This window comes from Paenibacillus sp. YAF4_2, from assembly GCF_052113225.1.
In the GTDB taxonomy this organism is placed as follows: domain Bacteria; phylum Bacillota; class Bacilli; order Paenibacillales; family Paenibacillaceae; genus Pristimantibacillus.
The window spans coordinates 346,028-403,698 of record NZ_JBFRCT010000003.1; the positions used below are offsets into that span (position 1 = coordinate 346,028).

At 48.3% G+C, this 57,671-nt stretch carries 37 protein-coding genes (2 of these 37 running past the window's edge); 33 read left to right on the forward strand and 4 right to left on the reverse strand.

What is annotated here, in order from left to right:
- From AB4Y93_RS09105 to AB4Y93_RS09115, 3 genes are all read left to right on the forward strand, one after another.
- A protein-coding gene (locus AB4Y93_RS09105) for a hypothetical protein (RefSeq protein WP_441891084.1) crosses the window boundary here: on the forward strand, positions 1 to 525 show its 3' portion. It extends 267 nt beyond the left edge of the window; the window shows 525 of its 792 coding nt (coding positions 268–792); its start codon lies off the left edge, out of view; the stop codon is at positions 523 to 525.
- A 156-nt stretch (positions 526 to 681) separates the two neighbouring features.
- Positions 682 to 1,104: a GNAT family N-acetyltransferase gene (locus AB4Y93_RS09110; protein WP_441891086.1), complete on the forward strand. Its 423-nt coding sequence runs from the start codon at positions 682 to 684 to the stop codon at positions 1,102 to 1,104.
- A gap of 90 nt (positions 1,105 to 1,194) precedes the next feature.
- Complete coding sequence (locus AB4Y93_RS09115; RefSeq protein WP_441891088.1) at positions 1,195 to 1,602, forward strand: DUF5412 domain-containing protein; 408 nt, start codon at positions 1,195 to 1,197, stop codon at positions 1,600 to 1,602.
- 275 nt (positions 1,603 to 1,877) lie between these two features.
- Here the strand turns inward: AB4Y93_RS09115 and yhbH are convergent, their stop codons facing one another.
- Positions 1,878 to 3,044: a sporulation protein YhbH gene (yhbH, locus tag AB4Y93_RS09120; RefSeq protein ID WP_167280362.1), complete on the reverse strand. Its 1,167-nt coding sequence runs from the start codon at positions 3,042 to 3,044 to the stop codon at positions 1,878 to 1,880.
- A 262-nt stretch (positions 3,045 to 3,306) separates the two neighbouring features.
- Between yhbH and AB4Y93_RS09125 the strand changes: the two genes are divergently transcribed.
- The 17 genes from AB4Y93_RS09125 to AB4Y93_RS09205 all read left to right on the forward strand — a co-directional run bounded on the left by AB4Y93_RS09125 (position 3,307) and on the right by AB4Y93_RS09205 (position 26,377).
- A complete protein-coding gene (locus AB4Y93_RS09125; protein WP_441891090.1) occupies positions 3,307 to 4,875 on the forward strand; it encodes a response regulator transcription factor in 1,569 nt (522 codons plus the stop codon).
- Positions 4,876 to 4,888: 13 nt separating this feature from the next.
- Positions 4,889 to 6,670 (forward strand): sensor histidine kinase, encoded by a 1,782-nt coding sequence (locus AB4Y93_RS09130; RefSeq protein ID WP_441891091.1) that lies wholly within the window; start codon positions 4,889 to 4,891, stop codon positions 6,668 to 6,670.
- 159 nt (positions 6,671 to 6,829) lie between these two features.
- Positions 6,830 to 8,137 (forward strand): ABC transporter substrate-binding protein, encoded by a 1,308-nt coding sequence (locus tag AB4Y93_RS09135; RefSeq protein ID WP_441891093.1) that lies wholly within the window; start codon positions 6,830 to 6,832, stop codon positions 8,135 to 8,137.
- A gap of 151 nt (positions 8,138 to 8,288) precedes the next feature.
- A complete protein-coding gene (locus AB4Y93_RS09140; RefSeq protein ID WP_441891615.1) occupies positions 8,289 to 9,164 on the forward strand; it encodes a carbohydrate ABC transporter permease in 876 nt (291 codons plus the stop codon).
- On the forward strand, positions 9,157 to 9,975 hold the full coding sequence (locus AB4Y93_RS09145; protein ID WP_441891094.1) for a carbohydrate ABC transporter permease: 819 nt from the start codon (positions 9,157 to 9,159) through the stop codon (positions 9,973 to 9,975). Before AB4Y93_RS09140 ends, AB4Y93_RS09145 begins: the two co-directional genes overlap by 8 nt.
- 242 nt (positions 9,976 to 10,217) lie before the next feature.
- On the forward strand, positions 10,218 to 13,271 hold the full coding sequence (locus tag AB4Y93_RS09150; RefSeq protein WP_441891096.1) for a glycoside hydrolase family 2 TIM barrel-domain containing protein: 3,054 nt from the start codon (positions 10,218 to 10,220) through the stop codon (positions 13,269 to 13,271).
- A 439-nt stretch (positions 13,272 to 13,710) separates the two neighbouring features.
- Positions 13,711 to 15,501, forward strand: coding sequence for a phosphomethylpyrimidine synthase ThiC (gene thiC / locus AB4Y93_RS09155; RefSeq protein ID WP_441891098.1), 1,791 nt, complete (start codon positions 13,711 to 13,713; stop codon positions 15,499 to 15,501).
- A gap of 278 nt (positions 15,502 to 15,779) precedes the next feature.
- Entirely contained in the window at positions 15,780 to 16,589 is an 810-nt protein-coding gene (locus AB4Y93_RS09160; RefSeq protein WP_441891100.1) for an ABC transporter ATP-binding protein, read from the forward strand.
- The gene (locus AB4Y93_RS09165) at positions 16,573 to 17,385 is read left to right on the forward strand and encodes an ABC transporter permease (RefSeq protein WP_441891102.1); all 813 of its coding nucleotides are present in this window, start codon (positions 16,573 to 16,575) and stop codon (positions 17,383 to 17,385) included. The genes AB4Y93_RS09160 and AB4Y93_RS09165 overlap by 17 nt, the downstream gene beginning before the upstream one ends.
- Positions 17,382 to 18,245: an ABC transporter permease gene (locus tag AB4Y93_RS09170; protein WP_441891104.1), complete on the forward strand. Its 864-nt coding sequence runs from the start codon at positions 17,382 to 17,384 to the stop codon at positions 18,243 to 18,245. The genes AB4Y93_RS09165 and AB4Y93_RS09170 overlap by 4 nt, the downstream gene beginning before the upstream one ends.
- A gap of 66 nt (positions 18,246 to 18,311) precedes the next feature.
- Positions 18,312 to 19,367 (forward strand): ABC transporter substrate-binding protein, encoded by a 1,056-nt coding sequence (locus AB4Y93_RS09175; RefSeq protein ID WP_441891106.1) that lies wholly within the window; start codon positions 18,312 to 18,314, stop codon positions 19,365 to 19,367.
- Positions 19,368 to 19,555: 188 nt separating this feature from the next.
- The gene (locus AB4Y93_RS09180) at positions 19,556 to 20,830 is read left to right on the forward strand and encodes a M20 family metallo-hydrolase (RefSeq protein ID WP_441891108.1); all 1,275 of its coding nucleotides are present in this window, start codon (positions 19,556 to 19,558) and stop codon (positions 20,828 to 20,830) included.
- Entirely contained in the window at positions 20,823 to 21,704 is an 882-nt protein-coding gene (locus AB4Y93_RS09185) for a nitrilase-related carbon-nitrogen hydrolase (RefSeq protein ID WP_441891109.1), read from the forward strand. Before AB4Y93_RS09180 ends, AB4Y93_RS09185 begins: the two co-directional genes overlap by 8 nt.
- Positions 21,705 to 21,733: 29 nt before the next feature.
- Positions 21,734 to 23,089, forward strand: a complete 1,356-nt coding sequence (locus AB4Y93_RS09190) for an NAD(P)-dependent oxidoreductase (RefSeq protein WP_441891110.1) — start codon at positions 21,734 to 21,736, stop codon at positions 23,087 to 23,089.
- A gap of 295 nt (positions 23,090 to 23,384) precedes the next feature.
- Positions 23,385 to 24,686 carry an NAD-dependent dihydropyrimidine dehydrogenase subunit PreA gene (preA, locus tag AB4Y93_RS09195; RefSeq protein ID WP_441891112.1) on the forward strand — a complete coding sequence of 434 codons (1,302 nt, stop codon included), beginning with the start codon at positions 23,385 to 23,387 and terminating at the stop codon, positions 24,684 to 24,686.
- 3 nt (positions 24,687 to 24,689) lie between these two features.
- On the forward strand, positions 24,690 to 26,120 hold the full coding sequence (gene hydA / locus AB4Y93_RS09200; protein WP_441891113.1) for a dihydropyrimidinase: 1,431 nt from the start codon (positions 24,690 to 24,692) through the stop codon (positions 26,118 to 26,120).
- Positions 26,121 to 26,146: 26 nt separating this feature from the next.
- On the forward strand, positions 26,147 to 26,377 hold the full coding sequence (locus AB4Y93_RS09205) for a hypothetical protein (RefSeq protein ID WP_441891115.1): 231 nt from the start codon (positions 26,147 to 26,149) through the stop codon (positions 26,375 to 26,377).
- A 5-nt stretch (positions 26,378 to 26,382) separates the two neighbouring features.
- Here AB4Y93_RS09205 and AB4Y93_RS09210 read toward each other — a convergent pair whose 3' ends face one another.
- A complete protein-coding gene (locus tag AB4Y93_RS09210; RefSeq protein ID WP_441891116.1) occupies positions 26,383 to 27,996 on the reverse strand; it encodes a PucR family transcriptional regulator in 1,614 nt (537 codons plus the stop codon).
- Positions 27,997 to 28,122: 126 nt separating this feature from the next.
- On the opposite strand from AB4Y93_RS09210, the gene ald reads away from it, so the two are divergent.
- From ald to AB4Y93_RS09250, 8 genes are all read left to right on the forward strand, one after another.
- Positions 28,123 to 29,250: an alanine dehydrogenase gene (gene ald / locus AB4Y93_RS09215; protein WP_441891118.1), complete on the forward strand. Its 1,128-nt coding sequence runs from the start codon at positions 28,123 to 28,125 to the stop codon at positions 29,248 to 29,250.
- Positions 29,251 to 29,456: 206 nt separating this feature from the next.
- A complete protein-coding gene (locus tag AB4Y93_RS09220; protein ID WP_441891120.1) occupies positions 29,457 to 30,641 on the forward strand; it encodes a HupE/UreJ family protein in 1,185 nt (394 codons plus the stop codon).
- A 39-nt stretch (positions 30,642 to 30,680) separates the two neighbouring features.
- Positions 30,681 to 37,217, forward strand: coding sequence for an S-layer homology domain-containing protein (locus AB4Y93_RS09225; protein WP_441891122.1), 6,537 nt, complete (start codon positions 30,681 to 30,683; stop codon positions 37,215 to 37,217).
- Between the two features lie 109 nt (positions 37,218 to 37,326).
- Positions 37,327 to 37,863, forward strand: coding sequence for a DUF402 domain-containing protein (locus tag AB4Y93_RS09230; protein WP_441891123.1), 537 nt, complete (start codon positions 37,327 to 37,329; stop codon positions 37,861 to 37,863).
- A 78-nt stretch (positions 37,864 to 37,941) separates the two neighbouring features.
- The gene (locus tag AB4Y93_RS09235; RefSeq protein WP_167280327.1) at positions 37,942 to 38,877 is read left to right on the forward strand and encodes a methylenetetrahydrofolate reductase; all 936 of its coding nucleotides are present in this window, start codon (positions 37,942 to 37,944) and stop codon (positions 38,875 to 38,877) included.
- A 312-nt stretch (positions 38,878 to 39,189) separates the two neighbouring features.
- The gene (locus tag AB4Y93_RS09240) at positions 39,190 to 42,714 is read left to right on the forward strand and encodes a PA14 domain-containing protein (RefSeq protein WP_441891125.1); all 3,525 of its coding nucleotides are present in this window, start codon (positions 39,190 to 39,192) and stop codon (positions 42,712 to 42,714) included.
- Between the two features lie 26 nt (positions 42,715 to 42,740).
- The gene (locus AB4Y93_RS09245) at positions 42,741 to 44,345 is read left to right on the forward strand and encodes an S-layer homology domain-containing protein (RefSeq protein WP_441891127.1); all 1,605 of its coding nucleotides are present in this window, start codon (positions 42,741 to 42,743) and stop codon (positions 44,343 to 44,345) included.
- Positions 44,346 to 44,375: 30 nt separating this feature from the next.
- On the forward strand, positions 44,376 to 50,177 hold the full coding sequence (locus tag AB4Y93_RS09250) for a glycoside hydrolase domain-containing protein (protein ID WP_441891129.1): 5,802 nt from the start codon (positions 44,376 to 44,378) through the stop codon (positions 50,175 to 50,177).
- A gap of 1,002 nt (positions 50,178 to 51,179) precedes the next feature.
- On the opposite strand, the gene AB4Y93_RS09255 is transcribed toward AB4Y93_RS09250, so the two are convergent.
- Together AB4Y93_RS09255 and tlp are read right to left on the reverse strand one after the other, a co-directional pair.
- A complete protein-coding gene (locus AB4Y93_RS09255) occupies positions 51,180 to 52,757 on the reverse strand; it encodes an acyl-CoA synthetase (RefSeq protein WP_441891131.1) in 1,578 nt (525 codons plus the stop codon).
- Positions 52,758 to 52,893: 136 nt separating this feature from the next.
- A complete protein-coding gene (tlp, locus tag AB4Y93_RS09260; protein WP_441891133.1) occupies positions 52,894 to 53,106 on the reverse strand; it encodes a small acid-soluble spore protein Tlp in 213 nt (70 codons plus the stop codon).
- 217 nt (positions 53,107 to 53,323) lie between these two features.
- On the opposite strand from tlp, the gene AB4Y93_RS09265 reads away from it, so the two are divergent.
- From AB4Y93_RS09265 to AB4Y93_RS09285, 5 genes are all read left to right on the forward strand, one after another.
- Positions 53,324 to 53,866, forward strand: a complete 543-nt coding sequence (locus AB4Y93_RS09265) for a YkvA family protein (RefSeq protein ID WP_441891135.1) — start codon at positions 53,324 to 53,326, stop codon at positions 53,864 to 53,866.
- Positions 53,867 to 53,897: 31 nt separating this feature from the next.
- Positions 53,898 to 54,383, forward strand: coding sequence for a hypothetical protein (locus AB4Y93_RS09270; protein WP_441891137.1), 486 nt, complete (start codon positions 53,898 to 53,900; stop codon positions 54,381 to 54,383).
- Positions 54,384 to 54,447: 64 nt separating this feature from the next.
- The gene (locus AB4Y93_RS09275) at positions 54,448 to 55,377 is read left to right on the forward strand and encodes an AraC family transcriptional regulator (protein ID WP_441891139.1); all 930 of its coding nucleotides are present in this window, start codon (positions 54,448 to 54,450) and stop codon (positions 55,375 to 55,377) included.
- 99 nt (positions 55,378 to 55,476) lie between these two features.
- Complete coding sequence (locus AB4Y93_RS09280) at positions 55,477 to 56,985, forward strand: alpha-glucosidase/alpha-galactosidase (protein WP_441891141.1); 1,509 nt, start codon at positions 55,477 to 55,479, stop codon at positions 56,983 to 56,985.
- A gap of 600 nt (positions 56,986 to 57,585) precedes the next feature.
- Positions 57,586 to 57,671: the beginning of a hypothetical protein gene (locus tag AB4Y93_RS09285; RefSeq protein WP_441891143.1), read on the forward strand. 190 nt of this gene lie beyond the right edge of the window; the window shows 86 of its 276 coding nt (coding positions 1–86); it begins with the start codon at positions 57,586 to 57,588; the stop codon falls past the right edge of the window.

The window sequence follows — 57,671 nt, forward strand, 5'->3', positions numbered from 1 at the left end:
CCAATCGACGGGCAAGGATTAACTTCACCGATGATGGGACGAAGTATGGCTGTTAATGTAGAGTATACGAATCATGACATCCTGCAAATCCGGCCAGCGTGGCATTGTACAAGCAAGAGTGATGAGAAAGGCAATACAGAAACTTCATGTACACCGGTAGATCATATGATTTGGGTCTCTGATCCCGATAAAGGTGACTATTTCGCCGAATCAGAGAAACTCTTTGACTTTGTAAAAGAAGGGTATCTAGAGTGGCTCCCCAATGTGAAGCCTTATGAAGTACCTGCTGAATTGAAGCAAGGTGATGAATTTACGATTGTTGGGCATGGCGCACGAGTTGATGAGGTGGAGATATCACTATCTCAAGGGGATCAGATTATTTTGAAGCAGAATGTAGTGGTAAATGAAGGTGAATGGCAAGCGACAGGGAAGATTCCTGAAGACTTGCCTGTGGGTGATTATGATTGGAGAATTAATAATGGTGAGACTAGGTACGGTGTGGGTGTTCATGTTTTAAATAAATAAATTGTTTTGAAGAGGCTTCTTTCTACTTAATATTAAGGTACAGTGTCTTATAGGAGTATGGAGGGGAGATGAAAAACATGGAGTACAACCGCGGGATTCAACCATAACAGGTGGTTGTTTAGGACAGCCACCATTTCATTTGATGAGGGTGTAAATATGACAAAAAACAAATATGAAATCATTGAGCGTTTCCCTACTGTACTCGAACACAAGACATTATGGGAAGCTGTCGGGTGGGGAAACATTAATATAGAAATGTCTAAGCAATCAATTGAGAATTCTCTCTACGGCGTCGTTGTCGTATGCAAAGAAGAGGTTGTCGGCATGGGACGGATTGTTGGCGACGGGGCAATGTACTTCTATATCCAGGACGTAGCGATTTCGCCTGAGCATCAGAAGAATGGTCTAGGAAAGCTCATTGTAGAACGTTTACTGGATTATATAAAGGAACGCAGCCATAAGGATGGGCTTGCCTTTGTTGGATTATTTGCTTCTCATGGCAATGATAAGTTTTATGAGCAGTTTGGATTCAAGGATCATTCCCCGGGGATGACGGGGATGTTTACGGTGTTTGAATAGCTATGTAAATGAAAGATGGCTCTTAAAGGGTCATCTTTTTGTATAATATACAAATAAAGGATATGGCTTACTTCAATCTTCGGAGGTAGAATGGACTATTTCAATGAAGAGGTAGAGACAGAAATACGAAGAACAAAGAAAAAAGTATTAATATTTTTTGTTTCAATTGCCGTTCTTATTATTGGTGTGATTGGATACGGTGTTAATTTGGCCTTTTTCCAAAAGGATAGACTTCCAACAGGAAAGTTCATCACACAATCCGGTTCTCCAGATGGCCGGTATACGATTAAAGCCTATGTAACGAACGGTGGAGCTACAACAGATTTTGCCGTAAGAGCCGAATTGATTACAAACACAAGTTCCAAGCGAGCGAAAAATATCTACTGGAACTACCATGAACAAAATGCAAACATTAAGTGGATAGATGATGACACGGTTGAAATTAATAGACATGTCTTGAATTTACCACATGACAAATTTGATTTTAGAAATCAATAGTTTATTTTAATAGATAGGAAGCAGGGGGACAAATAGAATCCCAAATGTAATAAAAGAAGAGAAGGATGGTAGGATGACATCTTCTATATTATATAATGGAGAATTAATCGATGGTAATAAGATTAAATTGATCAAATTTAATTATGGGCAATCATTCAAAAAATGATTTTATAGCGAAGTAATAAATAGGAGCTCATGCAACACTTGCGGGAACCGCCGTAGACGATACTTCAAAACCAAAAAACCGGCCGTCCCCCTGAACGACCGGTTTCCTTTTACCCCACAACGCCTTCCCGTTTGCGGAAGAACGACTTGAGGGCGTTGTACACTTCGCCTTTTTCGCGAATGACGTAGTACATGAAATGGTTCATATTAATATGCTTGTATGCGGACATGAGGGTACTGGAACGGTTGTACTGGTTTACTTCGCCGTAGCCGAACAGGTTGGAGCGCTTGAGCAACTCGCCGATCAGCTTGACGCAGCGTTCGTTGTCGCTGGTCAGATTGTCGCCGTCGGAGAAATGGAATGGGTAGATGTTGTACATACTTGGCGAGAAACGACTATCGATAATCTCGAGCGCTTTGATGTAGGCGGATGAGCAGATCGTGCCGCCGCTTTCGCCGCGGGTGAAGAATTCTTCCTCGGTGACTTCCTTCGCTTCGGTATGATGGGCGATGAATACGATTTCGACCTTTTCGTATTGATGCCGCAGGAAGCGGGTCATCCAGAAGAAGAAGGAACGAGCTACATACTTCTCGAAGGAGCCCATGGATCCCGACGTATCCATCATCGCGAGGATAACGGCATTCGACTGAGGACGGACGATTTCTTCCCAAGTTTTGTAGCGCAGGTCATCCGGCGAGATACCGTGGATACCTGGCGTGCCGGATGTGGCGTTACGCCGCAGGTTTTCCATGATTGTCCGTTTCTTGTCGATGTTCGACATGATGCCTTTTTTCCGGATATCGTTGAACCGTATTTCCTTGGTCTCAAGCTGGTCCTTATCCTTCTGGCGAAGGAACGGCAGCTCCAGCTCTTCGAACAGCATCGTTTCGAGCTCCGCTAAACTAATCTCAGCTTCGATAACATCCTCGCCGGGCTGATCGCCTGCGCCCTCGCCTTTCCCCGGACCTTTGGCCGCCTGCGGATCAACGCCTAATACGTCACCGACTTGGCTGTCGCCGTCTCCTTGACCTACATGTTTATTTTTATTGTAGTTATACACAAATCGGAATTCGTCAAGGCTCCGAATCGGCACTTTGATTACTTGCTTGCCGTCAGACATGACAATGCTTTCTTCGGACACGAGGTCAGGTAAGTTTTGCTTAATAGCTTCCCGGACCTTTTGTTGGTGCCTGGCTTGATCCTGGTAGCCTTTGCGATGCAGCGACCAATCCTCCTGAGATACAACAAATAGTCTTTTATCTTCTGCTGAACCCATTTCGGAGCACCTCCTTGCACAGTTTTTTTGGGTTTGTTATTCAATATATTCAAGTCCTCCCCGGATATGTGAAGCAAAAGTTGCCCGATTCTAGCAAACTTCCAAATAATCCGCCAAAATCTAACATGGACATCCTGTTTATAATGGAGAGAAATCGGCTCGCTTTATCGGTTATAATGTACTTTACATATGTAAGTGCAGTGCTTACGAAGCAAGCATTGTCACAAAAAGCATGTAACAATGCTTTTAGGAGGTAATAAATATGTCAAATTACTGCAAGCTGCTGATCGTCGATGACGAAGCCTTAATCCGGCAAGGGATCAAGCACTACATGAATTGGGAACAGGAAGGCTTCCATATCGTTGGCGAAGCTTCGAATGGCAAAGAAGCGCTTGAGCTTATCGCAGAGCTGCAGCCGCATATTGTGCTGACGGATCTTGTTATGCCAATCATGGACGGCGAAGAGCTGACCCGGCAAATTAAGCTGCAATACCCGGATATTGAGGTTATTGTCCTTAGCAGCTTTGGAGATTTCGATTACGTACGTTCTACCTTTCAAAGCGGCGTACGAGACTATATATTAAAACCCAAGCTCGACACCGGTCATTTGCTGAGTGTATTAAAGTCGGCAGCCGAGAAGATTCCTTCTTTACAAGGGGATGTGCAGGTTGTTGATCAAGGGCCATCCATCGACTCCATTTTAGACAAGCTGTTGTCCGGTTACGAGATTGATGATCAAGAGGCCAAAGATGAACTTGCTGGCGAGTTTCCTCATAGTGCCTTCTGCCTGCTTGGTATTGACCTTCGAGGGCGGACCATGACTAAAGAGCAGGTGAATGCGATCCGGCTTACGATGCAGGAAGAGTTGGACAAGCAGGCTCAATATGCCGAACAGCTGGTGTACCGTGTTCTGAAGGCAGAAGCGCCGATGATTATGCTGCTCCTCAATTTGGACTATACGATGCTGAGCCTGCTGCCCTACTGGGCGAGAACGATGGCAAGCTCGATTGATCAATTGAAGCTGGATACGGCAGTCGTAGTCAGCGAGCCTTTCTCAGCTATTACTGGACTAGAGCAAGCGTACAAGACTAATCTGCTGAAAATGATGGACTACGCTTTTTATTTTCCGGACAAGCATCTGCTATTGTTTAATGAGTTTCCTGAATCCACGCAAGCAGCTGAGCCCTTTAACTTGAATAATTTCACGGAATCGTTCAAGCGGGAACGTTTTGACACCGCCTTTGACTATTTGCGTGATCATCTGGACGTATTTAAGACCAACTACACGACGGATGTATTCGAATATAAGTCGTTCTTAAGTAATGTCATCTTTAATATCACCGTGCTGCTGGGTAATATGAACTACAGCACACAACAACTCGAGACGAAGAAATACTACTATTTCAAAGCGATCGAAGAGTCCCGCAATGCAGGTGCTGCAGCGGAGCTGCTTAATGAATTTATCGAAGAGGCTAAACTGTGTATCGCCGAGAAAACCGAACAATCCGGCAATGCCAATATGAAGCGTCTGCTCGATTATATTCATGAACATTACGCGGAATCGCTTAATTTAACAGAGATGGCAAAACATTTTCATTTTAACCCTTCCTACTTGTCGAGCTACTTCTCTACTCATCATAATGAAGGCTTTGTAGATTATTTGCATCGGGTGAGATTAGAGAAGGCGTCTGAACTGCTGCGCGGTGGTGAAGCCTTAATTTCGGAGATTAGCGGGATGGTAGGTTATTCGGATCATAGTTATTTCTGTAAAGTATTCAAAAAGCATACCGGCTTATCGCCTAGCCGCTACCGGCAACAAAACATGAGATGAGTGAGTGAGAGCTGTGAGGAATGTACTAGATCGGTTGAAATATAACGGGTTATTCGTCAAGATGTTCATTATTATGGTCGTCAGCATTGTGGCGGTTTCCATTACAACGACATGGATGACGATTAATATTTCCGGGCGCGTCTTTATGGAGACGTTCAGTATTACGAATTCAAAGATTACAACACAAATAAGAAGCGGCATGGATTCGTTTAATTATTCCATCGTCCTTACCTCGAACAAAATCGCGCAAAGCGGTGTAATCAAACAGTTTCTTACCGAGGGGAGCGGCGATTCCAGCTCGATGGCGTCTAGTTATTTTCAAATGGGGCAGCAAATGAATCGGATCCGTTCGAGTGTCGATGCCTACGATATTGGGATTACGGTAACCGGCGTGAATGGCCGGAGATATTCGACGGACCGTTCTTATTGGCCGGTTCCTGACGATGCGCTGGGTAACCATCCGATTACGAAGCGTGCTCTAGCTGAGCCGCGTAAGCTGATGTATTCCTATGATGATGCGGAGACATCAGGTATTCCCGGCATTGATCCTACCATAATAGCCTCCAAGGCACTCGTGGACCGAAGCGGAGTTGTTTATGGGATGATGTATTTTGCCGTGCGTGAACCTTATTTTGCTCGATTCTATGACAGCAATACGAGTCTGGGGAATGACGTCGCTATTCTCGATAAGCGGGGAACGATTGTGTCTTCTAATCGAAATGATTGGCTGGGCCAACGTTCGCCGGAACTTCTCCATGACGCGGAGGCGATTGAGGAGAACAATCTGGATTACAAGAACGCTAATATTATGGGCAAGGATCATCTTCTCTTGTCGGAACAGATTGTTGGATTAGATTTGTACATGGTGAATGTGATTGATAAAAAAGAAGTGCTTGGCCAATTGACCGACACGAAGCAAATTGCCCTTGTTGTAATGGCAATTGTTATTGTTGCGGTCATTATTGTTTTCCTCATCTCCAGAAGAATGACCAAATCGCTCACAAGACTTGTGAAGCAGATTTCAACGATCTCGAAATACGAATTTGACCGCCATGTAAAGGTGGATGGCAGTTATGAGACGAGGCAGCTTGGCCTTGCTTTCAACGCGATGATGGATGAGCTGAATGATTATGTTGGCAAGCTCGTCGAGACGCAGAAGCAGCAGCGTAATGCGGAGCTGGAAGCCCTCCAGCAGCAGATTAATCCCCATTTTCTATATAATACGCTTGCTTCAGTTAAATTCATGGTGCAGCAAGGGAATAAAGAGAAGGCGGCAGAAACGATTAACGCCCTCATTTCTCTTCTTCAGAATGCCATCGGCAATGTGAGCGAAATGATTACCGTCCAGCAGGAGCTGGATAATATGAAGAACTACGTATTCATTAATCAAGTTCGTTATGGAGAGCGGATCAGGGTGAGCTATTTCATTGCGCCGGATTGCCTGGACTATCGAATTCCGAAGCTGATGATTCAGCCTTTTATCGAGAACGCGTTCTTCCATGCCTTTAATGAGAAATCAGAAGGCTATATTTACATTATGGTTGCTCAAGAGGGCTCGTCGCTTGTCTGTGAGGTTGTCGATAATGGTGACGGTATGAATATTAATGGTGGCATTCCGAAGCAGGTAAGCAAGCGTCAGTTGTTCAGCGGAATTGGTGTCCGCAATGTAAACGATCGTATTAAATTGTTATTTGGGGAAGAATACGGCTTAACGATTACAAGTGAAATTCGGGAAGGTACTCGTGTAAAAATCAGGATTCCGCTGTTGAAACCTAATAATGGTCCTAATTTCTAAAGATTGTCCTAGTACGAATAGACCACTTCTGGGCAACTCATAATAATATGACAATTCGTTGTAAAGATCGTTCTAACGAGGGGAATAGGGGTAGTGCTATCATTAAACTCGTAAGACAGAAAACGCTTACAACAAACATACAGATACGGAGGTCTTGAAGTGAAAAAACTTATCACAGTTCTTGCTCTTGGCGCAGTAACCGCAGCATCTTTGTCGGCTTGTGGTTCCAACTCGAACAACAACACAAACGACTCTGCAAACAGCGGCGGAGACAAAGCAAGCAAAATTACCGTTTGGGCATGGGATCCTAACTTTAACATTAAAGCAATGAACCTTGCGAAAGATGCTTATGCGACTACTAACCCTGACTTAACGGTTGATGTTGTAGAAAACGCTCAGAACGATATCGTTCAAAAGCTGAATACAGGCATGAGCTCCGGTACAACTAAAGGTCTGCCGAACATCGTACTTATCGAAGACTACCGTGCACAAAGCTTCCTACAAGCTTACCCAGACATGTTCTATGATCTGAGCAGCGTTATTACACCAACTGACTTTGCTGATTACAAGCTTGGACCTACAAGCGTTGACGGCAAATACTACGGCGTTCCGTTCGACTCCGGTGTTACAGGTCTGTATGTAAGAACGGACTATCTGGAGAAAGCTGGTTACACAATGGATGATCTTCAAGACATCACTTGGGATCAATACATCGAGATTGGCAAGAAGGTAAAAGAAGCTACAGGTAAAGATTGGATCTCCCTTGATCCTAACGACCTTGGTATTATCCGTATGATGATTCAATCCGCTGGCTCGTGGTACATGAATGAAGACGGTAAAACGCCTAACATTGCAAACAACGCAGCTATGAAAGAAGCATTCGAAGTATACAAAAACATGATGGATGCTAATATCGTTAAGCCTAATTCTGACTGGAGTCAATATGTATCCTACTTCAATACAGGCGATGTGGCATCGGTTCCAACAGGTAACTGGTTCACGCCTTCCATCACAGCTGAGGCTTCGCAATCCGGCAAATGGGCAATTGCTCCAATTCCTAAGCTTGCAAAAACACCTAATTCCGTACATGCAACTAACCTTGGCGGCAGCTCGTGGTACGTTCTGAACGTTCCAGGTAAAGAAGCAGCAGCTGAGTTCCTGAAATCAACTTTGGCTTCCGATTCTGATCTATATCAAAAACTGGTTACAGACGTAGGTGCTATCGGTACGTACAAACCAGCTACATCTGGTGAAGCGTATACGGCTACTAACGAATTCTTCGGCGGCCAAAAAATCGTACAAGACTTTGCGAAATGGACCAATGAAATTCCTAGCGTGAACTACGGTATGAACACTTACGCAATCGAAGACATTCTGGTTGTTAAAATGCAGGATTACCTGAACGGCAAATCGATTGACGATGTATTAAAAGACGCTCAATCTCAAGCTGAAGCACAAGTAAAATAGAGAAAAAATGACCTTGGAGCACGTCTCCGCGTTCAAGCCGTTAAATGATTAGTGGCTTGCCCTGTGGGGTTGTGCTCCAATGTCGTTATATAAGATCGCTCAGGATAGGAAGGAGCTGGCTGACGCTGTGAGTAAAGTAAAAACAAATAACATGAATATTAATGCGAGATCCAGCGCGATCGGCTGGTCGTTTATTGCGATAGCTGTCATTATGATCTGCGCCTTTTATTTCTACCCAATGATTAAGGCACTGATGCTGTCGTTCCAATCCGGGACAGGCACGAACTTGCATTATGTTGGCGGAGACAACTATGCAAGACTGTTTAAAGACCAGACATTTATTGCTGCACTAAAAAATACATTTATTTTCTTGATTATTCAAGTGCCGATCATGATTGTACTTGCCATGTTTATCTCGGTATTGCTAAATGACAGCAAACTGAAATTTAAAGGATTTTTCCGTACGGCGATCTTCCTGCCGGCTGTAACATCGCTTGTTGCTTACTCGGTTATTTTCAAATATTTGTTCGGTACTGACGGCTTGATTAATGCAGTGCTTACCAAAATGCATCTGGTTGATGCACCAATTCAATGGATTACCGACCCGTTCTGGGCTAAAATTACGATTATTATCGCCATTACATGGCGTTGGACCGGATATAATATGATTTTCTATCTGTCTGCCCTGCAAAATATTGATAACTCCATTTATGAAGCAGCACGGATTGACGGCGCTTCTGCATTCCGTCAGTTCAGCCAGATTACAATTCCGCTACTTAAGCCAATTATTTTGTTTACATCGATCACTTCTACAATCGGTACGCTGCAGCTGTTCGATGAGGTTATGAACATAACGAAGGGCGGGCCTGGTAACTCGACTACAACGCTGTCCCAATATATTTATAATCTGTCGTTCAAATACACACCTGACTTTGGTTATGCGGCGACAGTATCTTATGGAGTCGTAATTCTTATCGTTATCTTCTCGATTCTTCAGTTCAAACTGGCAGGTGATAAAAATGGCTAAACGGATATTCACCTATGTATTCCTGTGCATTGCAGCCATTGTGTCGATCTTCCCATTCATTTGGATGATCATCAGTGCAACCAACAAATCGGTTGACGTTACGAAAGGCTCGTTAATGCCGGGCTCTCACTTGTGGGATAACTGGCAAAAAATTATGGACCAGGTCGATCTTGGACCAGCCATGTTGAACTCGGCGAAAATCTCGATCTCAACAACCATTCTTGCATTGCTGATTGCATCGCTTGCAGGCTATGGCTTTGAAATTTTCCGCAGCAAGGCGAAAGACATTGTCTTTAACATTTTACTGCTGTCAATGATGATTCCATTTGCCGCTCTGATGGTACCTTTGTACCGGATGTTCGGCACAATTACACAAAATATTCCCGCTATCGGGATCAATATGATGATGGCTGTTGTGCTGCCATCTGTCACAACTGCTTTCTTAATTTTCTTTTTCCGTCAAAGTACGAAGATGTTTCCGAAGGAAATGCTCGAAGCAGGTCGAATAGATGGATTAAACGAAATTGGTGTGTTCTTCCGTATTTACGTGCCAACGATGAAAACGTCGTATGCGGCAGCAGCCATTATTACGTTCATGTCCAGCTGGAATAACTATTTGTGGCCGCTTGTTGTGCTGCAATCGCCAGAGAAACGGACAATTCCGCTTCTTATCTCGAACTTGGGATCTAGCTACTCACCGGATTACGGTGTTAATATGCTTGTTATTTTGATCGCGACGCTTCCGACGGCTATTGTCTTTTTCCTGATGCAAAAGCATTTTGTTGCGGGAATGACAGGATCGGTCAAGTAAAGTGTTATATTAAATTCATGCTTACGAAGTAATGAATCATCACGAAGACCCTATTTAGGGTCTTCGTGGTGATAATTCATTTTAGCTAATGCTTACGAAGTAATGAATCATCACAATAGCCTATACAAGGCTATTTGTGGTGATAATTCATTAAGCAAATGCTTACGAAGCAATGAATCATCACAATAGCCTATACAAGGCTATTTGTGGTGATAATTCATTTTAGGGGAGGAAAACGAAGGATGAAGGCAACAAGGGCAGACATCAATTGGCTGAGCGATCCGACGGTTTACCGGGTAAACCGTTTGGATGCGCACTCCGATCATCGTTATTATCACACGATGGAGGAAGCGGAGCGCAAAGCGCCAATGGCGATGCGCCATGATTTGAACGGCAACTGGAAGTTCAGCTACGCGGTTAATGTGGCTAGCCGGATCGAAAGCTTCTATACGCCGGATTATGATTGCAAGGGCTGGGATGATATTGAGGTGCCGGGTCATATTCAGATGCAAGGCTACGGCCAATTACAATATGTAAATACAATGTACCCTTGGGACGGTCTGGACGGCGTTAGACCTCCAGCAATTCCTGTGTCGAGTAACCCGGTTGGCAGCTATGTGAAGCATTTCCGCAAGCCGGAATCGATGACAGGGCCAGTCTATATTTCGTTCCAAGGTGTAGAATCTGCCTTCTATGTGTGGCTGAACGGCGAATTTGTCGGCTATGCGGAAGACAGCTTTACACCTTCGGAGTTTGATCTGACACCATTTATGAAAGATGGCGACAACAAGCTGGCTGTCGAAGTATTTCAGCGCAGCTCGGGCGCTTGGCTCGAGGATCAGGATTTCTGGCGTTTCTCGGGGATTTTCCGTGATGTGTATTTGTACACTGTCCCGGAGATTCATGTGAGAGATTTGTTTGTTCATACCGAGTTGGATGACAGCTATTCGAACGGTCATTTGAAGGTTGATCTGGATTTGCTGCAGGCTGATGCTGCGGCTTCGGTCAAGCTTGAGCTTAAGGATGCTGACGGTACAGTTGTTGCTGCAGGAGAAGGTACGTTTGTGAACGGCAAACTGTCGCTTGCTGTTGCTGCAGGCGAAGTGAAGCTGTGGAGTGCGGAGTCACCCTATTTGTACAGCATATACTTGTCCGTATTGAATGCTCAAGGCGAGCTTGTGGAAGCAATCGTACAAAAGGCGGGCTTCCGCCGCTTTGAAATGATCAACAAAATCATGCATTTGAATGGCAAACGTATTGTGTTCAAGGGCGTTAACCGCCATGAATTCAACGTTCGCAGTGGCCGTACGATTACAGCTGAAGATATGCTGTGGGACATCAAGACAATTAAAGCGAATAATATGAATGCTGTCCGTACTTCACACTATCCGAACCAGACGCTCTGGTATGAGCTGTGTGACGAATACGGCATTTACCTCATCGATGAGATGAACCTGGAATCGCATGGCTCGTGGCAGAAGATGGGTGCAGTTGAGCCCTCTTGGAATGTACCGGGCAACCTGCCGGAATGGCAAGGTTCCGTACTGGATCGAGCAGAGTCCATGCTGGAGCGGGATAAAAACCATCCTTCGATTTTGATCTGGTCTTGCGGGAACGAATCGTATGCAGGTGAAGTCATTCTGAATGCGACGAAATACTTCCATGCGAAAGATCCAAGCCGCCTTGTTCATTATGAAGGTGTGTTCTACGATCGCAATTACGAAGCGACTAGTGATATGGAAAGCCGGATGTACGCGAAGCCGGCCGATATTATTGAGTACCTGGAGAGCAACCCGTCTAAGCCATATATCAGCTGTGAGTATATGCATGCGATGGGCAACTCCGTTGGCGGGATGCACAAATATACGGAGCTTGAGCAAAAGTACCCGATGTACCAAGGCGGCTTTATTTGGGATTACATGGATCAGTCCATTATGACCAAAGACCGCTACAGTAACGAGTTCTTCGCGTACGGCGGCGACTTTAATGACCGTCCTACCGATTATAGCTTCTGCGGCAACGGCATTGTGTTCGCAGACCGTCGTGTAACGCCTAAGATGCAGGAAGTGAAATTCCTATATCAGAATGTGAAGCTTGTTCCTTCGCGGGAGGACTTAAAAGTAGTCAACGAGAATCTGTTTGTGAATACAAATGAATGGGCATTGTCTGTACGTTTATATCGCGAAGGCGTTGAAGTCTATAGCTCGATTGGTGAAGTATCGGTTGAAGCAGGAAGCGAAACCGTTGTACCATTGTCGCTGCCTGAAGAGGCTGTGAAGCTGCCTGGCGAATATGCCGTTCATACTGCGCTTGTTCTGAAGAAGGATGAGCTGTGGGCGGAAGCAGGTCATGAAGTGGCCTTCGGCGAGCATTTGTTTGAAGTTGCAGCAGAAAATGCTGAAGTGCCAGCTGGCTCGATCAGCGTAGTTGAAGGCGATGTGAATATCGGGGTTATGGGTGATGGCTTTACGATTCAGTTCTCGAAAGGTGTCGGCTCGCTGGCATCGATTCGATACGGCAAACGTGAATTTATCGCAGCACCTCCAGTACCACAATTCTGGCGTGCAATGACTGACAACGACAAAGGTTACGCGCAGGGCTATGATGCAGGCGTATGGTTCGCGGCAAGTCTGGCGCGCAAATGTCTGAAAGTAGAACTGAATGTTGCAGAGTCAGGCGACCGGGCAACTGTTGCGTTCGAATACGGCTTCAGCATCAGCGCTGAATTACGTGTTCGTACGACCTATACCGTGTTTGCGGATGGAAGCATTCAAGTACAGACGGATTACAAAGGTGCTGCAGAACTTCCGAATGTTCCGGTTGTTGGACTGACGTTCAAGCTGTCCGCTGATTATGATCAGACGGAATGGTACGCAATGGGGCCGGAAGAGAATTACATCGACCGTGCATTTGGTGCACGTCTTGGTACGTTCAGCCGTGCGGTGAAGGATCTGCCAACTCCTTATCTGGTACCTCAGGAGACAGGCAACCGTACGGGAGTACGCCGCGTTCGCATTACGGACAGCCGTGGCTTAGGTCTGCAATTGACCGCATCGGCTTCGGCACCAGTGGAATGCAATGTCTCGCCTTACACAGCGTTTGAGCTGGAGAATGCGGCTCATCACTATGAGCTGCCACCAGTTCACTACACGGTAGTAACAGTTGCTGGACGCCAAATGGGCGTTGGCGGCGACGACAGCTGGGGCGCTCCGGTTCATCCGGAATACCTGATCCCGGCTGACCAGGATCTAAGCTTTACGTTTACGATTTCGGCGATTGATAGCTCGTCGAAATAAGGATTGTCGAGATAGAGGTTGTCCCATTTGGGACAGCCTCTATTTTTTGTGATGCCGGTTGTGTAGCTGAGCAATATTTGACAAAGGAAAAAGTTCCCTTTACAATCTAGCTAATTGAATATGCACTGGGGGCTTGATGAAGTCAGGCTGAGATTGTGACCGTATGTCACTGACCGTATCTGATCTGGGTAATGCCAGCGTAGAGAATGAATATGCCGTTAAACAGGGATATGATATTATTGTTTCTTACAATTTTATCATATGTCCTTGTTTTTCTTTCCCCCGGTGCAATCCGTCTTGCCGTAAGGTGTAGATGGAAGTTCAGCGGAGGGAGCCAAACTTTGAACAAATCAAAGACCGCGTCCATTCGGAGCGGTCTTTTTTATTTTTAGTTGGATCAAACTCCGCATAATTACAGCCATGCTGAGGAGGAATAGAATTGTCCACTAAAGAAACGAACCAAACTGCAAATGAAGTATTCCCGAACATCCATGCCTTTCCGGGCAGCAAGAAGGTGTATGTGCAAGGCTCCCGCTCTGATGTGAGTGTCCCGATGCGCGAGATCGCGCTTAGCACGACGTCAAGCCCTGCAGGAGATCAGCCTAACGAGCCTGTTAGAGTATACGACAGCAGCGGCCTGTACACGGATAAAGATTATAAAGCAGATATTCATCGAGGGCTGCCGCAGATCCGACGCCAGTGGATTCTGGAACGCGGCGACGTGGAGGATTATCAAGGCCGAGCGATTAAGCCAGAGGATAATGGGTTCAAGCACACAGATCTATCAAGCTTAACAGAAACATTCCCTAGTTCAGGCTGCTGTCCTCTTCGAGCCAAACAAGGTTCTAACGTTACGCAGCTGCACTACGCCCGGCGCGGGATCATTACCCCTGAAATGGAATACATCGCAATCCGCGAAAATGTCGAACCAGAGTTTGTGCGCAGTGAAGTAGCCCGGGGGAGAGCAATCATACCATCAAACATTAACCACCCGGAAAGCGAGCCAATGATTATCGGGCGCAATTTCTTGGTGAAGATCAATGCCAACATCGGTAATTCCGCCGTCGCCTCGTCAATTGAAGAGGAAGTGGAGAAGATGAGTTGGGCAACACGTTGGGGGGCCGACACGGTAATGGACCTATCAACGGGCAAGAACATTCATACGACGCGCGAATGGATCATACGGAACTCCCCTGTACCGATAGGGACTGTGCCGTTATACCAAGCACTGGAAAAGGTCGGCGGTAAAGCTGAGGAGCTGACTTGGGAAGTTTACCGTGACACGTTGATTGAGCAAGCTGAACAGGGAGTGGATTACTTTACGATTCATGCAGGCGTACTGCTGCGTTATATCCCACTCACGGCAAAACGCGTCACTGGAATCGTATCACGCGGCGGCTCCATTATGGCGGCTTGGTGCCTCGCCCACCATCAGGAAAACTTCTTATACACACACTTTGAAGATATTTGCGAGATTATGAAAGCCTATGACGTTGCCTTCTCGCTTGGTGACGGTCTGCGGCCTGGTTCGATCGCCGATGCGAATGACGAAGCGCAATTCGCAGAGCTCAAGACGTTGGGTGAGCTGACACAGGTCGCGTGGAAGCATGATGTACAAGTCATGATCGAAGGTCCAGGGCATGTGCCGATGCATCTTATCAAAGAAAATATGGATCGTCAGCTCGAGGTGTGCCAGGAAGCCCCCTTTTATACACTTGGCCCCCTGACTACGGATATAGCGCCTGGCTATGACCACATTACCTCGGCGATTGGTGCAGCGATGATCGGGTGGTTTGGCACGGCGATGCTGTGCTATGTTACGCCTAAGGAGCATCTCGGACTGCCGAACAAAAACGATGTGCGTGAAGGCGTTATTGCATACAAAATAGCCGCCCATGCCGCGGATCTGGCTAAAGGCCATCCCGGTGCTCAGCAGCGAGATAACGCTCTCTCCAAAGCACGCTTCGAGTTTCGTTGGCGCGATCAGTTCAATTTGTCGCTTGATCCTGAGCGGGCGTTGGAATACCACGATGAGACACTCCCGGCTGAAGGAGCCAAGACCGCTCATTTCTGCTCGATGTGTGGACCGAAATTCTGCTCGATGCGGATTACGCAGGACATACGAGCGTATGCCATGCAGCAAGGTCTGAATGAAGCTGAAGTGTTGGAGAAAGGCCTGGAGGATAAGTCCCAGGAATTTAGAAATACCGGCAGCTCGATCTACCAATAATAGTTGAAAAGCCGCATAACTGCGGCTTTTTTATATGTTAGCATTCACAAGCTCTGATCCTCTACATGTCAGGTTTCATACAAGTATAGTAACCGAAGGCTGACCTAAATGGATGGCTTTTTCTCTGCCTCTATACATAACGTCTAACGTTTCAGTCATTTTATAAAACAGTTTGTATAATGTAATCCAAATTGCGTGTTATATAATATTACATATCAAGCAGAAGCGGCTCATGAATGGTAAGATCAAGCATTCTTCAGCACGAGGGGGATGGTATAGTGTCGCTTGGTAGGCAGAAGGAAACGGAAATTCGAGTAGACGATGTTTCTATGATTTTTGGCAGTAAAGGAAAGGAAGTTACAGCACTCACGAATGTTAGTTTTGAGGTGTATCGAAGCGAGTTCGTCTCTCTCTTAGGGCCATCGGGCTGTGGGAAATCGACATTGCTCCGGCTGATGGCAGATCTTCTTGAACCAACAAGCGGTAGAATCACCATTGGGGAAGAAGAGCCTCGTGAAGTTCGGTTAAAAAGAAAGTTCGGTATCGTATTCCAAAGCCCTACCTTATTCGAGTGGCGTACGGTCAAGGATAATATTGAACTGCCGATGGAGGTACTGGGCCTTAAAAAGTCAGAATATTCAGCTATATCGGAACAATTAATCGAAATGGTTGGTCTATCGAAGTTCAAGCATCATTATCCATGGCAGTTAAGCGGGGGGATGCAGCAGAGAGTAGCGATTGCGAGAGCTTTGTCACTTGATCCTCCAATCCTGCTGATGGATGAACCGTTCTCTGCACTCGATGAGTTTACGAAGGAGAAGCTTCAGCTTGATCTGCTCGACATTCAGAAGCAGACGAACAAGACGATCGTGTTTGTTACGCACAGCATACCGGAAGCTGTATTCCTCTCAGATCGGGTAATTGTCATGTCTGCACATCCCGGGCGGGTCCACTCCATTCTGGAGATGGAGAGGGAAGAAGGGAGTTACGCGCATATCCGCAATTCCGAACGTTTCCATGAGATGACGGCAAGAGTGAGGAATTGTTTTGTAGATGAGGAGGATTCTCTTAATGAGCGGATGGCTTAGAAAAGAAAGCCAAGGCGGGGTCATCGTCATTTGGGCGATAAGTGTTCTTCTCGTATGGGAAGCGGTAGCCTGGTACATAGCCGATGTTGCACATGTTCTGGCTCCAGCCTCCAAGCTTCCCTATCTTCACCTTGTTCTGCAGGCGATGCTAGACCACTGGTCGACTCTTGCTGAACAAGGATCAATTACGTTTGGCAATTCGATTGTTGGCTTTCTAATTGGTGCAGCCGTAGGAATCATACTGGCGATTGTGATGAGTCTGTCCAGAGCTGTTGAGCTGACGTTATCTCCTTACATGATTGCCTCTCAAATGGTTCCGATTATCGGGCTTGCTCCAATCCTATACGGCATTATCCATGATCCTTCCCTTTCGAGAGTGCTTATGGCCGGTTATGTAACCTTCTTCCCGGTAGCAATTAATATGCTGCGTGGACTCCAGAGTATTAAACCGGAGCAGGAAGAGCTCATGCGCTTGTACGCCGCATCCGTATGGACGACTTATACGAAGCTAAGGCTCAAAGCTTCTCTTCCGGGATTATTTGCAGGATTAAAATTATCAGCGCCGCTTGCAATCACCGCTTCAATTATTGTGGAGCTTATGGGAGCGCCGGATGGGATTGGCGTACTGATGCTTAGCTCTCTTTACTACGGAAGCTCGCAGGTGTATATGTTCTGGTCAACGATTCTCATTAGTGTTGTTATCGGCTTGATCTGGTTTCTGCTAGTCACGATGGTCGAACGGCTGATTACGCCTTGGCAGCCAGAGTTCCGCCCGCAAGGGAGGCGTGAAGGGTGAAGGATTTAACAGCTGTGAAGACGGAGCCACTTTCAACTTCGGTGGTGAGATCAGCGGGTGTAAATAAGCCAAAGAGATCAGCAAGTAGAAGATTTCCCAGTGCCGCCCTTTTGCCCCCTATCGGCTTTGGCGTTTTGTTCATTGTTATTTGGCAGCTTAAAGGTTTTCATAAACTGTTTCATCTGGAGCTCTATCAGCTGCCAATCCCATCTGCTATTGCGAAGGCGATTCAAAATAATAGTGTTGTTCTATGGAACTACTCGCTCTATACCGGCTCCGAAATGATAGGAGGCTGCATCATGGGATCAGCGATTGGTCTGCTTGCTGCGATTGCAGCCTCCTTCATTCCGAGGGCAGGCAAAGGTGCCATAACCTTGCTGGCAGCCCTAAACGCTGTTCCGATTGTGGCACTTGCGCCCATTATGAACAACTGGTTTGGTGATGGGGTCGCCTCCAAGATCGCGATCGTCACCATCATGACAATGGCCACGATGGCTGTCAGCGCTTATAAGGGAATGCGCTCCGTCGAGCCTGCTTACCTCGAGCTTATGCATTCATATGCTGCCGGAAGGTTGGCTATCTTCTCTAAGCTTCGTTTCCGGCTCGCTCTTCCTCATATTTTCACCGCACTCAAAATCAACATGGCAACCGGCATGATCGGGGCTATCGTTGGCGAGTTTTTCATTTCTTCTAGGGGGCTCGGGTTCCTTCTATCTGATCAAATCAAGCTGGGCAATATGCCAATCGCGTGGTCTTGTATCATTATCGCCGCGGTGCTTGGCATCGCGCTCTACTATTGTATCCAACTGATCGAGAGAATGGTTATTCCATGGCATGTCGCACAGCGCAATAAGCAGTAACCTTGAGCATCAGGGGATGGCAGTATCATCTTACAAATAGATAGCGATAGGGAGAGGAATGGTCTAATGAGAAAGAGAAACCGGGTCCTAAAGTCAGTATCCACACTGACGGTCGCCATGGCGCTGCTTATGATCGCCGCCTGCGGCAATAACAGCTCATCCGAGTCAGCAAATGAGGGAAAGTCTAATGAACCGCTGACGAAGGTCAAGATCCAGTTGAAATGGGTACCGCAGGCGCAGTTCGCTGGGATTTTCGTCGCCAAGGAAAAAGGCTTCTACGAGCAGGAAGGGCTGGATGTCGAGATTATTCCAGGCGGGCCGGATGTCGTCATTGAGCAGCAGGTCGTAAACGGAGCAGCCGATATAGGCGTTACGAGTTTTGACAGCTTACTGGTGAATCGGGATAATGGGCTGCCGCTCGTATCAGTCGCTCAAATACTGCAAAAGAGCTCGTACCGGTTCGTCGCAGATAAATCGTCTGGCATTGACACTCCGGAGAAGATGAAGGGCAAGAAGGTTGGTATGTGGACGGGAAGTCAGCAGTTCCAAGTGCTCGCGTTTATGGAGAAGAATGGCCTTGATCCGCAGAAGGATGTTGAGCTTGTGAAGCAAGGTTTTACGATGGATCAATTTTTTAACAAGCAGTTGGATGTGGCAATCTCGACCATCTACAACGAGTACCATGTCGTACTCGAAAGTGGTGTGAAGCCGGAGGATCTATTCGTGTATGACTTCGAAGATGCTGGAGTTGGGATGCTGGAGGATACGCTTGTTGTGAAAGAGGATTGGCTGAAAAATAACCACGATACGGCGGTCAAGGCCATCCGTGCAACGATGAAAGGCTGGAACTATGCGATTGCCAATCAGGAGGAATCCGTTGATATCGTCATGAAGGCCGTAACGGAAGGCAGTACAACGAAGGAGCATCAGACGACGATGCTGATGGAGATGGCGAAGCTTGTGAAGCCGGAAGGTTTCACGGACACGCAAGTAGGATCGTTTGTTGATGATGCGGTACAGCGGACGGTTGATATCTCCCTTAAATACGGATTAATCAAGGCCGCACCGGATCTTAGCAAGGCGATCGATAAGACGATTCTAGCGGATGCGGAAAAAAGCTAGCAGCAACAGTAGTGAGTTGAAGAAGCTTAAGGCCCCTAAAGGGCCTTAAGCTACTTGCGGATGGCGGAATCTAGTATCTATGTTGATCACAGCTAGGTGGTTGTCCTCATTTGGCGTGACTAGCCGTATAAATTCTAATATTGTACATACTTATATGTCATCGGAGACTGGACGGGAGGGAACGGGACATGAGTGTGGAGCAGCAAGCAAGTATTAATGTGGAGCGGTTGAATCGGCATATTGAGGAGCTTGCACAGATTGGGCGAATTGGGGAAACCGGCGTTTGCAGGCTGGCTTTGTCGAAGGAAGACCGGGCAGGTGTGGAGCGGGTTAAAAGCTGGATGGAAGAAGCAGGGATGCGGGCAAAAATGGATCCTTTTGGCAATTTAATAGGTGTGCTGAAAGGCAAGAATTCGGATCTCCCCGTGTTAATGCTTGGCTCTCATGTCGACTCGCAGCCATACGGTGGCCGTTATGACGGAGCCATTGGTGTTCTTGGTGCTATTGAAACGGTGCAAACGATGGTAGAGAGAGGCTTTACACCGGAGATGGATATTGAGGTAGTGGCCTTTTGCGATGAAGAAGGCTGCCGCTTCAACAAAGGATTATTTGGGGTTCGCGGGATGACCGGAAAGCTCGAGGAAGGAGAGCTTGATCGGACGGACAAGAATGGCGTAACTCGCCGGGAAGCCTTGCTGGAATTTGGCTGCGACCCGGCAGAGTTTGAAGGATATACATTTCAGGAGGGGCGAATCGGCGCTTTTCTTGAGCTTCATATTGAGCAGGGGCCCGTGCTGGAGTCGCTTGATTCCCCAATTGGCATCGTGACAGGTATTTCAGGACCACTTTGGTGGACGGTTGAGCTTAACGGCTTTGCCGGACATGCGGGTTCTGTACCGATGCCGATGAGAAGGGACGCGCTTGTTGGCGCAGCCAAGGTTATTGTGGCGCTAAATGATCTGGCCCGGCTGGAAGAAGGCGCGTCAACGGTTGGTACGGTTGGCTCGCTGTCTGTTTTTCCAGATTCCCGCAACATCATTCCAGAGAAGGTAACGTTTACCGTCGATCTTCGGGATATCGTCCTCTCCCGCAGGAACGAGAGGGAGCAGCAATTACTGGAGACGATTCAGGACATTTGTGATGAGCATAGCCTGCAGTATTTGATTCGTGAGGATACAAACAGTGAGCCGCGTTATTGCGCGGAATGGTTGAAGGATATTTTACGGAAAGAAGCATCCGGCATGGGGATGGCGCTGCCCGAGCTGATGAGTGGTCCATTCCATGACTCACTTACCATGTCGTATGTCTGCGACTACAGTATGATTTTCGTCAGGTGCAAGGAAGGGATCAGCCATAACCCCAAGGAGTATTCGTCACCCGAGGATATTGCGCTTGGTACGGAGTTGTTATATAGGGCAGCACTTCATATAGCAAGCGGAAAGCGGAGGGAAATCGATGAGTAAAGTTACGATTGGATTAATTCAGGCGTCCAACGATATTCATGGCGATGAGTCGGTGGAGGTGCATAAAAAAGCGTCGATCGACAAGCATATCCGGCTCATCCGCGAGGCAGCAGGCAAAGGAGCGCAGATCATCTCGCTGCAGGAGATTTTTTACGGACCGTATTTCTGCGCCGAGCAGACGACCAAATGGTATGACGCTTCGGAAGAAGTTCCGAATGGACCTACAACAAAGCTGTTCCAGGAGCTTGCCCGCGAGCTGGGTGTCGTCATTATTCTTCCGCTCTATGAGCGGGAAGGGATCGCCAGCTACTATAATACGGCGGCGGTTATTGATGCTGACGGTTCGTATCTCGGCAAATACCGCAAGCATCATATCCCCCATGTGGCGGCGGGCGACGGCGGATGCGGCTTCTGGGAAAAGTATTATTTTAAACCAGGCAATCTGGGTTATCCGGTGTTTGATACGGCCTTCGCGAAGGTTGGCGTCTACATCTGCTATGACCGGCATTTCCCGGAGGGGGCTCGTGCGCTAGGGTTGAACGGAGCGGAGATTGTATTTAATCCATCGGCAACGGTTGCGGGAACCTCGGAATATCTGTGGAAGCTGGAGCAGCCGGCTCATGCTGTGGCGAACGGGTATTATGTGGCAGCAATCAATCGGGTCGGATATGAGGCTCCATGGAATATGGGGGAATTTTACGGACAGTCGTATCTGGTTGATCCGCGGGGTGCCATTGCAGCCATGGGCAGCAGAGATCAAGATGAAGTCGTTATTGGCGTGATGGACAAAGAGTTGATCCGCGAGGTACGGAATATTTGGCAGTTTTATCGTGATCGCAGGCCGGAAACGTACGACAGCATCATAAACCTATAATAAGCGCTATTGGAAAGGGGGATGAACGGATGGCGGCAACGTTTATATCTGCAGAATCTTTAAGGCGTAATTTTGCCGAAGTGAAGGCCGGAATGAGACCAAAGGAAGCGATCGAGGAATCGAACCGCTGCCTGTATTGCTATGATGCTCCGTGTATTAAAGCTTGTCCAACAGGTATCGATATTCCCTCCTTTATTAAAAAGATCGCCTCCGGCAACATGAAAGGATCCGCTCGAGCCATTATGGAAGCGAATCCGGTTGGCGCTAGCTGCTCGCGTGTATGCCCAACGGAGGAGCTGTGCGAAGGAGCTTGTGTACTCAATCATTCGTCCAAGCCGATCATGATTGGCGATCTGCAGCGGTATGCGACAGACTGGGCTATTAAGAACGAACAGGTGCTGTTCTCGGCGGGACGCAGCAACGGGAAAAAGGTTGCCATTATCGGCGGTGGTCCGGCAGGCCTGTCAGCAGCTAGGGAGCTTGCGAGGTTTGGGTTTGCGGTGACCGTATTCGAGGCGAAGGAGCAGGCGGGAGGTCTGGACACGTATGGTATTGTCTCCTTCCGGCTGCCGCAGGAGATCTCGCTCTGGGAAGTTGAGCAGGTACGGCAGCTTGGCGTAGAAATCCGAACGGGGACTAAGGTTGGCGTTGATATCAGCGTCGAGGACATTTGGCAGCAATATGATGCGGTAGTGCTGACCATTGGCATGTCGAAGGTGCCGAAGCTTGGCATTGAAGGTGAAGGGCTCACCGGAGTATATGACGCAATTGATTTTGTAGAGTCAACCAAGACGTCCATTCGGACAGACATTGCAGGGAAAAAGGTTGCTGTTATTGGTGCAGGCAATACCGCCATAGATGCGGCGACATGCTCCGTTCGGCTTGGCGCAGAGGAAGTGACGATCGTCTACCGCCGTACTTCGGTAGAGATGACGGCTTATGAGTTCGAGTACGACTTTGCGAAGCAGGACGGTGTCGTTTTCAAATGGCTGACAGCTCCCAAGCGGATTATTGGAGATGCTGCAGGCAACGTGACGGCGATGGAGTGTATCGCAATGCGGCTTGAGGAGAGCGAAGGGCGAATCCAGCCGGTACCGGTTGACGGCTCGGAGTTTTATATGGATATTGATGCGGTCGTTCTTGCTATTGGCCAAACCCGGCATATCAGCCTGGTTGAGCAGTTTGGCTTGACGCACAAGCGCGGGATTGTGGCGATTGACCCGGATACGTTCCAGACCTCGGATCCAAGAGTATTCGCGGCGGGAGATGTGATTTTCGGTGACGGGCAAGGAGAGGCAATGGTCGTATCGGCAGCGCAGCAGGGGAAAAAAGCCGCATATGCGATCTATCAGCAGCTTGTGAAGCAGCAGGAGGAGACGGCTTAAATAATAATAAATCTCATGCTTACGAAGTAAGAATCACCACATATGGCTAACGTCAGCCATTAAGGTGCTAATTCTTTGGATCATGCTTACGAAGTAAGAATCACCACAAATGGCTAAAAGTTAGCCATTAAGGTGGAAATTCTTTGGCTCATGCTTACGAAGTAAGAATCACCACATATGGCTAAAAGTTAGCCATTAAGGTGGAAATTCTTTGGCTCATGCTTACGAAGTAAGAATCACCACAAATGGCTAACGTCAGCCATTAAGGTGCTAATTCTTTTGAGGAGGAACGCATATGGCTGATTTACGCATTAATCTGGCGGGTATCTCGTCGCCGAATCCATTCTGGCTTGCATCGGCGCCGCCGACGAATACAGGCTACCAGGTGCAGCGGGCGTTTGAAGCGGGCTGGGGTGGCGCAGTATGGAAGACGCTGGGGGATCCCATTATTAATACCTCGTCGAGGTTCGCGGCCGTTCATTTCAACGGGCAGCGTGTAGCGGGCTTTAACAATATCGAGCTTATAACGGATCGGCCGCTGGAAGTGAATCTGAAAGAAATCTACGAGACGAAGAAACGTTTTCCGAATCATGCGGTTGTCGTGTCCTTGATGGTTGAGCCAAAACGCGAGAAGTGGCATGAGATTGTGAAAAAGGTCGAGGCCGTTGGTGTCGACGGGCTTGAGCTGAACTTCGGCTGTCCGCATGGGATGGCAGAACGCGGTATGGGCTCGGCTTCCGGTCAGCAGCCGGATCTCGTCGAAGCGCAGACGATGTGGGCGAAGGAAGCCGCGAAGACGCCGGTCATTGTAAAGCTGACGCCGAACATCACGGATATAACGGCAACAGCAATGGCCGCCGTTCGAGGCGGCGCAGATGCGATCTCGCTTATTAACACGATCAACTCGCTGGCTGGTGTCGACATCGATACCTGGAACACGATCCCGCATGTTGGTGGAAAAGGTGCACATGGCGGCTACTGCGGTCCGGCGGTGAAGCCGATCGCGCTGAACATGGTGGCCGAATGCGCGCGTAACTCGCAGGTGAATGTGCCGATCTCCGGAATTGGAGGCGTCTCCAATTGGCGGGATGCCGTGGAGTTTATGCTTATGGGTGCGACAGGCGTGCAGGTATGCACGGCAGCGATGCATCACGGCTTTAGCATTGTCGAGGATATGATCGATGGGCTGAACAATTATTTGGATGATAAGGGCTTGTTATCCGTAACCGAGCTTATTGGCAAGTCTGTAACCCGTTATTCGGATTGGGGAGACCTTGATCTGAACTATCAAGTGGTCGCTAGGATTCATGAGGAGAATTGTATCGTCTGCAACAAATGCCATATTGCCTGCGAAGATACATCGCATCAATGTATTGAACGTCTGACGGATGGCGATGGCCGGGCTTATCTGAAGGTAAGAGAGGAAGACTGCGTTGGCTGCAACCTGTGCTCGATCGTATGTCCGGTAGAAGGCGCGATCTCGATGGTGGAGATTCCTTCAGGCGAGCTGCCGATGTCCTGGAATCAGCGTCAGAAGGCGATTCAATCGGTTGGTGATTCTAATCAAGCGCCGGGCGGCGCCAAGGAGGCGGTATAAGCGATGGCTGCAAAAATTATACGTAATGGCACAATAGTTACAGCGGCGGACACGTATCAGGCGGATGTGTTGATCGACAATGGTATTATTCAGCAGATCGGCCTTGGACTCACAGCTGATGGAGCAGAGATTGTGGATGCAGCTGGGAAATATGTTTTCCCAGGCGGCGTAGATCCGCATACCCATCTGGATATGCCGTTCGGCGGTACAGTGACAGCAGATGATTTCGAGACGGGGACTCGAGCTGCGGCGTTTGGCGGGACAACAACCGTAATCGATTTTTGCTTGACGGATAAAGGGAAGCCGCTGAGCGAATCACTTCAGAAGTGGCATGCCAAGGCGGAGGGCAAAGCAGTTATCGACTACAGCTTTCATCTGATGATCAGTGAGATTAATGATGCAGTGCTGGCGGAGCTTCCCTCTATCGTGAAGGATCAGGGGATTACTTCGTTTAAGGTGTTTATGGCTTATAAAAATGTGTTCCAAGCGGATGACGGTACGTTGTACCGGACGATGCTGTCAGCCAAGGAGCTTGGCGCGATGGTCATGGTGCATGCCGAGAACGGCGATGTCATCGAGTTTTTGGTAGAAAAAGCTTTATCGGAAGGGAACACCGATCCGATCTACCATGCGTTGACCCGTCCTTCGGCCATTGAAGGAGAAGCAACGGCACGTGCTGCTGCTCTTGCAGAGTTGACTGGCGCCCGGCTTTACGTTGTACACGTCACCTGCGCAGAAGCGGTGAAAGCGATCAGCGAGGCGAGAACCCGTGGCGTGGATGTATGGGGCGAGACCTGCCCGCAATATTTGATGCTGGATCAGTCGTACCTGGCATTGCCGGATTTTGAAGGAGCCAAGTATGTATGGTCACCTCCGCTGCGCGAGAAGAAGCATCAGGATGTGCTCTGGAATGCGCTTATTACCGGCCAGCTGCAGACTCTTGGCTCCGATCAATGTTCCTTCAACTTCAAGGGACAAAAGGATCTTGGCCTCGGCGATTTCAGCAAAATTCCAAATGGCGGACCGGTCATAGAGGATCGATTTTCGATTCTTTATTCGGAGGGCGTATCCAAGGGCCGCCTAACCCTTAATCAGTTCGTGGATATCGTCGCGACTCGTAATGCGAAGCTGTTTGGACTATTCCCGCGCAAAGGAACGATTGCGGTTGGCAGTGACGCGGATCTTGTTATTTTTGACCCAAGTGTGGAAAGAACAATCTCTGCGGAAACTCATCATATGAACGTGGATTACAACCCGTTTGAAGGGATTCAAATAAGCGGGGTGCCGGAAAGCGTGCTGTCACGCGGCGAATTTGTCATTAAGGATCAGACGTATGTTGGGCATGCGGGGACGGGGCAGTTTCTGAAACGGTTGACGTATAAGCAGACCAATTCAATCGGTACTGGTGCGAAAGAAACGGTAGAGCAGCTGTAGAAACCATTCCATGGAGGTGCACGCTTATGTCCGCTTACCAAGAGTTTATGGAAGAGAAAGAACGGCTGGATGCTTATATCAGCAGGCAGTTCAGGATTCATAGCGTGGTCGAGAACTTAAGCGGAGCTACCATTGAGCTTGTACATCCCGGCGGGGAGAGTGCTGTCCTGCAGCTGCTCTCCGCAGATGCTCGAAAATATATGTCCAATCTGGTGGTAAAGCAGCTCACTTCATCAGGCTGGAATGACGCTGGATAACGGAGCTACTGAATGGCTCCATGGGTATATTCGTAAGCATTGAGTGCAAGCTCAATGGCCAGCCTTTTGTCCGCGACAAGGAAGTCTTCTCCAAGCAGCGCAGCTATTTTCTCCAGCCGGTGGTAAAGGGTCTGCCTGACAATAAACAGCTCCCGGGCAGCATCCTGTTTGGAGCCGGACAGGGCTAGGAATACTTTGAGCGTCTTGAGGAGCTGTCCATTTTTCTCCTGATCGTATCGTGTTAATGGTCCGATGTATTCCTCAATAAGAGCGGGAAGCATGCCGGTCTTCTTCAGACCTGAGATGACCCGGTACGTATGCAAATCGTTGAAAAAAGGCGAGCTTAAGGGGCCAATATCCGTCTGAATGGCGACTGTTTCTTGTGCAGATTCGTAGCCCTCCGGTGCGCGGGAGAGGTCGGTCAAATATTTACCGATGCCAAGTGTGCCGGAGAAAACGGCGGTATCTGGATTATGCTCTGTTCTTCGCAGGCGTTCGACAGCCCGGAGCAGCCGCTCCTTCCACTTGAACTGCTTCATCTGGTCAATCAGAACAAAGACGATATGGTCATGCTGGGCGGCGGGAAGCAGGAGATAGCCTTCGCCTTCGAAGATGGCGCGGGCGACCATATTTTTTTGCATAAGCAGCTCTTCACCATCTTTCCATTCCGCCAGCTTGACGTTTAATCGAAACACGCAGACGGTAAGGCCATACAGCTTGGCAGCCGGCTTAATGGAGCTGATATACTCCCGTACCTCTTTGTCCGCATGCTTGCCGCTCAGCCAATCCGTTACCCACATTTCGTCCTTGTAGCGCCGTCTCTCTTCCATATACTTGGTGCGCATCATCTCTTGAGCGATGGCAGTAGCACAGCGGTCGAGAGCTAGTATCTGGAATTCACTCAGTTCCTGCTCAGACTGCAGCAGCAGATCGGCAAACAGGTGATCAAGGGCAAGAATGGGACGATGGGCGAGACCACGTTTTAGGACAGGTGTAGCGAACATTTCGCCGTAAATCCACTGCTCGTAGAAAGCATCTGCTTTGGCACGTGGCATATGAGGCATAAACTCAGCTTCAGCGTTAAGAGGGAAGAAGGCGACTTGGGCGCCGGTCGTGTGGTGGAGAAGCTTGAGCAGCGGCATAATGCCTTTTCCTGAGAGCAGGAGCTGGTTCAGCTTGGTTGAAAGTGCCTCTAGTTCATAGACCATACGGTGATGCTGATGAATGAAGTAAGCGTGCAGGTCTTGGGTAATGTCGATATAACGAACCTCCTCGTGGAAAAAAAGGAGAGGAAAGTTCTCGCGTTTAGCCAGCTCGATCATGGTGTCGGATGGCTTTTTGGTGTAGGTGCCAAGCTCGATGCAGAGGCCGGATGCACCGGAGTCAATGAGCTGCTGCAGGAAGGATAGACTTAGCTCTTCGTCATCATGCCAGCCTATGCCGGTGGATAAGATCAGCTCATTACCGCTTAGAAGCTTGCCAACCTGGGTAACTTCCATTATGTGGACCCAGCGAACGGTTCGATTCAGTGCTTCTTCACTGGCGATTGTTTCAGCCTTTTGAAACAGCGGGCGCTGCAGGATGTCTCTAACGGTTAGCTGCATCAATGTTTCAACCATGGACATTCACCGCCCTAGCGTGGAATAGTGGGGGAATCTAGTTTTCCTTCATTATACAAGAGGATAGATTTCATAGGCAATGTTCGTGCGGCGTAGAAAGGGATAGGAGAAAGGGAGGGAGCGTATATGGAGATAGGCGTTCCAAAAGAGAGAAAAGGATCGGAGCATCGTGTTGCCTTAACACCCGGTGGTGTATATGAGCTCGTCAGGCATGGGCATAGCGTTTTTGTGGAGACCGGAGCTGGGTCTGCTTCCGGATTATTGGATGAAGAGTACCGGGCAGCAGGTGCGGTTCTTGTTCCAGATGCAGAAGGAGCTTGGTCAAGGGATCTTGTTGTAAAGGTAAAGGAGCCACTCAAGGAAGAATACTCCTATTTCCGTGAAGGGCTAGTGCTCTTCACTTATCTGCATCTTGCTGCGGAGCGGGAGCTGACAGAAGCACTGGCACGGCAAAAGGTAACGGCGATAGCCTACGAAACTGTGCAGTTGGCAAATGGTCAACTGCCGCTGCTTACCCCGATGAGCGACATTGCCGGCCGAATGGCGGCACAGGTTGGCGCACAGTTTCTGGAGAAAGCACATGGAGGCCGGGGGATTCTGCTTGGTGGTGTGCCCGGTGTGAAAAAAGGACGTGTGACTATTATCGGAGGTGGCGTAGTAGGGACAGGCGCAGCCCAGATTGCGCTGGGACTTGGCGCGGAAGTGTCTATTATTGACCGAGATGCCGACAGGCTTCGGGCACTTGAAGATCGGTTCGGCGGACGCGTCCAGACATTAGCCTCGAATTCGAGGCAAATCGCGGAAGCTGTATCAGAGTCGGATTTGGTCATTGGGGCCGTGCTTATTCCAGGCGCTAGAGCGCCAAAGCTCGTGACGGAAGAGATGGTCCGCTCGATGCCAGCGGGTTCGGTTATTGTAGATGTCGCTATCGATCAAGGCGGCAGTGTCGAGACGATTGATCGAATCACGACGCATGCCGAACCAGTATTCGAAAAGTTTGGCGTTCTGCATTATGCTGTAGCCAACATGCCAGGAGCCGTGCCTTATACGGCCACGGCGGCATTGACCAACGCGACGCTGCCTTATGCACTTGCACTCGCCGACCGCGGCGTCCGCGAGACGCTCGCTGCCAGCGAGCCGATCCGCCGAGGTGTCAACGCCATGGCCGGCTTCATCACCCACGAAGCCGTCGCCGCCGCGCATCAGATAGAATACACAAACGTACGCGAACTGTTGAACTCATCGATTGCCTGAGATAAGCCCCGCAAGGCTGGTTGCCAGTCTTCTCCGCCATGAGCTCCTAACAGGGGCTCTTTTTCATCTCCATTCAGTAATCTCAACAATTTCTTAATCTATGATTTACGTTCTATAAACAATAGAACTCTATAATCACTAGGTATGACTTGTCATTCGCTAGATAGAGAGAACGAAACCAGAGAATAGGGAGAAGGGAGACATAAGTGAAAATTCGCGTACAAGCAGGGGCAATGCTGGCTGCCATTTGGGTGTTTTTCACCATATTTGGTGGGACGGCTGAAGCCCATTTCAGTTCCACGGGTTTTTCGGACATTACCATTAAGGACAAAAGCCTGGAATATAACGTGTTCCTGTTGGAGAAGGAGCTTATCGAAGCACTACCTGCGATTGATCAGGACGGGGACGGTAAAATTTCGGAAAGCGAGTTTGCAGGCAGTCATGAGATTCTGACCGCGCTGGTTCATGACCGACTGATCGTCACGGGCAACAGTAAGGTTGGCACCGGAACAGTACTCGTAGCGAAGAAGACGGAAAAAGCAAAAATGCCGATGATCGAGATCGACATCAACTATGATTTCGGAGAACCAGTCGACCGGTACATGGTTCAATATAATTTTTATGATGGCACCAACCCGGATCATCGCAGTTATGCAACGATCCGAATGGGACAGCAGTCCATCGTGCAAGTCATTAACAGCTCCAACAACATCCTTCAGATGGAGGGCTATCATGGTGCGGACGCCGGTACAACGGATACAGTAGCAGCCGGCGATTCGGAACAGAAGCCTATTACAACTTCATCCTCTTGGACAAGCGTACTGAAAGCGTACACCACAATGGGCATGGAGCATATCTGGTCAGGTGCTGACCATTTGCTGTTCCTATGTGGTCTTATCCTTGCAGCAGGTGCAAGCGGCTGGACGATGCTGAAGCTGATCTCAGCTTTTACGATCGGACACAGCATTACACTCGTATTATCTGCGCTGGATCTGGCGTCGTTATCACCGCTTATTGTAGAGCCTCTTATTGCATTAAGTATCGTATTCGTAGCCTTTGAGAATATTTTCCGCAAAAAAGATGGCGCGAATACCGAGAATAAGCGACTAGCTGTCACTGTTCTGTTCGGCATGGTGCATGGATTCGGTTTTGCCGAAATCCTGCATGGGACGATGTCGGGCAATATTGCTCTGCCGCTCTTCTCCTTTAATCTCGGGGTAGAGATTGGACAATTGGCTGTACTGGCCATTGTTATTCCGCTTCTCTGGCTGATCCGAAAGGTGATGACCGGCAACCGTCAAACATGGTGGGCATACGGAACCTCATCCCTAGTGGGCTTGATGGGACTTTATTGGCTCATCGAGCGCCTTATTTCAGATTTTAAAATGTAATTATGCTTCATATTCAATCAGAAGGAAGTGTTTCCTATTATGTTAAGCAAGAGTTACAAAAAATGGATCTCTAGCATTCTATTAGCCAGCTTGCTGATGAGTATGCTGTCAACGGTAGGTATTGCTGCTGCGGCAGAAGAGAATACCGTGCCGGAGCTGTTCGTTTCGGAGATTCACCCGGATGTGCAAGGTACGGATGATTTTGAGTTTTTCGAAGTATACAATAACTCGAATAAAACACTCCATTTGAACGATTACACATTCCTGTACCGTTATCCGGATCCAACAGCTTCACCGGATCTCACTTTCACCTTCGGCGAGAAAACGCTGGATCCAGAGCAGGACATGGTGTTCTGGTACAATCCCAAAAACTTTGCTCTTACAGACTTCAATACAAAATACGGCGTAAACCTGACTGACAGCCAAATTGTCCAGGTTGCAGGAACAGGCTTTACAGGCTTCTCGAACTCGGCGGACCGCACGGTTGTTGTTAAAAACAATCAAGGTACCGAAATTTCAAAATCAACCTACACTGTTGCAACGGATGTAGGCGCAGGCCTCGGCGACCACTACATGCTGCCTGCAGCAGGTGGTGTGCAAACCGACAAATTTGCCTTCAAATCTGCTCCAACCCCAGGGACTCTGGCAGAAGGGCAAATCCCTGCTGTTCACTATCAATTCCCGGAAGGACCAGTTAATCAGACTCCGGTAATCACGCATACACCGGTTACAGAAGGCAGCAGTGAAGCGGACCTGACGATTACCGCGCAAATTACGGATGCTGACGATACGGCGACGGCGGCGGTATTTTACAAGAACACGTCCGACTCAGCCTTCACTTCGGCACCGATGACGAATACGGGAGGCTCGGATTTTTCCGCGGTTATTCCAAAAGCTTCGCTTACAAGCACCGAGCTGCAATATTATATTGAAGCTGCAGATGCCATCAACCATGTGAAGTCGTCCACTTATACAGTGGCGATTGAGCAGCATAACTTCGACTACACGAAAGTACCTGTCATGCTTATTACAGAGCTTGTACCGGATTCCACAAACGTGACTGGTGTAAGCTCGGATGCCTATGAGTTCGTCGAGCTGTATAACAATACAACTCGCCCGATCGCGCTCAAGGATTATCAGTTGATCTATCGCTACACGAATTCTTCCACTGCCGATGCGGCATGGGAGCTGCCTAGTACGGCGGTTATTCCACCGCTTAGCAACGTGGTGTTCTGGGTTATGAATGGCGCTACAAAAGATCTGAAAGCTGAAGACTTTAACGCTAATTATCATACAACACTTGTAGAGAATACCAATCTGTTCCGGGTTGATGGCGGCGGCGGTATGGCTAATGGCGGCCAACGCAAGATCGTTATCGCGTCGAAGACGGGCAAGGAAATTGCTGAAGCATTCTATGAGAATGATGCCCAGACTTTACCGGACAAAGGGATTTTCTATCAATATCCAACTGACGGCACGAACCAAATGAAGCTGAACAGCGCTGGCGTAAACGCAGCTACTCCGGGCACTGTGGAAGCCGCATTGCTTCCGGAGCAGCCTGCTCCAGCTGTGAATCAGCTGCCAATTATCGAGCATACGCCGCCCGCATCAGGCAGCATCGACAATGACCTGACTGTGCAAGCAACGATTGCTGATCCTGACAGTGACATCGTTACAGCATCGTTGTTCTACAAAGTAGGCGATGCAGCGGACTACACTTCCGTTCCAATGACAGCCGGAGAGAACAATGTGTTCTCGGCTAATGTTCCAGAGGATGCTTTTACCGATTCGCAGCTGCAATACTATATTCAAGCTAATGATGGAACCGACACGGTAAAATCAAACAATTTCACCGTAACGATCGAGCTTGGCAATGTTGACTTTAATAAGCTTCCACCGCTCATGGTAACGGAGATTGTTCCGGATTCCACAAACGTAGGCTCAGCGGATGGCTATGAGTTTGTCGAGATCTACAATAATACAGATAAAACCATTAACTTCAAAGACTACAAAATTCAATACAGATATACGGCCTCGGGACCGGATGCTGATGTCATTTGGCCATCAACTCCAGAGGAAGTATTGATTCCTTCGAAAAAAACGTTGGTGTTCTGGATTATTAACAGCCAGAATAAGCAACAAACTGTCGATGACTTCAACGCCCTCTACGGCACTAATCTGGTAGAAGGCACCGATATCGTGAAGATCTACAGCGACGGTATGGCAAACGGCGGTGGACGCGGAATTGTTATTGCGACCAATACGAAGACGGAAATCTCGGCCACTTATTATGATACGGATGCGGAGACTGTTGCAAACAAAGGGATTTTCTATAAGTATTCACAGGCTGGCAGCACGCAAATGATCAAATACAGTGCCGGTTTAGAAGCAGCAACACCAGGTTCTATAGCTCCGGTTCAAGTGCCGATTATTGCGGTTAAGACACCAGTGGATGCAATAAATCCTACCTACAAGGATTTGACGAATACACCAGAAATCGATAAAGCACAAAATCTCTCGATTACAGCGGAAGCGCATGACGAGAATAATGTGAAATCGGTAGCTCTCTATTATAAGAGCAACCTTGATACGCAATATACGAAGCGCTACTTGGCAGAAAGCTTTGACGATACGCTGTATCATTACACGGTTTACTCCCCTGAGCTGATCGGCCGCGAATATATCGAGTACTACTATGTAGTATCCGACGGCCAGAACGAGGTAACATCAGACAAGTACCGCACTCAGGTGAAGGGGAATACGGATCATTCGCCGTTGCGTCTGAATGTGAAGGATGGAGACTTCCTTGCTGGAATTAAGGTGCTGAAAGCAACTGCGGAGGAAGCACCAGCCTCCGAGCTTCATCTGTCGGTTGACCAAACGGAAGCGACAGAAGGAACGTATACAGCTGTTGAGCAGGATGCGTATTTCGCTTATGAGGCAAACGGCGTCAACTATTACTTCAAGAACGGCGTTACGATGGGCGACGAGATTTTGTCGATCTTCCTGGATCCAATCAATACGTATACGACTCTGACCGTACCAATCGCTGCTGAACGCCTGAAGAGCGGAAGCAATATTATCTCTATCCGAGCGGGTACAAAAGCCTCGCCGTTTGATGACCGTCCGGAAGAGAACAAAGACGATTTTACTGTTCGTAATGTAAGACTTGTTTTTGCAGATGGTACGGAAATCTTTGACGATCGTTACAAAAACCGGGATACCGTTATCCCAATGGGCGATAGCGCTGGTAAAAATCCAGTGATGGACTTCAATTTTGTTATTCCGGATGAGCTGCTTGCATCCAAGGCTTATGCCCTGGATACGACAAAGCTTCCTGACGGAGAACATACGATTAAAGTCAGCCATTCGGTGGCTGGCGAGAAAACAGCCGTTGTTAATGTAGATAATACTGCGCCGGCTATTACAGCTTCCCTTGAGGAAGGTAAAGAATACCGCGGACCATTCACGATTACGGCTTCGGCTGATGATGCTTTGTCCGGCGTAGATAAAGTACAAGTGTGGCTGGATGAAACGCCAATTACACTCCCTTACGCAACATCCTCCAAGGATTTGACAGGTGGAGAGCATGTATTCAAAATCCAGGCAACTGATAAAGTTGGAAACGTGGCTGTGAAGGAAGTTAAGTTCTCTGTACCGGACGAGAATCCTCTGAAGCCGGAACTGGTATCGCCTGCTGATGGCGCAACCGGTGTTGACCGCAATTCGGTTCTTGCTGTCAAGGTAAAGGATCCTACAAATGACAAGATGGATGTATCCTTCTACCGTGGCTTTAAGTATGACGGGGCAAATAAAGACGGCTTTATGGGCTTCCGCAATGCGGCAGATGTGGAGCCTCCGAAAGAGGCAGCTCCTGCCGGGGAACAAGCCATGACAGATGAAGATTATTCGTTGATCAGTAAAGCTGACGGCGAATATCTGACCGATGATTCCACGGAGAAATTCCCTTATCAGCGGTTCCAGGTACAGCTTGATCCATCCGTGAAGGATACGGATCAGATCGAACTGAGCTGGAAAGGCAAGTCGCTGGAAGGACGTAAAGTCAGCATGTATGTGTGGAGTCCTACCGAGAAGAATTGGAATAGCGTGGACAGCACGGTCGCGGGAACGGAAGATTTTGCGCTTGGCGCCTTTATGACTGTTGGGGATTATGCAGACAATCAAACGCTGCAAGTGATGGTGCAGGATGAGCTGCCTGCTGCTCAAGCGGACCAAGAGGGGCAGGAGAACTATGACTTCTCGTTTGCTTGGATGTCCGATACGCAATATTATTCGGAAAGCTATCCTCACATCTACGAAGATATTGTGAATTGGATTGCCGATAACAAAGAGAAGGACAAAATCAAATATGTGATCCATACCGGCGACATCGTCGACGAAGCGGATAAAGAAATTCAATGGCAGCGTGCAGATAAGGACATGAAGGTGCTGGAAGACGCAAACATTCCTTATGGCGTACTCGCCGGCAACCATGACGTTGACCATCAACTAGGCGCTTATGATTACTACTGGAACTACTTCGGGGAAGACCGGTTCAAGGATCAACCGACTTACGGCGGTTCCCTTGATAACAACCGCGGTCACTATGACCTCGTGTCATCGAACGGCAATGATTTTATTATGGTGTATATGGGCTGGGGTATCCGCGACTCGGATATCGACTGGATGAATGAAGTGCTGGCGAAATATCCGAATCGTAAGGCGATTCTGAACTTCCATGAATTCCTGCTCGTATCCGGCAACCGAGCTCCGATTGCAGATAAGATTTTTGAGGAAGTTGTGCAAAAGAATAAAAACGTATTTGCCGTCTTATCCGGCCATTACCATGATTCCAAGCTGCTTGTCAGCGAGCTTGATGACAACGGTGACGGTGTAAATGACCGTAAAGTCTATCAAATGCTGTCCGACTATCAAGGTGGTCCGGAAGGCGGTCAAGGCTACATCAAGCTTCTTCAGTTTGATATTGCCAACGACAAGATGTATGTAAAAACATACTCGCCGTATATGGACGACTATAATTTCTACGATCCAAGTGATACGACGAAACAGGAAGAGTTCACTCTTGATGTTGACCTGTCACCGCAAGTAAAACGTGTGTCGACCGACTATATGGGCGTAAACGTCTATTCCGATCAGCCGATTGGGAAGGTGGAGCAAGTAGCAAGCGGCGAACAGACCTCCGTAACTTGGAGTGCTCTGAATGCAAATACCAAGTACCAATGGTATGCGGCTGCCGAGGATGCCTATACAGGTAAAACCTTATCGGATATCTGGAGCTTCTCTACCGGAATGAATTCTGATACCGGAACCAATCCTCCGGTAGAGACGCCGGGCGGCTCCGGCAACAACGGACAGACACCGGTGAAAACGGCCAATGGAGTCAGCCTTGAAGGTACAACATCAGGTTTAACATTGACCGTACCGGCTAAGACGCTGAACCAAGCAATCGATATGATTGCGGGACAAAGTGGTCAAACGATTGAGATTACGACAGATTCGACGCAAGCTGTAAGTGCAGAGCTGCCAGCACGAGTGCTGCTTGATGCATTGAAGCAAGCTCCGAATCTGACGATTTCGGTTAAGATCGGTGACGCAAGTTATGATCTGCCGATCAGTGCGCTTAACCTGCCATCGACAATCGGTACAGATGCGTCGCTGATTATCACCATTAATCCGGTAGACAGCACTCTGTCGGCAACGATGAAGGATAAAGCGACTAAGGATGGCGTCAAGCTGGTTGGTACTCCAGTTGAGTTCAGCGTATTCCTTCAATCGAACGGCAATAAGCAAGAGATTCATGATTTTGGGACAACGTATGTTTCCCGTACAATTGATATCAATCATTCCTTGGATGCTTCGAAGTCAACAGCTGTGATTTTCAACGAGGCGACCGGCGAATTTGCATTCGTTCCGGCAACCTTCAAGACGGAAAATGGACATACAGTTGTGACCATCAAGCGTACTGGCAACAGTGTTTATGCAGTAGCTCAATTCAGCAAGACATTCAGCGATCTGAATAACCATTGGGCAAAAACAGACGTTGAGCTGATGGCCTCTAAGCTGATTGTCAAAGGCATGAGCAATGACAAGTTTGCTCCTAACGCTGTTGTAACCCGCGCAGAGTTTGCTGCTATGGTTGTACGTGCGCTTGGTATCTCCGAAGATCAAGCTGCAGCTTCCTTCAAGGATGTAAGCAGCAAAGATTGGTTCGCAGGTGCAGTAGGCGCAGCGGTGAAGGCAGGCATTGTAAAAGGCTATGAAGATAACAGCTTTAAGCCAAATGCTTCGATTACTCGTGAAGAAATGGCTGTTATGATCTCACGTGCCCTTACCTTTACAGGTAAGCAGCCAGCTGGCAGCGGTACAGAACTGCTGAATGCTTTTAAAGACAAAGCTTCTATCGAAGCTTGGGCGAAGCAAGCTGTCGCTCAGGCCGTTGATGCCAAAATCATTGAAGGCACAACAGGCGGCAACTTTGCTCCAGACAGCAAAGCTACTCGTGCGGAAGCAGCAGTTATGCTGAAACGACTATTGGAATTTGTAGATTTTATTTAACTTAATTAGGAGATGCCTCTTCGCTTGGTGAAGAGGCATTTTTATTTTTTTGGGCGAAAAATATGATATACTTTCCTAACCTAACGATTTCGGAAAGAAGGCCATTTTCGTGAATAATTCGATTCAAATTAAGGCATTAAAGTACGGCAATATCTTACATTATGAATGGAATACGGAGCTGCTTGAGGAAGGGGACGGCTATGTATTTGTCCTTGGCCAGTACGGCAGAAAGCTTCAGCATCATACGAAGAAAGCTGTGTTTACGGTGAACAACTGGTCGATCGAATTTTTCTCGAGCAAGCTTTGGTTTACGGTTAGTGCAGCCATTGTTGATGGCCAGATTAACGAGTATTATTGCAACATCAATCAGCCTGCGGTGATGAGCGGGGACGAGGTTTCTTTTGTAGATCTGGATTTGGATCTCGTTCAGCGCGGCGGCGAATGGATGGTTATAGATGAAGATGAATTTATCGAAAATGCGGAAAAGTTCGGGTATCCGGAGCCGCTGATGAAGCAGGTAAGGGCTGAACTGGCCGGGCTTCAGGCACGTGTGGCAGGAAGGCAGTTTCCTTTTGACGGGACCATTGAACGGCTGATGGCGAGAATTCCGAAGCAAGAGCTGGAAACAATAAATCCGACAAGATAAGAAGGAATTCAGCGCAGCATGTAGAAGTATACAAGAAATCATTCCACTACTACTATAGACGCAAGGATGAAAAACGAGATGCTCAAAGATAAAATTTTAAATAGACAGGCGGGAATCATCACTTACGGCATGACCCCGCCTAAGTCGAGCCATACCCCTGAGAAGCTGGCAGAAATATCGGAAAAGCAATATGATCGTTTGAAGGATCTGGATATTGACGGATTAATCTTGTATGACGTGCAGGATGAAGCGGACCGGACGGATGAAGAAAGACCATTCCCGTACTTGCAAGCGATGGACCCAACCGTCTATAGCAAGAATTATTTGAACTATTGGAAGGTCCCTAAGATTATTTACCGGGTTGTTGGCAATAACACGGAAGATAACTTTACGAATTGGCTGAAGCAGGATTTGGAAGAGGATCGGTTCTCGGTCTTTGTTGGTACTTCCTCGAGCAATCAGCAGACGACAATGAAGCTGCCGGAAGCGTATGAGCTTAGCAGTAAGCTGAACGATCGGCTGATGCTGGGCGGCGTTGTTATCCCAGAGCGGCATATGAAGAAGAATGACGAGCATCTCCGGATCAAGGATAAGGTGGACGGAGGCTGTAAGTTCTTCATTTCGCAGGCAACGTTTAACGTAGAAGCATCCAAGAACATGCTCTCGGATTACTATTATTACTGCAAGGAGCAAGGCATTGATACCGTACCGATCTTGTTCAACCTGGCCCCTTGCGGCTCGCAAAAAACGCTGGAGTTCATGAAATGGCTTGGCATCAGCATTCCGAAATGGCTGGAAAATGACCTGCTTAAGTCGACCGATATTTTGGACAAGTCCGTATCTCTTGCGCTGAAAATCTTCGAAGAGCTGTTCGAGTTTGGCATCGAAAAAGGCATTCCAATTGGCTGCAGCATCGAAAGCGTCTCGACACGTAAGGTAGAGATCGAAGCTTCCGTGCAGCTTGTAAAAGATATTAAAAGCGTGATCGACCGTAAGCTTGGCATTCATGCTTAAGTTAAAAATGTAAAGCCGCTGTTTACACTGGAGCTGTTAGAAGCCTGGTGTGAACAGCGGCTTTTTCTTTTGCCTGCTACAGTCGTTGTGACTTTAGTAGGTTTTTTAATTATAATGCAAGACTATTATCCTGAAAGATATATGAAAGTTATAATACAAACGATTAATAAATAAAAATAGTAAAAGATAAATCATTTAATTTATCGGTTTATTATTTATTTTTACAAAATCTATACAACTTATTGACACTCTATGAATGAAACTACTCTATTATGATGCAGTACTGTGAGCTAGAGTAGGAGGGAATCAGGAGTGAATAGAAAGATTAAGCTTACAAATCGAATGTTAGCCGTGGTGATGCTTTGGACGTCAGTTGTTGCGTCCGGAGGTTATTTCATGGTGCATCAAGCCAGTGCCGGAACGGCAGCCAAGAACGTGTTTGCAGCAGAGGGAGTTACGGCTACTGCTAATGGGTACGTATCGGATGAGTTTGCGCCGTCCTTGGCGATTGACGGAAATCGAGACAGCGGTGAGTGGTCGTATCAAGGTGATGTTAACCTGCCAACCACAGAACAGCCGTATTGGCTCGAGGTAGATGCTGGCTCGGAGGTTAGCGTGGAGCAGTTCGTCATCGGACATGCAGGCGCGGGCGGAGAGGAAGCGCAGTATAATACGAAGGATTTCATAATCGAGACGAGTGATGACAACATCACCTGGACGCCGGTCGTAACGGTGACTGGCAACACGGAAAATACAACGACGCATGATCTGGCTGCGCCAGTGACGGCGAGATATTTTAAACTGTCGATTACAAATCCGGGCGAGGTGGATCTAGAGACAGAAGTTTACGCTGCCCGTATTTATGAATTTGAAGCCATCGGCTTCGTGCAGCAGAACCCGGAGAGTCCGGAGGCTGTTGAACCGGAGGAAGCACCAGAGTCGCTTGCAGTTGAAGAGTCAGCTCCAGCTCAAGGATTGCTTGGTGAATATTACCTGGGCACCGGCTCGGGCACCAACTTTGCCTATGGCGATTATAAAGCAACAACGGTTGATCCGCTGATCAACTTTACAGACCTTAACCCGATTTTAAAAGGGCTGACGGGCGTCGAGGATGGCGCGAATGTGCGCTGGACGGGCCAAATTATTCCGCCGCAAACGGATGACTATACGTTCTATATGATGGGCGATAACGGCTTCCGCGTGTGGATTGATAACAAGCTTGTTATCGATCATTGGGTGAACGATTGGGATAAAGAACAGACAAGCAGCCCAATTACACTGGAAGGCAGCCACAAGTACGATATCAAGATCGAATACTTCGAAGACTTTGGCGGCTCCAACCTGTATTTGCGCTGGTCGACGCCAACGCTGACGAAGGAGATTGTGCCAGGTAATGCCTTCTATCTGCCAGCGGATTATACGGGAGCAAAAGCAGCAAGTGTCGCTGCGGATGGCAAAAGCCTGTCCCTCTCGATGATTGCAGGCTTGGGCGAACTGCCGGCAGACCTGAATAGTCACGTCACTGTGACGGCAGCCGGACAAGCAGTTCCCGTTCAGGCTGCTCAGCAGGATGCTGATTCCAGTAACCTGATCTTGACGCTAGGGAAAATCATTTTGCCTGATCAAACGGTGAGCCTCTCTTATGATGGTCAAGGCAGCCTGTTGTATGCGGACGGAACAGCTGTGAAGAGCTTCGTGTTCAGCCCATCGAACTTGTCTGAGGTGACCGATTACACGCCATATGCGATCGCTATGTCCTTATACGGCAGTGCAAAGACGAACCGTTCATTCGCGTGGTATACCACGTATGATCGGCCACAGAATGCGCCAACCAATGCGACGGACAGTATCGTAGAGATCGTGCCGGCGGCGGATTCTTTTGACTCGCCAGACAAGCTCAGAGTCGAAGGCAAGCCGGAAGATACTCGGATTCTTAACAACCTGAAGATTACGAGCAGCACAACTGGATCGTTCATTAGCCATAAAGTGCTGGTTGAAGGTCTAACACCGGGAACAGCATACAAGTACCGCGTGGGTACTGACGGATACTGGAGTGAAGCAGGTTCTTTTACAACCGAATCGGAGAACGAGAATAATTTCAACTTCTTGTATATGACGGATTCGCAAGGCTCGAACTCGCAGGATTACGATGTGTGGGGCAATACGATGCAGCAAGCCGTGAATCATTTCCCGGATGCGAAATTCCTGCTCATGACAGGTGACCAAGTTGATGCTGGTGCGTTGGAATCGCAATGGCTGGACTATTTTAAAAAGCCGCAATCGCTTCTGATGAACCTGCCGCTTATGGCAGCAGTGGGCAATCACGAAGGTCCGTACAACGATAACTATTACTACCATTTCAATTATCCGAATGATTCGATCAAGAATCCACTTCCACCGGGCAGTGTGTACGCGTACGACTACGGCGATGCGCACATTATGGTGCTCAACACGATGGATATCGGATGGGACGATGCGCAGAAGGAAGCCTTCCGGCAAGAAGTGGAATGGCTGAAGCATGAAGTTGCAGAGACGGATAAGAAATGGAAGATTGTCGCGTTCCACAAAGCGATCTATTCCGTCGGGAACCATGCGAAAGACAGTGATATTCTGGCCTTGCGCGAAATGATGTACCCGGTATTTGATGAGCTTGGTATCGATGTTGTTCTGCAAGGACATGACCATACCTTCATGCGCTCATTCCAAATGTACAATAATCAGCCGGTACAGAACGTGCAGACGGACTCCCAAGGCAGAGCGATTAATCCGGCCGGTACGATCTACATGATCAATAACTCGGCTGCAACGAAGTTTTACGATGTGCAGGACGGTGTTGACCGTTTCTATGCAGCCGTGTATGAACAGCCGAAGAAAGCGATCTTCTCTGGCGTAAGCATGACGGAGAACAGCTTTACGATTGATTCGTTCCAATCGGGTGACGAGAATCCATTTGATACGTACACGATTGTCCGGGATGATGAAAAGCCGAAGCCGGTCGAGCAGCTGGCAGTAAGCAAATCGGAAGACGGCAAACGGACAATTACTTGGAACAAACCTCAGGATGAGGGGATCAGAGGATTTCGCATTTACGAAACAAATGGCAAGCTGGGCGCCAACTGGAATATGTACATTCCTACGGTAGAGGGTCAAGAGAGCTACCAGTATGTCGCAGCGGATACAAACCTCGACCAGTCCTACCAATTCGTTGTAAAAGCCGTTAATAAACGGGATAATTCCGAAGCGAAAGTAGTGACAAGCGCAGGTGATGAGCCAGCTGCTCCAACGGCACCTGTTCAGGACGACGCGCATAACACATTTGGTTGGACGAATGTACCAGCTTATCCTGCAATTTCGAATTATGAATATAGCGTAGATAACGGCACAACATGGCTGCCGGCAATCGCGAATCCGCAGCCAATTGGCGACGGTGACTATTCGGCAGGTACGGTTCAAGTACGCGTGAAGGCTGATGCATCGCTTGGTATTGCTTCTGGTGCGCCGCTCGTATCGACGAAGGCATTCACCAAGAACGATACCCGGGATACCTTCCTGCTGTCGGGCACGATTGATAGAGGCGAACAAATGAAAGTGAGCGTAAACGTTGAGCAGCTCACGGATTACAACGACGACGCGTATGTGGTATTCCAGCTGATGAAAGGGAATAACCCGCAGCCGATTCTCGTCAGCGCTGTTCCACTCAAGAAGACAAAGCTGGCCATGACGCAGTATTTCAATGAAACAGGTGCCGACTACAAAGTGAAGGTATTCGTCGTGGATCAATTCAACAGCAAGAATGAGACGCCGGTTCAATTGGCTAGACCAATGCTGTTCCAATAACGGCTGGAAAGAGAGGACAACCAAAGGTGAAAAAAGTTTTAGCAGCCCTATTGGCATTGTTTATAGTGATATTGCCGGCAACCGGCTATGCAGCAGCATCCTTCGCGCTTAATGTGAGTGCGAAGGAGGTGCTGCGCGGTGATGAGATTACGTTTTCTGGTACGGCTTCAGGCGATGTAACCTTGAAGATTATTCGTCCGAACAAAACCCTTTTCTATATGGATGTTATTGAGTCGTCGAATGGCAGTTATTCCACAACCATTACGATTCCGGATACGGAAGATTTTGCACCGTGGGGTGTCTATAACGTTGCAGCTAGCAGCGGCACCTCCACAGCATCCAAGACTTTCTCTGTTGTTGAGAAGCTGGGAGACGGAGGCAGTACGGACCCGGATCCGGATGAACCATCCAATCCCGGTAACGGAGGCGGGACAGTAACCCCTCCTGCGAATACGAGTATTCCATCTGATGCAGGCAGCGCGGCAGGCTCCGTTATTCAACCAGAACTGAGCAACGGAAGCTATATCTTTGGCAGCGGCACACTGGCTTCTGCAATTGCTAACGCGCATGGTTCCGTTACAGTAGAGCTTCCTGCACAGGCAAGCGATTCTGGCAACGCATTGAACTTCCCAGCTCAGGCGCTGAAGGACTTGAAAGACAAGAATGTGGATCTGATCCTTATTTCCGGTAACGCCACAATCCGGATTCCTGCAGGCTCCATAACGGCATCAGCTGCATCGGATGCGCAGATTCGCATCATTTTGAATACGACGCTGACAAGTGATGCTAAGAACATCATTAACGGAACGATTCAATCGAAACCGGAATATGTATCGACTGGCATTGTGATCTCGGTATCTATCCAGGTTATCACCAGCAATGGTGTCACCGAGATTCATAATCTGGACAAACCAGCTGAAGTCTCCATCAAGCTGACCGAGGAACAAGCGAAGAAGATCCATTCCAACCTTGCTGGTGTTTATTTTGTAAACGGGACTGATCTTGAATATGTGGGCGGCAAGGTTAAAGGCGATACGTTCACATTCAAGGCAAAGCACTTCTCTTCCTACACGATTCTTGAATATGGCAAGTCCTACGAGGATCTGGCTTCTGGTCATTGGGCAGAGGTGGCTGTTAAGTCGCTGAGTGCAAAGCATATTATCACCGGTGTAGACAATCAGCATTATGCACCAAACCGTAACATTACGCGTGCAGAGTTCGCCACGATGATGATGCGTGCGGTGGATTGGACAGGCAATGCTTCGGACGAGGCCGGCACGAATCCGTTCAAGGATGTCCCTAATGGTCTGTACTATACAGATGCGGTAACCCGTGCTGCTTCGCTTGGTATTGTGTCCGGCTATAGCGGCGCATTTAGACCAAACGATACGATTACGCGTGAAGAAGCGGTTGTTGCACTTATGCGTGCGGTTAAATACTTCGATTTATCTGCGTCCGATAAGGCAGCTCCTGTGTTCGCGGATGCGAAGCAAATCTCTGCTTGGGCGACGGATGCGGTTAATAAAGCTTGGTCGGCTGGATTAATGGAAGGCGACGGCAAGTTGTTCCATCCGAAGCAACAATTAACCCGTGCTGAAGTTGCGGTGATGATGAACCGGCTGCTGCCGTAAGGAAGAGGAATGAAGGAGGACAAGGTGCAAATGTTTAAACAGCTTTTTGCGGTAGCGATGACTGTTCTATGCCTTACCAGCTATTTGGTACCTGCAGCATCGAATACCGCCTATGCGGCATCAGATGTCGTAGGGATAGCAACTCAGAATGTAGCCTTGAACGCGACAGCAACAGCTTCCGGCCAATGCAACGCGAGCGAGGGAGCGAGCAATGCCGTGGATGGTAAAACCGATACCAAATGGTGTGACAATACATCCGCTTCGAAAAAATGGCTCAAGCTCGACCTTGGTAAGGTCTACATGGTTAATGAATGGGTGCTGCAGAACGCAGCCATTAATGAATCGAGCAATAGTCCGTTTTGGAATACGAAAAATTTCAGACTTCAAAAAAGTGACGACGGTGAAACGTGGACAGATGTTGACGTTGTAACGAACAACGCGCAGACGATTGTCGACCGGTTCGTAGAACCGTTTGCGGCTCGGTACATTAGGCTCTATATCGACAAGGCCGCTTATGATAATAACACGGCCCGAATTTACGAATTTGAAGTATACGGAGTTGATGCCGACCAGATTCCAGCTGTTCCAGAGACGGATCTTGCTCCAATCGATTACGTAGATCCGTTCATCAATACCCTTGGCGACAATGGGCAGACCAATCCTGGTCCTTCGACTCCATTTGGTCTGGTATCGCTTGGTCCAGACAGCGATGGTGGAGCATTCAGCGGTTACTATTACGAGAATAAATATTTGAAGGGCTTCTCGCATCTGCGGTTCAGCGGCGTGGGCTGCAGCGGCGCAGGCGGTAACATTTTGGTCATGCCAGAAACACGCGGCTTCACCAAGAATGTTGCGGAATACAAGCAGAAGTATGATAAAAGCAGTGAGGAAGCATCCGCAGGTTATTATGGCGTAACGCTCGCCTCCGGCATTAAAGCACAATTAACGTCTTCTGATAATGTGGGCTTCCATAAGTATTTATTCCCCGAGGGGACTAACACAGGCTCGGTTCTGGTCGACTTGTCCAATTCCTATGCTGGTATGGTCGATGCTAACCTGAAGGTAACAGGCAGCAACGAAATTACAGGGATGATCAAGTCCCAGAACGTATGTGGACATGGTTACTACACGATCTATTACTCGATTCAATTCGATCATGACTTCGACTCTTACAGCTCGTGGCAAGGTGATGCAGTTGGTGCAGTTGCTGAGCGTACTGGCTCGAACAGTGGCGTATGGCTGAACTTCAACACAGCAGACAACAAAACCGTTCAAGCAAAAGTAGGCCTGTCCACAATTAGTGTGGAGCAAGCACAAGCTGAACGCGGCGCGTACACGGACTGGGATTTTGACGCTCGTCATGAGGAAGCTAGAGATGCTTGGAGCAACGTTCTGAATAAGGTCGAAATTACCGATTCAGATGAAGAGAACAAGCGTGTGTTCTACACGCAAATGTATCACTCCTATCTGAGCCCGAAGAACGTGACCAGCTCGGCTGGCACATTCAAAGCGGCAAGAGACGAGAATACGATTCGTCAAGCTTCCGAGCTAGGTGATGATTTCGACTATTACAATGGCTGGACAACATGGGATGACTTCCGTAAATACGCGATGTTCTCACTCTTTGAGCCAGCGCGTTACAACAACATGGTGAAGTCGCTTGTGGATCTCTACAGTACACGCGGCTCCTATATGCAATGGGGCGATGGCTATTGGCCAAGCCCAACGGTTAGGAACGAGTTCAATGGTCAAGTTATTCTCGATGCTTACGCGAAAGGCTTTCAGGATTTCGACGTATATAAAGCATTAAAAGGGATGGCTGTTGACGCGGACAACTTCGCAATCAGCGATGGGGAAATCTCCGGCAAGCTGGAGAAAGCAAACAGCGCTTCGTTCCCGATGAAGCTGGCGCAGCTGATCGGAGACAAAGCAACCTATGATAAGTACAAGCCGCTCGCTTTGTCGTATAAAAACTTGTGGAATCCGAATCAAGTAGACGAGACTGGAGTAAAGACTGGCTTCTTTACGCCAAATGGAACGACCGTTACGAAGGATGATATTTTACCGGTAGACCGCTACGCTTATCAAGGTAACTTGTGGCAGTACCGTTGGTCTGCACCGCAGGATATTAACGGCTTGGCTGATTTGATGGGCGGCAAGACGGAGATGGCGAAGCAGCTGATGCATTTCTTCGAGATTGACGAATATATGGCGATTAATGAAGAGGATATTTCGGCGCCTTACTTGTTCGACTATCTGGGCTACCCTTATTTGACGCAATATTATGCAAGGGAGTATACGACGGAAGTCGTGACGCAGAAGTATCATAACCACGGAGCTTACGGGTATCCGATTAAATCCCGAGTTTACCGTGATGATCCAGAGGGTTATCTGCCTTCGATGGACGATGACGCAGGCGGCATGTCCTCCTGGTTCGTCTATAGTGCACTGGGCTTGTTCCCAGGCAACCCTGGCGAAGCGAATTTCCTGATCGGCTCGCCGATCTTCCAAGAAGTGAAGCTGCATATGGGTAGCGGCAAGACGTTAACGATCAAGGCGAATGGCGTCTCGAGCGAGAATCGTTTTATCCAATCCGCTTCGCTGAACGGCAATAACTTCGATCAAGCTTGGATTAGCTACGAAGATCTGATGGCTGGCGGCACGCTGGACTTCCAGATGGGCAGTACGCCAAACACAAGCTGGGGTGCCAAAGCAAGTGCGGCTCCTCCAACAATCGATTATTCAGCAGATGTCGATAATGACTTGAACCATGAAGCGCTGATCGCCGAGAAATCGACGTGGAAGTATCTGGATAAAGGTGTTGCTGCAGGCAACGGCTGGACAGACGTAGATTTCGACGACAGCACCTGGAGCTCCGGCGAGGCTATGCTTGGTTATGACAGCTATGGCAAGCCGGCGACCAAGGTCAGCTATGGACCAAATGCCAACAGCAAGTATACGACGACCTATTTCCGTAAAACATTCGACGCGAAGGATCTCTCTGGTATTCTCGAGCTGGACGCGAGTCTGATCCGAGATGATGGCGCGATCGTATATTTGAACGGACATGAAATTATCCGAACCAACATGCCGGCAGGTGCCGTCAATTACGGTACATTTGCAAATGCAACCGTTGGTGACGAGCGGGATCGGAACGTCTATGTTATTGATCCATCGTTCCTCGTTGAGGGCAAGAACGTGCTCACGGCAGAGGTGCATCAGGTGAATGCAACAAGCTCGGATATCGCATTCGAATTCAGCCTTGAAGCGGTTCGCAAGCTGACAATTCCGGCTGCTCCAACAAATCCAATCGTGGACGACAAAGCGAACACGTTCGGCTGGACAGCTGTGGCTGGTATTGAGAAGGCATCGGATTATGAATTCAGCACGGATGGCGGCAAGTCCTGGAGACAAGCAACTTCCAATCCGCAAACCGTTGGTCCTCTTAACTATGAGCCCGCTATGGTTCAGGTGAGAGTGATGGCGAATGCGAGCGAGAACCGCGCAGCTGGCGATGTATTAAACGCTAATGAAGCGTACACATCCGATGTGAAGTGGGATGTGTACGACCTGAAGGCAGATATTCGTCAGGACGACAACATGGTTGTTGACGTCACAGGTACCTTGCAGGGTGATTATACAGACTCAGCAGTGGTCGTTTTCCAACTGATGGACGGTAACGAGCGCGCTTGGGTATCCAGCGCCGTGCCGGTTCAGACAGGAAGCTTCGACATTTCGCAAATCTATAACGTGGATGCAAGCAAGTACAAGGTCAATGTGTACCTTGTTAACGAGTTTAACGGGAATATCTTTGAATCGCCTTTGTGGCTGGCCGATCCAATTGTACAGCAGGCAGAGCCTGGATCGCTTCCTGATCCAGAGGGTCCGCCGGTTACGGAAGATCCGCTGCCGGTGCCAATCCCATTGCCGGAGCCAAAGCCGGACGAACCGGAAGAGCCGGAAGTGCCGGAAGTGCCGGATACCGGCCTGACGATCCAATTCGAGGATAAAGCGGAATGGACGTCGGCAGCACATCCGGATGCAAACGGTGGATTGAAAACGGAAGCAGGCAATGGCGGAACGGTTGTTGCTCACACGTTTAATAATGCATGGCTGGCCTACAACATTGACTTCGGCACGACCGGGTTCAATAACGTGACTGTCGAATACGATGCACCTACGAATAGGGTGCCAGCTGGTACCAAGCTGGAATTCAGACTGGGCAGCGAGACGGGTGAACTTGTAGGTACGGTCAATATGGAAGACAAGAATTCAGGTTGGGGAAGTTATATTGCAACTAATGCCAACCTGACAAGAACTCTGACTGGACAGCAGAAAATGGTTGTCGTGATGGTAGCGGGAGCACCATATACAACCGATCTCCCGTACATTGGCAACTTCGACTGGTTCAAATTCGGCTATGAGCCGGTTAGAACTGACTATGCCAAGCTGGAACTGGAGTCTTTCGATGATTGGACTTCGGAATTGAATCCAGCGAACAGCACTTCGATCGGAACGGAAGCAGGAAAAGGCGGAGTTGGCCAGCAAGTGAAGAATACGTTCAATGGCGCATGGCTTGCGTACAAACGTATGGACTTCGGCAGTGAAGGTGTTAACAAGCTCTCAATTGAGTATGCAGGTAACACGACAAACACCTATAACAACTCTGCTGTAGAAGTTCGTCTTGGAAGTCCAACAGGTACATTGGTTGGCACCATTGCAGCGCCTCCGACAGCTGGCGCTTGGGGAACTTATGCTACGGTTAGCGGCAGCTTGACGCAGAAGCTGACTGGTATTCAGGATATTTATCTGGTGCTTACAGGTACTGCGGCAACTGGAGAGACCGGTAAGAAATATATCGGCAACTTCGATAATGCTTCCTTCTCCTTAGGCGTAGAGGAACCGGAGGAGCCGGAGCAGTTAACGGTTCAATTCGAGGATAAGACCGATTGGAATACCGATCTTAATACGTTCAATAAACAAGCGATGAGAATTGAAAACAATAATGGCGGACAAACGATTGGTAATACGTTTACCGGTGCTTGGCTAGCTTTTAAAGACGTCGACTTTGGCTCGCAAAAGGGTAAGAACAAGATCTCGATCGTCTATGACGCTCCGAGCAATAGAGTGCCAGCAGATGTAAAAGCGGAGATTAGACTGGGAGACAAAGAAGGGACAGTAGTAGGCACGGTCGCACTGCCTACTACCGGGTCTAGCTGGGGGAATTACTCGACTGCTACAGCAGATCTGAACACGACAATCAAAGGCAAACAGGATTTGTACATCGTATTTACGGGAAGTACAACATTACCACTCCTGTACGTAGGCAACTACGACAGCGTAACGTTTGGTTACGAGCCGGTACGCAGCGATTATGCCAAGCTCGAGCTGGAATCATATGACGCCTGGACTACGGAACTGAATCCAGCAAACAGCGATCCACTCGGCACTGAAGCAGGAAAAGGCGGAGTTGGCAAGCAAGTAAAGAATACGTTTAACGGCGCATGGCTGGCGTATAAACGTATGGACTTCGGCAGTGAAGGTGTTAACAAGCTCTCGATTGAGTACGCAGGAAATACGTCCAACACCTATAACAACTCTGCAGTAGAAGTTCGTCTTGGAAGTCCAACAGGTACATTGGTGGGGACAATCGCGACGCCCCCGAAAGCTGCAAATTGGACAACTTATGACACCGTCAGCGGCAGCTTGACGCAGAAGTTAACGGGCATTCAGGATGTGTATCTGGTGCTTACGGGTACTGCTGCAACTGGCGAGACAGGCAAGAAATATATCGGCAACTTCGATAATGCGGCGTTTACGCTGGGCGAGTAGGAGTAGTCGGAAATAAACAACAGCCCCCAATCCGTTTGAAGGATTGGGGGCTGTTGTGGTTTGTAAGTAATGCGGGCGGTAATAGTAAGCTAGTTTCTTCGTGCCGCTGTAAGCTCAAAGGAGACTGACAGGCGAGTTATTATCCCAGTAACCATGTGTTAAGCATACTCAATTAGGCTCTACAGCACGAAAAATCACAGCCACCAGACTGTACTTCCTCCAACAGAATGGTGTATTCGTGCCAAGTAACTATAGCTGCATTGGATTGTATCCAGCAGGATCCAGCATATAGGCGGAATACAGCTCATGATGCGTGAAAGTTACTGGAAGGAATCCAACATAACCCTCAGCCGTATACGCTCAAGATCGATTTCGTTGGATTAGATCCAACGAAAGGACGAACTAGACCACTATGCGAAATTCAAAAAAGCCAGACTGTACTTCATCCAACAGAAAGGTGCATTCGTGCCAAGTAACCATAGTTGCATTGGATTCTATCCAGCAGAATCCGGTGCATAGGCGAATTCAGCTCATTGATGCGTGAAAGTTACTGGAAGGAATCCAACATAACCGCAGCCGTATACGCTCAAGATCGATTTCGTTGGATTAGTTCCAACGAAAGGACAACTAGACTACTACGATACGAAAAATCACAGACGCCAGACTGTACTTCATCCAACAGAATGGTGCATTCGTGCCAAGTAACCATAGCTCCATTGGATTCTATCCAGAAAATTCCAGCGCATAGGCGGAATACAGCTCATGATGCGTGAAAGTTACTGGAAGGAATCAAACATAACTCGCAGCCGTATACGCTCAAGATCGATTTCGTTGGATCAGAACCAACGAAAGGACGCCCGGAGCGTTGGGGTAGCGCCTGATTAACCATTTGTGTAAAAGCCAAAGGCGTAAAACAGATGGGCGAGGGGTTAGAAAAGCAAAAACCACTTTTCACATCGCAGCTTTTTGGAAGCTTGGGATGAACAGTGGCTTTTTTCTCAACTAGGAATTCATATGCGCCTCGCGCTGGCGAAGCTCGATCCGGCGGATTTTGCCGGAGTTTGTTTTCGGCAGATCGCTGATGAATTCGATTTTGCGTGGATATTTGTAGGGAGCTGTTACCGATTTGACATGATCCTGCAGCTCTTTGATCAGCTTGGGAGAGCCTGTCACTCCCTCTTTCAGTACGATAAAGGCTTTGACCACATGGCCGCGGATCTCATCGGGACTTGCAACAGCCGCACATTCCTTCACAGATGGATGACGAAGCAGCGCTTCTTCCACCTCGAATGGTCCAATCGTATAGCCGGAGCTGATAATAATATCGTCGCCGCGTCCTTCAAACCAGAGATAACCTTCCTCATCTTTGCTCGCCCGGTCACCAGTGATGAAGTACGACCCAACGATGCTGGCACCTTTGCGTTCGGGATCACGGTAATACGATTTGAACAAAGCGGGCATGTCGGTATGTACAGCGATACTTCCGACTTCACCCATTGGTTGAGGACGACCTTCTTCATCAATAATCTCCACTAGACCAGGAACAATCGACTTGCCCATGGCACCAATCTTGATCGGAGAATCCTTCAGATTACCAATGAGCAGTGTGCTTTCTGTTTGGCCGTAGCCGTCACGTATGGTAAACGAAAATGTTTCCTGGAACTGTTTGATCACCGTTTGGTTCAATGGCTCGCCTGCCGATACCGCACTTCGGATCGACGACAGATCATACTGTCCAAGTGAATCTAATTTCGCTAGAATTCGGTATTCAGTTGGCGTGCAGCAGAGCACATTGATTTGGTTCTCCTTAATAAGCTCGAGATACCGTTCCGCGCTGAATGACCCGTTATAGATGAAGCCTGTAGCGCCGTTGCCAAGTACGGATAAGAACGGAGTCCAGATCCATTTTTGCCAGCCAGGTGCGGCTGTTGCCCAGACCAGATCGGTATCCTGAATGCCAAGCCATGCTGAAGTAATACGCAGATGCGCATAGCCCCAGCCGTGGCTGTGAACAACACCTTTGGGATTACCGGTTGTGCCGGATGTATAGGCAAGAATCGCCATATCATCACGGCTTGTTGGCTCAGTAAGACGTTCTTCCGGTTGTCCTTCCATTAAGGACCGGAGGGACACCCAGCCATCAGCTTGTCTGCCACTGGCGTCAATTCGGTACTGCAGGGCAGGCAGCTCTTCCGTAATGTTGTCCACTTCCGCTGCACCTTCCGCCCATGCAATTACAGCACGCGCTTCGGAATGCTGAAGACGGTATGACAGATCTTTGGCCCGGAGCATTTCGGAGGATGGAATAATAACAAGTCCAAGCTTGAGGCATGCGACATAGATGATATACGCCTCGATGGTTCTTGGCACCATAACAAGGACGCGGTCGCCCTTTGTAAGTCCTAGTTCGTTCAAACCGCCAGCAAGCTGGTTCACTTGCTTTAGCAGTTCCTTATATGTAATCGTAGTCGTGTGGCCTTGATCGTCCAGCAGCTGAAGCGCGATTTTATCAGACTGGTGACGCTCAATCTCAGAGCTAATATTGTATTGTTCTGGAGCTACCCATTGATCAAAATTCATCCAACCTACCCCTTTGTCACACTCGATTATCTTAGCTAGTTAGCGACAGTATAGCATAGGTTGTGAACATGAAAAAAGGATGACTCTGCCATAGACAGAAGTCATCCTGGTGCTGCTGAAGCTTGGCTATTTGCAGTTAAGCTTCTTCGTCGCCGAGTTCTTCTTCGAACTCCGATACGCTTTCTCTGCGGCGCTCGTTCTTCTCTTGCAGCTCGTTTTGCTGTGAGCCGCTGATCTCCGAGCTGAACTCATTCAGGTATTGCTCAGTTTCATTAATGTTCTGCTGCGTATTTGCAATATGCTCCTGCAAATGTTCCGCGTTATCCGACCGATTGTCCGGCTTTGCCATACGGATATTCCCCCTTATACGTCTTGGTAGTCGGGCACCGGTTTAGCACCCAAGAGCTATTGTGACCCAAGGGCTGGGGTTTTTATGCAAATGAATTAACTAAAGTTAATTGTCTAAGCTTTGTTGTTTTATTACATTTAGAGGGTAATAATGGTTATCTAATCATATTCTAACGTTAACGAATAGAGGATAAATTGAAACTTTTGGAGGGATAACGATGTCTGTCATTATTGTTGAATGTCCAAACTGCGGGCAAAAGAACGAGGTAGAAGCTCAGAAGCTGAGGCTGGCAAAATGCGGAGCATGTAATGAGAGTCTTGCTCAGGACGATGTGATTCCGGCAAGCTTTTCAGATGAAGAAATCGCCACTGTTGTAGAGTCGGCTCCAGCAGAAGTAGCAGAGGAGGAAGTGGATACAGACTCCTGGATTTCTAAGATCGGGGACCATGAGGAGCAAGTGAAGTACGTAAACAACGGGTTCTGGTCAAAAGTTAGAAAAGTTGCGTCAAAGGTGCCATTTTCCAAAGAAGCGGTTGCCATGTACTTCTGTGCCATGGACCCGAATACTCCGGCCAAAGTAAAAGTAACAGCCATTGGTGCGCTTGCATACTGGATTCTGCCAATCGATCTTGTTCCGGATATTTTCCCTATAGTCGGTTACGGGGATGATGCTACTGCCATTTTCCTAGCGTACAAGGCAATTAGCTCGCATATTACGGATGAACATCGTGACAAGGCAGAGGAGTTTTTTGTGAAATAAGGGATTTAGACAGAGTGGGGGAAACGATAGCATGAACATGATGGTAGTGGAATGTGACTGTGTTGACGGGGATGCAGAGGTAGCACGGGAAAATGTCCTCACCTACATCCATTCCGAAAGTAGCGGCTCAGAAGAAGCGAAGACGAATGAACAGATCACCCAAGTCTATAATCTACATCGTCCATTGAACTATGATATTTATTTGGATTTGAGCAAAGGTGAGTGGCTTGCCAGAGGTGAGGTCATGGAGCTGTCTGCCGATGATATTCATGTGTTGTTCGTTATGATTACCGAAGGGCTGTCCTGTACTTCTCAGATGATCTTTAAAGCTAGATATAATCAGGAGCTTGAGCCGGGAAGCAAGAAAGATAGAGGCAGACTTAACAGCTACTATAGGAGATTAAAAGAACGTTTGAAGCTATACGGTATTACAACGGAGCACTATACCGTGAAATTTGGGACAAGGTATTTTGTTGTTTATTCGGGACAAAAGGTAGATAAGATCGAGAAGCGTTGACCTTCCTTTCCAGCGGGTATATGCTGACCATAGAGGCTATGCCGGTTGCGAAGGTGGGGAATATATGAGTACGAACAGCTTTTATGATGCGAAGTGGAGAGAGTCTGGAGAGTTCCGTCCGAAGATCGTCGCGTATTACTACAAGCAGTGGGAAGACTTCCATATGGGATTCCATCAGCATGATTGGGCGGAGTTCATGTACGTCATTTCCGGCAACTGCACGGTGGAGACGAATAAAGATGTCATTGCCATGCGTAAAGGCGATCTGATTATGCTGGATGCTGGAGTGCCGCATAGGCTGATCGTTGAGAGCGGGAGTCCGTGCCGGATGCTGAACGTGGAGTTTGGATTTCAGCCTTGTGAGGGGATTTATCCATCTATGAATCAGCTATCCACTCATAATCCGATGTTTGCAAAGCTGATGGAGCAGCGGCTGGATACGATCGTACTGAGGGACTATGAAGATATTCAGGTGAATCTGAGGAATCTGGTCTTTGAGCTGGATCTAGGCGGTGAAGGCGCTGAACGAGGCCGTGAAATGATGACGAATCTGCTCATGTCTCAGCTGCTGGTCCGTGTTGCCCGGCTAGTTGCCGTTGAGTCGAAAAATAGCGCGGAGCGCCAAATCCATCACTATGTGCGCCACGCGACAGAATATATCCATCAGTATTATGATACCGCTATCCTAGCCAAAGATATTGCAGCTGCTGTTAATCTGCATCCTGTCTATCTTCAGCGCATTTTCAAATCGAATATGGACAAGACGATCAATGAGTATTTGGTCGATCTGCGCATAGAGAAGGCAAAGATGCTGCTCGCCCGTACAGACGTGCCTATCATTGAGATAGCGGATCATATTGGGCTCAACAGCCGCCAATATTTCAGTATGCTATTCAAGAAAATGACAGGCATGTCACCAGCAGAATACCGTAATTCCAAGAAATCAATCACAAGCTGGACCGACTATGAAGTTGAAATAGTTGACAAGATATAAAGCAATCCGTTGCGAATGTGGAAACGCCTTCTTTTTCAGCCTGCTAGAATAAGGGTAACGAACGACCAAACCCTTATAGGCGAAGAGGAGGCTTTATTTATGAGTTTTAAGGTGGCTTTTGTAGGCGCAGGCAGTATCGGTTTTACACGCGGCTTGATGAGAGATTTGCTCGCTGTGCCGGAGTTTAAAGATATTCAGGTTGCTTTTACAGACATCAATGAACATAATCTCGATATGGTGACCCAGCTGGTGCAAAGAGATATTCGTGAGAATGGTCTGGGGATTGAGATTCAATCAACGACCGATCGCAGAGAGGCGCTGAAGGACGCTCGTTATGTGTTCTGCGTTGTGCGGATCGGCGGCCTTGAGGCCTTCCAATACGATATCGACATTCCGTTAAAATACGGCATCGACCAATGCGTCGGCGATACCCTTTGTGCAGGCGGAATCATGTATGGTCAGCGCGGCATTGCCGAGATGCTGAATATTTGCAAAGACATCCGCGAGGTAGCTGAGCCAAATGCGCTGCTCCTCAACTACGCGAACCCGATGGCGATGCTGACTTGGGCTTGTAATAAGTACGGCGGCGTTCGTACGATTGGCCTCTGCCATGGTGTTCAAGGTGGTCATCATCAGATCGCACGTGCGCTGGGTCTTGAGAAGAAAGATGTGGATATTATCTGTGCAGGTATTAACCATCAGACATGGTATATCTCTGTTAAGACTAACGGCGTAGATAGAACGGGAGATTTACTTGAAGCTTTCGAAAATGTACCAGAGTTCGCTCAGACCGAAAAGGTCCGCATCGACATGCTGCGTCGATTCGGCTATTACTCCACCGAATCGAACGGTCACTTAAGCGAATACGTGCCTTGGTACCGCAAACGTGCGGATGAAATTAAGGACTGGATCGACCTTGGTTCATGGATTAACGGCGAGACTGGCGGCTACCTCCGTGTCTGCACGGAAGGACGTAACTGGTTCGAGACCGACTTCCCGAACTGGATGAAAGCTGATCCATTCGTATACGCAGCAGAGAATCGTGGGGAAGAGCATGGTTCCTATATCATTGAAGGCCTCGAGACAGGCCGTGTCTACCGTGGTCACTTCAATGTCGTGAACAATGGCATTATCACCAACCTGCCTGACGATGCGATCATCGAAGCGCCAGGCTATGTCGACCGTAACGGTATCAACATGCCAGTAGTCGGCGACCTGCCGCTCGGCCCTGCAGCCGTCTGCAACGTCAGCATTTCCGTTCAGCGTATGGCCGTTGAAGCTGCCGTCCACGGCGACGACAAGCTGCTCCGTCAAGCAATGATGATGGATCCGCTTGTTGGCGCGGTGTGTAATCCGAAAGAGATCTGGCAGATGGCAGATGAGATGCTGGTTGCCCAGGCGAAGTGGCTGCCGCAGTACGAGGAAGCTATTGCAGCGGCAGAGAAGCGGCTGGCAAGTGGTAACTTGTTGCCAACTCGTGAGAATTATCAAGGCGCGGCAAGGCTTAAGACGAAGTCGGTTGAGGAGCTCAGCCAGGATAGAGAGGCTGCGACTCGCAACGCGATTGAGTCGGATAAGGCGAAGGAGCGGCCTGCGGCAGAGGTTTAAATATTATTGTCAACTCGCTCGTATGAGCGAGTTTTTTTGTTTGGAATTTTTCTAAGATTCATTTACCTTGAGCTATACATGTTTCCGCATACCGTTCACGTAGAATCGGTGGTCTTGTTGGTATGGAATGGTACAGAAGGCTGAGAATGCTGTGCGGGAGCGGGTTTTGGGAGTAGTACAGATGAACTAAAAGTGTGAAACAGAGGCGAGGAAATAGTAGAGTTGACTGATTGTTGACGAATTAATAGATTAATTGGGAGATGCCTGACTCTCGAATTGGGCGTTTTCAATTATTGGGACAGGGGTTCAAATGCCCTCGGAAAAGTGAACCCTTGTCCAGACAAAACCACAACGGTCAGTGATGGATAGAGGTTCAGCATGGTGAATACTGAGCCTTATTACATAAATAAGAATTATAGTACCGTCAATGCGTCTCTGTGACGTTTTTGACGGTACTTTTGCTTTCTTAGGAATTTTCCGACTTTAGTCGTAACCAATAGACATGGGGCTTTAGTAATATTTTATCAGGTGAATAGACAGGAATTTAGTTGTAGTTATCGAAATCATCAGTTCAAGGAATGAGTGTGAGATCCACCAAGGTTGAAAGTATCGCATTTCGGAATAATAATAGTAGAGGTCAACACAAGGGGAAACAAACCCGTTGAGTTGGAAAATAACAAAGAACA

Bases quoted from the DNA above. Each gene is read 5' to 3' on its own strand.
- AB4Y93_RS09210 (WP_441891116.1), bottom strand. From the start codon at position 27,996: ATGGTTGAAACATTGATGCAGCTAACCGTTAGAGACATCCTGCAGCGC.
- AB4Y93_RS09140 (WP_441891615.1), top strand. From the start codon at position 8,289: ATGAATATTAATGCGAGATCCAGCGCGATCGGCTGGTCGTTTATTGCG.
- AB4Y93_RS09235 (WP_167280327.1), top strand. From the start codon at position 37,942: ATGCTCAAAGATAAAATTTTAAATAGACAGGCGGGAATCATCACTTAC.
- AB4Y93_RS09275 (WP_441891139.1), top strand. From the start codon at position 54,448: ATGAGTACGAACAGCTTTTATGATGCGAAGTGGAGAGAGTCTGGAGAG.
- AB4Y93_RS09165 (WP_441891102.1), top strand. From the start codon at position 16,573: ATGAGCGGATGGCTTAGAAAAGAAAGCCAAGGCGGGGTCATCGTCATT.
- AB4Y93_RS09125 (WP_441891090.1), top strand. From the start codon at position 3,307: ATGTCAAATTACTGCAAGCTGCTGATCGTCGATGACGAAGCCTTAATC.
- AB4Y93_RS09255 (WP_441891131.1), bottom strand. From the start codon at position 52,757: ATGAATTTTGATCAATGGGTAGCTCCAGAACAATACAATATTAGCTCT.
- AB4Y93_RS09225 (WP_441891122.1), top strand. From the start codon at position 30,681: ATGTTAAGCAAGAGTTACAAAAAATGGATCTCTAGCATTCTATTAGCC.
- AB4Y93_RS09175 (WP_441891106.1), top strand. From the start codon at position 18,312: ATGAGAAAGAGAAACCGGGTCCTAAAGTCAGTATCCACACTGACGGTC.
- ald (WP_441891118.1), top strand. From the start codon at position 28,123: ATGGAGATAGGCGTTCCAAAAGAGAGAAAAGGATCGGAGCATCGTGTT.
- AB4Y93_RS09150 (WP_441891096.1), top strand. From the start codon at position 10,218: ATGAAGGCAACAAGGGCAGACATCAATTGGCTGAGCGATCCGACGGTT.
- AB4Y93_RS09185 (WP_441891109.1), top strand. From the start codon at position 20,823: ATGAGTAAAGTTACGATTGGATTAATTCAGGCGTCCAACGATATTCAT.
- AB4Y93_RS09180 (WP_441891108.1), top strand. From the start codon at position 19,556: ATGAGTGTGGAGCAGCAAGCAAGTATTAATGTGGAGCGGTTGAATCGG.
- AB4Y93_RS09145 (WP_441891094.1), top strand. From the start codon at position 9,157: ATGGCTAAACGGATATTCACCTATGTATTCCTGTGCATTGCAGCCATT.
- AB4Y93_RS09115 (WP_441891088.1), top strand. From the start codon at position 1,195: ATGGACTATTTCAATGAAGAGGTAGAGACAGAAATACGAAGAACAAAG.
- AB4Y93_RS09250 (WP_441891129.1), top strand. From the start codon at position 44,376: ATGTTTAAACAGCTTTTTGCGGTAGCGATGACTGTTCTATGCCTTACC.
- AB4Y93_RS09110 (WP_441891086.1), top strand. From the start codon at position 682: ATGACAAAAAACAAATATGAAATCATTGAGCGTTTCCCTACTGTACTC.
- AB4Y93_RS09190 (WP_441891110.1), top strand. From the start codon at position 21,734: ATGGCGGCAACGTTTATATCTGCAGAATCTTTAAGGCGTAATTTTGCC.
- tlp (WP_441891133.1), bottom strand. From the start codon at position 53,106: ATGGCAAAGCCGGACAATCGGTCGGATAACGCGGAACATTTGCAGGAG.
- yhbH (WP_167280362.1), bottom strand. From the start codon at position 3,044: ATGGGTTCAGCAGAAGATAAAAGACTATTTGTTGTATCTCAGGAGGAT.
- AB4Y93_RS09280 (WP_441891141.1), top strand. From the start codon at position 55,477: ATGAGTTTTAAGGTGGCTTTTGTAGGCGCAGGCAGTATCGGTTTTACA.
- preA (WP_441891112.1), top strand. From the start codon at position 23,385: ATGGCTGATTTACGCATTAATCTGGCGGGTATCTCGTCGCCGAATCCA.
- AB4Y93_RS09265 (WP_441891135.1), top strand. From the start codon at position 53,324: ATGTCTGTCATTATTGTTGAATGTCCAAACTGCGGGCAAAAGAACGAG.
- hydA (WP_441891113.1), top strand. From the start codon at position 24,690: ATGGCTGCAAAAATTATACGTAATGGCACAATAGTTACAGCGGCGGAC.
- AB4Y93_RS09270 (WP_441891137.1), top strand. From the start codon at position 53,898: ATGAACATGATGGTAGTGGAATGTGACTGTGTTGACGGGGATGCAGAG.
- AB4Y93_RS09205 (WP_441891115.1), top strand. From the start codon at position 26,147: ATGTCCGCTTACCAAGAGTTTATGGAAGAGAAAGAACGGCTGGATGCT.